Here is a 51,511-nt window from a genome sequence, read left to right as displayed (position 1 = left end):
CTTATCTAATATAACGAGCGCTCCTATCTTTGTCAACTGTTTTTTCAATTTATTTTGAATCTATTTTTTCATGCCTCTGAAAGCCTTATGGGGTAGGGATTTTAGGATATAGTATTCTTGGAAATTAAAAAGATAGTAATTAAATTGTGAGTAAATTTGGTGTTTTACCGCCTTGGGTAGTTCTAGATCCTTTACTGCGTGGCTGGTTGCTGGAAGATATTGGTCGGGGCGATCGCACTACAAATAGTCTATTATCGGAAGATGTCACGCCAGGAACAGCTAAATGGGTGGCTAAAGCACCAGGAATAATTGCTGGCTTACCCGTTGCAGCTAGGGTGTTTGAGCTTTTAAATGAGAAAGTACGTTTTGAGGCTGTTGTGGCTGACGGTGCAAAATGTGAGCCGGGACAGGTCATAGCAGAAATTCATGGTTCCCTTGATGCGTTGCTGATGGGAGAAAGGGTGGCGCTGAATTTGGCTATGGGTTTGAGTGGAATTGCTACGCTCACACATATATATGTAGAGCAAATAGCGGATTTACCTGCTCAGTTGGTGGATACGCGCAAGACTACGCCAGGGTTGAGACTTTTGCAAAAGTACGCGACGGCTGTAGGTGGGGCGATGAATCACCGGATGGGTTTGGATGATGCGGTGATGATTAAGGATAATCATATTGCGGCGGCTGGTGGTATTGCAGAAGCCATTACCCGGATTCGTTCTCGGATTCCTTTTCCTATGACTATTGAGGTGGAGACGGAAAGTTTGGATCAGGTGAAAGTAGCTTTAGAGCATAAAGCGGATATTATTATGTTGGATAATATGCCTGTGGATATGATGCGTCAGGCTGTGCAGTTGATTCGTCAGCAGGATAGTAGGGTGAAGATTGAGGCTTCGGGAAATGTGACTTTGGAGACGATTCGCGCTGTGGCTGAGACTGGGCTTGACTATATATCTAGTAGTGCGCCGATTACTCAGTCGAAATGGTTGGATTTGAGTATGAGGATTACAGTTTAAAGTTTAGGCTGATCATCTCACTGGAAAATTGGGATCATTGGCGAGCAAGATTTATTTCACGCAGAGGCGCAGAGGCGCAGAGAGAATGAGGATTTCGAGGGTGAAGTCTCAAAATTCCGTTTCTTGGTGCGACCAGTCTATGATTTTATGGTCTACTCACCAAATTGCCAGTTGTCACTTGTTATGTTAGTATAAAAAGTTGTTAAGCTTCTCTGTAATTAGGCTGATTACTTGAATATTAATATTGAATTAAAGTGTAAATTAGCCTTTAAATTTAACACATTGTTTTTACGCTGGAGGAAAAATATATGTCTATTAAAGATGGTTCTAAATCAGTTGGTTCAGGGATTGCTATCTCGTCATCAAAAATAGCTTTGAACGCATTCGAGAGTTATGTTGAGGATAAGCTGAATGAAAAGACGGAGAAAAAGGAGTCTAAAAATTTAAATAATAAGGTCGATGTCAATGCACCCAAATCCTTCTGAAATTCTCCGATTATTTTCTAATTTACAGGATCGTTTATATGATGGTGATACTGTAAAAAAAGCAATCACTCAAATTTGTAATCATACCAGAGATACAAGTATTATTAATACGTGTCAAGTCATAGCTGAACTTCTAGAAATAGAATTTGAAATAAAGTTTGAACAGGTTAATATTAATTGGCATTTTCAAGCAGTTAAAAGATTGCAAAATCATCAGAGTTGGGTATTGGAAATATATCAAGAAATTCAAAAAAAAGTAGGTGATTATAACCGGAGATGGTCTGAACCTTTATTAAAAATAATAGACCCTCAGTTAGCCAGACTGTCACAGCTAATTATACTTCTGGACAGAGAACCTGATATTTGTGATAATAACGGAAATGTCATCCGTCCTAATGATTTGGTTGTGTATCCTTGTAAAGATGAGAAAGATAGGTCTTATGAACACTACGGTGTTGTAAGAGCAACTCCAAATGGTTATAGGGTTGCACACTTTTTTACAGGTGAGACAGTGAAACCAGAAGGTAAAATTGTCAGTGTGGGAATTGGATATGTTCATTTTGCTCCCTACACACCTAATTGGCTTTTTAAAGAACGTCCCGAAAAAGAGCATCCTGAAAAAGTTTCCGATATCCAAATTGAAGAGCGTATTCAGCAGTCAAAAGAAAAAATCCTCACTGCTAAAGATCCTCTATGGAATATATTGCGCTATAACTGTGAACATTGGGCTAGAGAAATAGTCTATGGTGAACCATCATCTACACAAGCTATACGTTGAAGTTAGAAATCAAGAATATTGGACTCACATAGACGATTGTTTTATTTCATTATCTTCAGTATTAACTCTCAAATTAGGTCACTTTTGGGCTATGTTACACTAAACTCCTCTGGTGTATGTGATTTTTGTCTTACACTAAGGCGGGCAGTCCTTGCCCTCCCCCACAAGAGTTTTAGTATTAATAGCTGTATGTAACTAGATTTTAAAGCTAAAATAATTGAGCCTTTGAGAATATCTCACTATTAGGCAGGCTATAGCCTTGCACAAACAGATAACATTTATATATGAACGTTACACAAGAACAATTAAAACTTAAACTTGAGCAGGCTTTGGTGGCTGCTTTTGGCGATGAGTACGCCGGAGTAGATCCAATGTTGGTGACTGCGAGTAATCCTAAATTTGGTGATTATCAGGCGAACGTGGCTTTATCCCTCAGTAAAAAGTTGGGACAGCAACCAAGGGCGATCGCCTCTGCTATTGTTGAGAAACTAGATGTATCTGATTTTTGCGAAACACCAGAGATAGCTGGGCCTGGTTTTATTAATCTTAAACTCAAAATTGCATACTTAGAAGCACAACTCAACGCTATTCAGGCGGATTCTAGGTTAGGAGTTCCCAAGACGGAAGCGCCAAAACGAGAAATTGTGGATTTCTCTAGTCCGAATATTGCTAAGGAAATGCACGTGGGACATTTGCGTTCTACGATTATTGGTGATTCCATCGCCCGGATTTTGGAATTTCAGGGACATGATGTGCTGCGGTTAAATCACGTCGGTGATTGGGGTACGCAGTTTGGGATGTTAATTACCTACTTGCGCGAAGTTTACCCAGAAGCCTTAACTACTGCTAACGCTTTAGATATTGGAGATTTAGTCAGTTTCTACCGCAAAGCTAAACAGCGCTTTGATGAAGATGAGACTTTTCAAGAGACGGCGCGACGGGAAGTCGTGAGATTACAAGCAGGTGCTGAAGATACTCTTCATGCTTGGAAACTGTTATGCGAACAGTCAAGGAAGGAGTTTCAGGTAATTTATGATTTGCTGGATGTGCAAGTCATTGAACGCGGGGAATCTTTCTATAATCCTCTACTTCCCTCAGTGGTGGAAGATTTGGCAAAATCTGGGTTACTGGTGGAAAATCAAGGCGCACAGGTGGTTTTCCTGGAAGGTTTTACTAACCGGGAAGGCGAACCTATGCCTTTAATTGTGCAGAAATCAGATGGTGGTTATAATTACGCGACGACAGATTTAGCAGCTTTGCGTTACCGGATTCAGCAAGATAAAGCTAAACGGATAATTTATGTAACTGATTCTGGACAAAGTAACCATTTTGCTCAATTTTTCCAAGTCGCACGTAAAGCCAGATGGGTTCCTGATGATGTAGAACTGGTTCATGTTCCCTTTGGTTTGGTATTAGGGGAAGATGGGAAAAAATTTAAAACTCGTTCTGGTGATACTGTCAGGTTGCGGGATTTATTAGATGAAGCTGTGATTCGCGCCCGTGCAGATTTAGAAGCTAGATTAAAGGAAGAAGAACGAGCAGAGACTGAAGAATTTATTAGTGAAGTTGCTGAGGTAGTTGGTATCAGTGCGGTTAAATATGCTGATTTAAGCCAAAATCGTACTAGTGATTATATTTTCAGCTACGATAAAATGCTGGATCTGAAGGGGAATACTGCGCCCTATATGCTGTACGCTTATGCACGGATTCAGGGAATTAGCCGCAAGGGTGGGATTAATTTTGCTGAGTTGGGTGAGAATGTGAAGGTGCTTTTGCAGCATGAGACGGAGTTGGCTTTGGCTAAGTATTTACTGCAATTGGATGGGGTGATTAGTAGTGTTGAGCAGGAGTTGCTACCTAATCGTTTATGTGAATATTTGTATGAGTTGAGTAAGAAGTTTAATCAGTTTTATGACCGTAATCAGGGGGTACGGGTGCTTGAGGCTGAGGAACCTTTGCGGACTTCCCGTTTGGTTTTGTGTGATTTGACTGCTAGAACTTTGCGGTTGGGTTTGGATTTGCTGGGGATTCGGGTTTTGGAGAGGATGTAGGAGGGGAGGATTTTAACGCAAAGGGGCGCGGAGGTAACGCAGAGGTACGCGGAGAGTTTTTGGCTGGGTTTCGATGGGGGTGACGTTTGCTTTTATGATAGGTAGTAATACTAATCTCTATGTGCGATCGCTATGACTGATAAGGAAATTAAACAGTTAATGGAGAGTAATGCTAAAACTGTTCAGGCGATGTTGGATGAAATTGCTGATGCTCGTGAGGAACGACAAGAATTGCGGGAGGGTATGGTACAACTCCAGAATGCTGTGGCAAAGTTGAGTAATATACAGGAGTCTATTGCTAATTTGTTGGTTTCTTTGGATGGCGATCGCCCCACTATTTTGAAGAAACTCTCGGCTATTGAGTGTAAGCTGGATCAGTTATTGCCAGAAGAATTAAAGAATGAAGCTGAATGAATTAGCCTCACGGGGGTTAGTGAGGCTATATGCTTAAGTTTCAATCAAAACTGTCACAGATGCGACGGCTATCAACATTTCATCATTTTTGTCGTTGAGTGAGGCGATCGCTTTTCCTTGTACTACCATTCCCCCAGATTCTACGGTTAAGGTTTTTCGCCCAAAGGGTAGTACGGCTAGAACTTCTTCTTCTTTGACTTGTTCGGGATAAGGAACAGCTACCTGTACTTCTACAATCATTTCATTGGGATCGTTCAAACCGGCGACTTCCCAAACACCGGGTAAGGCGTTGTGTGCGATCGCATTACGCACCGCTCTTGCTGCTGCTACGGTGGGTTCCTGTCCGTGTTGATCTATTCCCATACCCATCTCAATAATTAAGCGTTTACGCGCCATAGTTACCTCCTGAACATATTCCACTTTTCACTCTATCTTCAACAGGGCTACAAGTCTTAATTTAGTTTGATTACATTTGTTCTTCTTCTTCGTAGAACCAAATTTCTGCCAACAAACTTAAACCAATGAGCCAAAGAAAACAGCAAACTGCAAACCAAAATATTGCCATCATTGTTATTACCTCCAATTAAGCTGATCACTTTCATCTACCATTAGTCAAATATTTACTAATAGGGGATGTTAGCCATGACACAACAGTTTTTATCAAAATTGATTATCTTATGAATAAATTATTACTCTCAATGTGCAGAATAAGTAAGATAATTTATAAAAATAAATTTACCGTCATAGAAATAATACTTAATTTTTAGGCAAATTATCCAGGTTTAAGGCTCTGCGCTAAAATAGGGGCATTGGGGTCAAAATCTCTGCGAATAGTTTCAAGAAATGAACAATTTTTACCCAATTCAGTCACAATGTCTCAAGAGCATAACGAATCAATCCAAATTCAGCAGATAGCTAGTCTGAAACCAAAACATTTTGCTGATTTAATTAGAGCAGCTCAGTTAATTTTTGACCCGGCTGCGGGAGTTACAATTAGACAGATAGAGGTTAACTGGCAAGATTTTGGTATTCCTAAAGATGTAGAACAAAATCTCAAAGACCTGGGTTTGCACTATCAATATGCTTCTCCCCATATTCCTGGTGATGTTATTTGGAGTCAATTAACTCCTGAAACTAGAGTTTGGTTTCTCAATAATAAAGATGATTTGTGGCGGTTTGAGGAGGCTTTTCCGGCACTGGATGAAGACTAACGCCGCTACGCGTAAGTCAAAAGTCAAAAGTCAAAAGTCAAGCAACAGTTTAACTACTGTGGTGGCGTGATCGAGTTCAAATAGTGCATTAATTTGGATGGAATTAAACGTCTATAAATGTTTTTTATTGATGCACTAGGTTAGTCTGATCACGCCAAGAATCAATTTAAGCTTCGCAGTTTAATTCGCCAGCTTTTTGGCTAAAGCGGTGATTTTCGCGGTAGTCTACAGGACAATCTATAACAGCAGGTACATCCTGGGCAAGGGCTTCTTTAAGTATGGGGATTAAGTCTGTCGCAGATTCTACTCTGTAACCTTTTAAACCCATGCTTTCGGCTAGTTTGACAAAATCAGGATTACCAAAATGCACAAAGGATGAGTTACCTTTACCAAATTGATTTTCTTGTTTCCATTCAATTAACCCATAGCCACCATCGTTAAAAATTAAGGTGACAAAGGGAGTACCAACTCGCAAGGCTGTTTCTAATTCCTGACAATTCATCATAAAACCACCGTCGCCAGTTGCTGCTACAACTTTACGGTGAGGAGAAACCAGTTTTGCTGCTAAAGCACCAGGAATCGCAATTCCCATTGCAGCGAAACCGTTGGAAATTAAGCAAGTGTTGGGACTGTGGCTGTGATAATGTCTAGCAATCCACATTTTATGTGCGCCAACATCAGAAATGACGATATCATCTGGCCCCATTACCTGCCGTAAATCATAAATTAATTTTTGCGGTTTAATGGGAAATCCATCATCGTTAGCATACTGTTCGTAATCAGCACGAATATTTTCCCGCAAGCTAATAGCATAGGGATTGGGTTTACTTTGTCTATCTGCCAATTTTAAAATTTCATTCAGGGAATCGGAAATATCCCCTATTACTTCGACGTTAGGAATATAGCTGCTGTCAATTTCCGCCGAAGTTGCTGCAATATGAATAATCGGAATATTGCCTTCAGGATTCCATTTTTTCGGGGAAAATTCAATTAAATCGTAGCCAATAGCAATTACCAAATCTGCATGATCAAAGCCACAGGTAATAAAATCTCGTTGCTGTAATCCTACTGACCATAAAGCCAAGGGATGAGTATAAGGAATTACGCCTTTACCCATAAATGTATTAGCCACAGGCATATTCATTTGGGTGGCAAATTGCGTCACTGCATCACTGGCTTGAGCGCGAATTGCGCCATTACCTACTAAAATAATGGGGTTAACGGCTTGAGAAATTGCTGCCGCAGCTGCGCGAATACAAGCAAAGGAAGCATAGCTTTTTTCGATGTTATCCTTTCGCAATGGCTTACCTTCTACAGGCATAGCAGCAATATTTTCTGGTAAATCGATGTGAACTGCACCGGGTTTTTCAGTTTGCGATCGCTTGAAGGCTTTGCGTACTACTTCTGGTGTAATACTGGGGCGAACAATCTGTTTATTCCACTTAGTAACTGGGGCAAACATTGCCACCAAATCCAAATATTGATGGGATTCGATGTGCATTCTATCTGTTCCCACTTGACCTGTAATTGCTACTAAGGGCGCACCATCTAGGTTAGCATCTGCGACTCCAGTCATTAAGTTTGTAGCCCCAGGGCCAAGAGTAGAAAGGCAGACTCCGGCTTTTCCAGTCAAACGTCCGTAAACATCCGCCATGAATGCTGCACCTTGTTCATGACGAGTAGTAATAAATTTAATGGAAGAATGTTTCAGGGCTTCTAAAACGTGCAGGTTTTCTTCACCTGGAAGACCAAAAACATATTGCACTCCTTCATTTTCCAGACACTGCACCAATAATTCAGCTGTATTCATCTTATTTCCTCACTGGTTATAAATCAGGGTGATGGTGGGTTACGGCGCAAGTAATTTTTTTCGTGTTTTATAAAAGCCATAAATCAGGGCAATGGTGGGTTACGGCGCAAGTAATTTTTTTCGTGTTTTATACAGTTTTTTAGCCGCCTAACCCACCCTACTGCACCCAGACGGTTTTGAGATTGACGAACTCATGTATGCCTTGAATACTCAATTCTCTGCCGTATCCAGAACGCTTAATGCCACCAAAGGGTAAGCGGGGATCAGATTTAACCATGCTGTTGATAAATACAGCACCTGCTTCGATTTCAGAGATCAAGCGATCGCGTTCTTGGTCGTTATTTGTCCAAGCACTTGCACCTAAGCCAAAAGGTGTAGCATTAGCTAATTGAATCGCTGCATTAATATCTGGTACACGGAATAATAATGCCACTGGACCAAAAAATTCTTCCTGTGCGATCGCACTATCTAAAGGAATATCTGTAATAATCGTCGGCGGGTAAAAGTTACCGGGACGATCTGCTAAAGGATGTCCACCAGTGAGGACTTTACCGCCACTTTTCACAGCAGTTTCTACTTGTTGGTGTAAATCTTTGAGAAGATCAGGGGTAGCGAGTGGCCCTAAATCAGTATCTGGTTGCATGGGATCGCCGACTTTCAGCGCCTGAAATTTATCTAAAAGTAGCTTTTCAAATTTAGGTGCGATCGCTTCTGCAATAATAAACCGTTTTGCGGCTATACATGATTGCCCATTATTCAACATCCGGGCGGAAGTAGCTGTAGCAACTGCTGTCTCTAAATCAGCACTTTCTAAAACAATAAACGGGTCGCTGCCTCCCAATTCTAAAACAGTTTTTTTAATTTGTTTACCAGCAACAGAGGCGAGAGATGCACCTGCGGGTTCGCTTCCGGTTAAGGTAGCAGCTTTTACCCGGTCATCAGCCATGATATCGGCAACTTTAGCCGCACCGATTAACAGTGTTTGAAAAGCGCCTTCAGGAAAACCAGCCCGATGGATAATATCTGCAATTGCTAAGGCGCACTGCGGCACATTGGAAGCGTGTTTAAGTAAGCCGACATTACCCGCCATCAGCGTTGGGGCGGCAAAACGAAATACTTGCCAGAAGGGGAAATTCCACGGCATTACAGCCAAAATTACGCCCATTGGGTCATAGCGCACAAAACTATGGCTAGCATCGGTTTTGATTGGCACATCAGCCAGGAAACTTGGTGCGTGTTCGGCGTAATAGTTACAAACCAGGGCGCATTTTTCGACTTCTGCGATCGCTGCTTTATAAGGCTTACCCATTTCCAGGGTCATTATTTTAGCCAAATCGGCTTTTTCTTGCTGTAAAATTATTGCAGCTTTTTCTAGCCATTGCGATCGCTGAGAAAAACTCGTCTTGCGGTACTGTTCAAAAGTCTGACCAGCCAAATCCAGTTTAGAGGGAATCTCTGCATCCTTGAGTGGCTCAAAGATTTTGATTGTCTCCCCAGTGGCGGGATTAATGGTGGCGATAGCCATTGCCTGACCTCCCGTTAATTTGAAAATTTATTCCCCAAAAGGGAAATAGCTTGAGGTAGCTTCCTAGTGTTACACAGATTAATTGCGGAAGCTATACCCAAATTTTAGTCTTTTGGTCAAGTTTATTTTTTTACACTTAAAAACCGCAATTATTTTTATATTTAAATATACTTGATTGATAAGTAAATTTTGTGAGATTAGACACAATATAAAACTTTGTCTTAGTCTCTCTAGCTTCTCTGGAAAAGGGATAAGACCTGAAACGCTGTCTTGGCAATAAATTATTCTCTTAGCACTAGTGAGAGGAGAAACTTTTTTGTCAGAAAATATTCATAATAACCACTTTAGGACTTACGCAAACAACCGTTCGGCTAACGCTAACGGCGAAGCCTCTCAAACTCCTATACCTCAGTGTACTCTGTGCCTCTGTGGTATGCGCTGCGCGCACACTACGCGTAAAGCCTACGGCACGCTACGCGAACGCTTTAGCGATACGTTTTTCCTAAATACTTCCGGGGCGCAGGTGATTACGCCCTTGAGGATTAAAATATTGAACCTCACCCCCAGCCCCTCTCCTTCTCCCAAAGGGAGACGCTACGCGAAGGTAAGGAGAAGGGAGATTTTGAGGCGTTAAATAATCTTAGCGGAACGTAAACCAAACAGCAGACCTACGGCTACGCCCATAAAGATTGCCAAAAAGCCAATATAAGCTATGACTCCAAACATTTTCCTTTCTCCACAATACTTAACTAATCTATTGAATCACGGGGGATGGGGAATGGGGAATGGGGCATTGAGAATGAGAGTAGAAAATGTTTCCTGATCTCCGGACTTTCTCCCCTCTCCCCACATTGCGATAGAATACAGCCCACGGGCGCTTATTTGGGTTTGGGAAATGACTTCTGTAATTAATGTAAATCTACCTCAGCAGGCTTATGACATTGCGATCGCACCTTCAAGCTTAGACCAGCTAGGCGAAAAAATGGCTAGTCTAAAACTAGGCAAAAAGGTTTTGGTTGTTTCTAATCCCAGTATTTTTAAGCATTACGGCGAAAAAGCTATAGCATCTCTGACATCGGCTGGTTTTGAAGTAGCTAGTTACAACCTCCCACCTGGGGAACGCTACAAAACTCTCAACTCTATCCAGAAACTCTACGATATTGCTTTAGAAAACCGCCTAGAACGTTCTTCGACAATGGTAGCCTTGGGGGGAGGTGTAATTGGCGATATGACTGGCTTTGCTGCCGCTACCTGGCTACGAGGGATTAATGTTGTACAAGTACCTACCACGCTGTTAGCAATGGTAGATTCAGCAATTGGTGGCAAAACTGGTGTAAATCATCCCCAGGGCAAAAATTTGATTGGGGCGTTTCATCAACCACGGTTGGTATTAATTAGCCCAGAAACTCTAAAAACTCTCCCTATGCGTGAATTTCGCGCCGGTATGGCTGAGGTGATTAAATACGGTGTAATTTGGGATGCCGAATTATTTGCCGAAATGGAAGGAAGTAAACATTTAAATCAACTCCGCTATATCAAACCGGAATTTATCGAATACATATTAACACGCTCTTGTCAAGCTAAAGCTGATGTGGTCAGTCAGGATGAAAAGGAAGGCGGACTACGCGCGATTCTCAACTATGGACACACCATTGGTCACGCAGTGGAAAGCTTAACGGGTTATCGTTTACTCAAACATGGTGAAGCTGTGGCTATTGGCATGGTAGCATCCGGACAGATTGCGGTAGAACTGGGAATGTGGCAACGGGAAAAGACAGAACGACAAAATGCCCTAATTCAAAAGGCGGGTTTACCCACTCAACTACCTGAAGGTATAGATATTGAAGCGATTATTGATGCGTTGCAACTAGATAAAAAAGTCAAAGCCGGGAAGGTGAGGTTTGTTTTACCAACTCAAATGGGTGCAGTGACAGTTACTGATGAAGTGCCATCTGAAACTATCCGGCGGGTGTTGCAGAATATGTGACGCTGGTGCTTTAGCGCAGCCATGCCCCCAGAGCTAGGGACTTGCAATTAAAAAAATATTCCATTGCTGAGGTAGGCAGGGGAGCAGGGAGCAGGGGGGGATAAAAAACAAAGATAGTCTAATAAACTACACAATTATCTGCGTTTATCTGCGTCCATCTGCGTTTAATTATTACTACTTATACCTCACTTAAATCACTTAAATGGGAATTGCTATATACCCACCCGACTGAAGTAGTCCATGATTATTTACTTGGAATTTTGTTTTTCTAATTCTAATAAACGCTTTTGGGCAATATCTTGATTGGCTTGCGCCAAGGTATTTTCCGGATCAAGTTCTAAGGTTTTTTCAAAACTAGCGATCGCCTCGGCAATTCTACCCACTTTTAACAAGGCTATTCCTTGACCAACTAATATATTGGCGTTATCTGGAGTCAAACTACTCGCACGATTGTAAGCGATAATTGCTTCAGAATACCGTTTTAAATCTAATAACACTACACCTCGGTTATACCATGCTTGGGATAATTCAGGATTGATGCCAATTGCCCGATCAACTGAAACTAATGCTTCTTGATTTCTCGACAAATTCCATAATACGACACTGCGGTTAGCCCAAATATTTGCTAACAGCAATTTATCCATGATTTGACTACTATTTTCTAAAGCTTTATCGTAAGCTGCTAGTGCTGCGGGATAGCGTTTTAATGTCCGCAGCATCCTGCCTTTATTAAACCAAGCTTGAGTATATTGAGGATTCAGTTCTGTGGCGCGATCGCTACTAGTAAGTGCTTCAGAATATCTGCCTAAATACCATTGAGTTACCGCCCGATTATTCCAAGCTTCAGCGTAGTTAGGATTCAGTGCGATCGCCCTTTCTAGAGAAGTCAATCCTTCTTCATAATTACCCAATCCCGCCACAGCAATTCCCCGTTGTTCCCAAGCTAAAGCTGGACTCATGTTACCCCATCTATTATCTCCTTGGATGGCAGCTTCACTAGCTTTTTGGGCTTCTTCGTGTTTGCCTAGTTTGTTGAGGTTTGCACTTTGATGTGCCAAAGCTAAAGAATAATTGGGATTTAGTTTGACAGCAAATTCATAAGACACACTTGCTTGTGCAATTTTTTCCACTAAAGATAAGGCTATACCATGTTCTAGCCAAATATCAGCATCTTGAGGATTAGTTGCTATGGCTTGATCAAATGAGGTAATTGCTGCTGGAAGTTGTCCATTCTGCTTTTGCGCTAATCCTTTATGAAACCATGCAATAGCAGGGGATGAATTACCCCAATTTTTATTCGTTGTAATAGCCAAGTCACAAGCGTTAATTGCTTCGGCAAATTTGCCCAATTTAGCTAAGGCTTGACAGTTACCCACTAAAGCTAAAGAATTTTCGGGATTAATCACTAAAGCACGATTAAATGAGGCGATCGCTTCGGTAAATTGCCCTAGTTTATTTTGTGCTAACCCCCTATTGTACCACGCCAATACGGCTGTATTAGTTCCCCAATTCTGATCTGATCTCAGGGCTAAATCACAAGCAGCGACGGCCTCTTCATATTTCCCCAAATTTAATAATGCTTGACAGCGTTGGGCTAAAGCTAGAGAATATGTAGATTGGAGGCGTAAAGCCCGATCAGCTGAGACTAAAGCTTCTGTATACTTTGCTTGTTGCACCAAAATCTCAGTTCGTTCTACCCAAATTTCTGGGTCTTCTGGCTTTAGAGAAATTGCTTGATTGCAAGCGGTGATCGCTTCGGCAAATTCCTTTTCTTCGCCCAGCAGCTTACATAAACTTTTCCAGTAATCAAAATCTTCTATTTCTAAATTTTCTTTAGCTAATAAACTTGTGGGAATAAAGGAATTTATCAGTAAAAAACTTAAAGTTAAGCCCCAAGTTATGCTGCTTTTTTTGATTTGATTTACGAAGATGCTTGTTTTTAAACAGATATCAGATGTCATGGTGTAATCGCCGCTTTGAGATATTTGTTGTCTTTTCTTAGTTTGAGCGAAGAAGTATTTCATCTTAATGATTAACTATAAATTTTTGTTAATTTATATAACAATTTAATTATTAAGTAGCAAATAATAATAAAATATACCAAAATCTACGGTTATGTTCGATACAATCAGGATTTGCATACCCTAAATAGTACAGTATATTTAGTCTGAGACAGTACAGTAGATTCCTGTGGCTTCAGTATTTTACCTTTGAGTTTTTTATTGTTATTAAAACATATTATGCAACCAGCAATTTCTCTGATCATTACTGTTTACAATCGAGAACGTTACCTCAAAGCTGCTATTGACAGTATATTAGCTCAAACGAGGGGTGATTTTGAGCTATTGATTTGGGATGATGGTTCTACAGATAGTTCGCTAGAAATTGCCCGCGAGTATGCCCAGCGCGATCGCCGAGTCAAGGTAGTAGCCGCAGCATATTTAGGGCGAGGATTGGCTTTAAAGAAAGCGATCGCTCAAACTAATGCCCCTTATCTGGGTTTGGTGGATAGTGATGATTTGCTACATCCCAAAGCATTGGCAGAAACCGCAGGCGTATTGGATGCAAAACCAGACATCGGTTGGGTTTATACTGATTATTTAGATATAGATCAACACAGCACAGTTCTTAGCTACGGTTATCGCTGTCTTGTTCCCTATAGTACAGAAGAACTGTTAAACAAGTTCATGACCTTTCACTTTCGGTTGATACGTCGGGAAGTTTTTGACTTAGCAGGTGGAATTGATGAATCGCTAGAATTAGCAGAAGACTACGATTTATGTCTGCGACTTTCTGAAGTTGCCCAAGTACAGCATATTTATCAACCACTTTATTACTACCGCACCCATGCAGAAAGCATATCTTGGCAACAACGACAAGAACAAATTAGGCGATCGCATCAAGCAGTTCTTAAAGCTAAACAACGTCGCCAGTCTCTGCAAATAATTGGAAATTTAACCAACAAGACAAATTCTCGTGTAACTCAACTAGCTAAACGTTTAATTCCCAAAATCAAAATTTTCGCTGTTAGTAATTTATCCTTATTCATTGGTCTATTTCCCAACCTAGCCCAAGCCCAATCAATTACGCCTGCACCAGATGGTACTGGGACTGTGATCCAGACTGAAGGCAATAATATTGATATTAGTGGCGGAACGTTAAGTAGTGATCAGACAAACTTATTTCATAGCTTCTCAAAGTTTGGATTGGATGTAAATCAAACTGCTAATTTTCTATCTCAGCCATCGATTCAAAACATTCTAGGGCGTGTCACAGGTGGTGACGCTTCCGTAATTAATGGATTAATCACAGTTACAGGCGGAATTTCCAACTTATATTTAATCAATCCGGCAGGGATTATTTTTGGTGCTAATAGTAGTTTGAACGTTCCGGCTTCCTTTACAGCAACAACCGCTAACCGCGTCGGCTTCGGTGAAAATTGGTTTAACGCTAGCGGCGAGAATAATTATAGTCAATTACTTGGCACACCGAACAGTTTTGCCTTTGATTCTAATGTTGCAGGTGCGATTATTAACGAAGGTAATCTTGCCGTCCAATCAGGTAATTTAAATTTATTAGGTGGGACTGTCGCTAGTACCGGGGAACTTTCAGCCCCAGGTGGTAATATCACAGTTGTGGCTGTACCTGGAACAAGCTTATTACGCTTAAGCATGACGGGAAACCCTCTCAGCTTAGAAGTTCAACCCCTAAATAGTAATAATCCATCAGAAAATTCTTTAGCTAAATTATTAACAGGTGGTGGTGGTGGTAATGCTTCCACATTACAAGTTAATAGCAACGGGGAGGTAGAACTGACTGGTTCGGGCTTACGAGTTGAGAACGGTGATGTTGTAGTTAAAAAAGCCACTGCTGAGACTGCTACCCTCAGCGCTAACAGGAATTTAACGTTACCAGAAAGCCAATTGTTAACTACTGCTAATCTAAATTTATTAGCCGAAAATACGGTAAAAGTTCGTGAAAGTGCTGCCAATGCTTTTACTGCCATTGCTGGCAATAATCTTTACATTCAAGGCAATCAAGGTATTGATGTTCTAACGATTGATCATTTAGATAAAACACCTTTTGTTAGTGGTGGTAATTTAACGTTAGTCAGTGATGGCAAAATTTCCCTTGATGCACACTTTGCAAGTGGTGGTAATTTTTCTATTCTCAACACTCAAGGTCAAGCTAATAAATTTATTAGTCTTTATGACCCAATAATTAGTGCTGATGGAGATGTTACATTTGATGGCTATGAAGGTCCATCACTCAAGGTAGAATCAACAGGAAGTATCACTGTTAATGATGGCATTACTATTAATGAACTAGATTCGGTCATTCGTTCTTTTTGTATTGAATTTAATTCTTGCTCAGATGATGCTAAATTTTTAGGTGATAAGCAAACTTTAATTTTAAGAGCAGGTGTCAGCGAATTAGAAGAAATTTATTTTGAAGAACAAATTAATTTTGGAGATTATTCTCCACCCGATTTCACCCAGAGTAATAACTCATCATCACCAGGAAATATTATTGTCAATGGTGATATTAGAATTAATGATTATGGTGGACCAGTGCTAATGAGTGCTACAGGTGATATCACACTTGCGAGTATCGACACAGTAGCTAGCTTGTTTTCTACAAGTGGTCGAGTTGAGTTAATATCTGGCGGGAATATCACAACACAGGTCATTTCTACTGCCTCTACTCAATCTGGTAATGCCAGAGGTGGAGAGGTAAGATTAGACGCTAGCGGCAATATTACAACAGGTATAATTAGTGCTTTTGCCAACAGTAGAGAAGGGGATGCTAGAGGTGGTTTAGTAGATATTAAAGCTGGTGGTACTATTGAAGCAACTGATATTGATTCCTTTGCACAAAGTGACTTTGGTAATTCTATAGGTGGAAATATCATATTAGATGCTGGAGAAAATGTTACCACTGGTTTAATTAGTTCTTTCAGTAAAAATTCAAATTTTGCTGACATAGCTACAGGGGGTTCAATAAATATCAAGGCTGGCGGAAACATTACAACAGCTAGTATTGATTCTTTTGTAGAGACTAATCTTAATGCTAATGTAGAAATTGGCTTTGGTGCTGCAACAGGTGGAGATATCATATTAGATGCTGGCGGCGATATTAAAACAGATATAATTAATACTTTTGCGATCAATGATTTGGAAGGTTTATCCACAGGTGGTTTAGTAAACATCGGCGCTGGCGGAAATATTGAAATAAATACTATTGATTCCTTTGCAGAGAGTACCTTGGGTGATGCAACAGGTGGAGATATCATATTAAATGCTGGGGAGAATATTGGGATAAATTCAATAATTGCTTCTGCAAAAAGTAGCAATGACGATTTTCTCAATGGAAATATTACATTTGGAGATATCAAATTAAACGCTGAAGCAAATATTAGCACTGGTTTAATTATATCTCGTTCAGTAGATATAAATGCTGGCGGAAATATTACAACAGGTAATATTAATACCTCTTTTATGAATTCCTCGACAGAAAATGAATTGATTTTTGACATTGACATAAGTGAAGATATTACATTAATATCTCAAGGTAATATCAATACAGGTAATATTAATTCTTCTGCAATTGCATCAGAAGGTGCTACAGGTGGAAATATCACATTAGAATCTCAAGGTAATATCAACACAGGTGATATTAATTCTTCAACAAGTGCATCAGAAACTGCTACAAGTGGTGATGTGAATTTACAAGTCAATAACATTGGTAAGATTGTAACAGGTACTATCAATACCTCCGCGATTTCTTTTAATAGTCTAGATTCAGCCTATGGTGGATCTGTGACTTTACAAACTTCACAAATCGGCGGTGATATAACATTTGAAAGTATTAATACTCAAGCTATTGATGAGCTTGGTGGTGTTGCGGAAGGTGGTGATGTTAACATTCTGGCCAATGGTGTAGTCAGAGGACTGGGAGTAATTGCAGATACAAGTGATACCATCCTCACCAGTGGAGAAACGCAACCAGGTTCCGTAACAATTCAGCATGATGGAGGGGCGGATAATGTGCCATTTATTGTTGGTAATCCTAGCCTGAATGGTACACAAGGAAATATTAACAATGGAATTGATGAAATAACACAAGATTCACCAGTAAATGCATTTCCGGTACTACCAGCAGGAGGAAATGCTGAGGGTACGCCAACCAATATTACAATTAATTCGATTAACACTCCGCCGAGTTTAACAGCAAATACAGAGTCATTAACAACGATAGAAAATGAACCTGTGACATTTAAGTTTGGTGATTTAAATGTATCTACAAACGATATCAATCAAGATAATTTGATTGTGAGTTTGGAAACTATATCTGGTACTTTGACACTAGAAGACGGTACGCCAGTCACATCAGAAACCCCTCTTTCTTCTGATACGGTTTTAGTGTATACGCCGCCAGAAAATACTAGTGGTGAAAGTATTCCTGCTGTGAGAATTATAGCGAGCGATCGCGTTTCTTCCTCATCCCAACAAATATCCATTAATGTTACTCCCACACCACCACCAGAACCAGAACCAGAACCAGAACCAGAACTTCCGTCTGATGCTATGGAGTTAGAGAAAAATTCCAGCACACTATTATCTGTAGAAGGTAACTCTGCTCTAAACGATGTACTTGAAACTGCTGTATTTACAACTGAGCAAGATTTCACGAATCAATTTCAGGAATACTTAGGAAATGTAGACCAATCTCAGATTAAAACGGCCAGTCAAACCCGCAAGATTCTACAAAACATTGAAAATGCTGTTGGTATTAAACCTGCAATCGTCTATGTTAATTTTGTTCCAGATACCCTTCCAGGCTCTAGTAATCCACAAAATATAGAATCTCCAGACGATCGCTTAGAATTACTAGTAGTTACCGCTAAGGGTAAAGTAATTCGTAAAGTAGTAGATGTCAAGCGATCGCAAGTTCTCCCAGTCGTCCAACAATTCAGAAGCCGAGTTACAGACCCGATATTGCGGAGAGACTATCTAGATACAGCCCAACAACTTCATCAATGGCTGATTCAACCCATTGAGGCAGAACTGAAAAACCGGGAAATTAACAACTTAGCCTTTATCATGGATAAGGGATTGCGATCGCTACCTGTTGCTGCGCTTCATGATGGTGAAAAATATTTAGTAGAAAGCTACAGCGTTGGCTTATTACCCAGTATCAGCCTCACTGACACCCAATATGTAGACATTAGAAATTCCGAAGTTTTGGGTATGGGTGCATCCCAATTCACCGACCAACAGCCTTTACCTGCGGTTCCTGTCGAATTAGCTACAATTACCCCACGCTTCTGGTCAGGTCAATCTTTCTTAAACGAAAGTTTTACTTTAAAAAATTTGCAAGCCCAACGTCAAGAAAAACCCTTCGGTATTATCCACTTAGCTACTCACGGTGAATTTCGACCAGGTTCCCCCAGTAACTCCTATATTCAACTCTGGGATACTCGCTTACAAATGGATCAATTGCGCCAATTAGGCTGGAATAACCCCCCTGTACAGCTAGTAGTGCTAAGTGCTTGTCGTACCGCCGTCGGAGATACAGAAGCAGAGTTAGGCTTTGCTAGCTTCGCAGTCCAAGCTGGTGTAAAGTCTGCGCTAGCAAGTTTATGGTATGTATCCGATGAAGGAACTCTAGGATTGATTAGCAAATTTTATGAACAACTCAAACAAGCGCCTATTAAATCCGAAGCACTCAGACAAGGACAAGTAGGAATGCTGAAAGGGCAGGTAAGATTGGAAAATGGTCAACTCAAAATTTCTGAAATTAATGTCGATTTGCCGTCAGATATTGTAGAACTGGGTGATAGAAACCTCAGTCACCCATATTTTTGGTCTGCCTTTACTATGATTGGAAATCCTTGGTAGCCTAGAGGCAGAGGTGCAGGGTGTAGGGGGGAAGAAGTTTCTTAATCCCATCCCCAATTCTGCACTATTCCATAATCATCTGAGCCACTTTATACATGACATGACTAAAAGGATGTTCTGGGTGACGTAGACAGAATAAATCGCTACTTGCCAGTTGAATCAATTCTTCTGCAAGTGGTAAAATACCTGCTACTGGTGCGTTATAAGCCTTTTCTACCTGTTCTTGCAAGGCATCAAAATCGAGTGCGGGTAGTGCTTTATTAATTAACAGCAACATTTTGGGTACTTCTAACTTGCGGGCTACTTCCACTGTCACCGCAGTACCTTGAAAGTCTTGACGATCAGGGCGTAAAATCAGAACTAAAATATCAGAAATGGCAATAGAAAGCAAAGTTTCTTCATTCAAACCTGGATGAGTATCAATAAATAAGTAATCCAGATTGAGAATATCAAGTATTTCTTGAAAGCCTTGATTGAGAAGATTAAAATCAAATCCTTCTCGCAAGACTTTGGTAATATCTCTAGCCTTAATACTAGAGGGTATAAGGTAAATACGGCCTTTAGCGTTTGCGGTTTTACTCAAAATTGAACCGACATCATAAGCAGCCTCTTCAATATTACATCGTCCCCAGAGATAATCGTTGAGCGAATATTTCATTTTTTGCTCATCAAAACCAAAGAGGACGTGAATACCTGGAGATTGGATATCAGTATCAATAATACCTACTCGATAACCACAGCCAGCAACAATTCCTGCTAGATTAGCAGTGGAATTTGATTTACCTGTACCACCTCGAAATGAGTGAATAGAAACGATTTTTGACATAGTAAATTGTATTTAAAGTATTGTAGTGGCGTGACAAGCTTAAAATAGTGCATTATGTTTCTCTTGTGGAACAGGCATATTGCCTGTTCTGGGAGGGCTAGAAGCCTACACCACAATATTTATGCCTATGCACAAAATTAGATGTGTCACGCCAGTAGTGGACTGACAAGCCTAAAACGGTGCATTAGATGTAGGTTGGGTTAAGCGCAGCGCAACCCAACGCTGCCAATAATGATGTTGGGTTTCCTTCCGTCAACCCAACCTACAATTTTTTGCAACATTTTAAGCTTGCCACGCCAGTACGTTACGTTACCGCTTTAGCGCAGCCCTGCTTCCTTGACTCTACGCACTCTTGTATGTGAATTGTCTTTAAAGTTTGTCCCATATATTTGCAGAAAGCCGACTTTTCTTGTGGGTAATAAAACGAGGTTGATAGTAAACTGAATCGCTATGATTGAATTCCTGAATAAATCCTTGATTAATCAGGCTTTGAAGTGAACTTTGGGCAATTGCCTCTGCCTGATTTGTATGAACTGCTACTTCTGATAAAGTAACTTTTTTCTGATCAATAATCCAGTTGACAAGTTGTCGCTCATCATCAGGCAAATTCATCACATCTGTGATACTTTTTTGTATTGCTGATTCTTCAGAATTTTGGTTATTCATAAAGTATTCCTCAAAAATAATTCCACAAAAATTTACATCTTACAGCAGTTTTCATGTATTTGAACCACATTTGTCGTAGGGGCGCAAGTCCTTGCGCCCCTACCGCTTATTTCCTATTAGAGGATGTCTAAAAGTGATTTTTTGACAGTTGGTCATTTGTCAATTTTTGTTTTCTCTGAACTTTTTACTCCGGCGTTGTAATTGTTCTAAATATTCTCTTTCTTCCTGATCTTCATCTGTTGCTTGTGCCTCCATTATTTCAAAATTATTGGGATCAGCATCATTTACTGGCTGATTGACTTTATTTCGCCTGTCGCGTACCTGCTGTAAATAATCGATTTCTGTTGCAGGTGTGCTAACCACAGATTCACGGGGTTTTGGTTGTATTACTTGATAATCGGAATTATCAACTGCTTCCCTAACAGTAAGAGGATTTGATTTTGAGTTATTGACTACTGGAGGTTGAGGTATTGTGGGTAAGCCTTCTGAATTATCTCTACCCCGTAGATCCTTCGCCTTATTCTGCAATTCCAAGAAATAATCGCTTTCGGTAATTGCAGCTACCTCTTCATCCTTTTTTTCTTCGTCAATGTCAATATTGATTTTTAAGAAGCCTTTGACAGTTTTGACAATTGTGGCGGCGTGTCTATCTATCAATACAACAGCAGTAGCCGTTACCATCAGTCCTAGTCCGCCTGGTACTAAAGGTATCCATCCAGCTTGCAGAAATATTATATACGCAGTTCCGCTTAAAATGGCGATCGCCACTCCAGTACCTAAAACCAACAGCAAGGGTTTACGAATCTGACTAGCTAAAAGCCCTCCCACCAGCGACCATGCAAATATCCATAAACCTTCTTGCCAGCGATTCCAGTACCATAACAATGACCTTTGGTCTAAAACAGCACTTATTATCTGACTAGCATTTTGGGCGTGAATTACCACTCCGGGCATTTTTTGGCTATCGTCAGACCCTGCACTAAAAGGTGTGTAAAATGTATCCTTAACAACTGCTGCTGTGTAACCAATCATCACTATTTTGTCTTTAATCCAATCTGGATCAACTTTATCTGCCAAGACATCGCTGAGTGATACCTGTCTGACTGCATTCCTAGCTGAACGATAGTTCAGCAGCATTTGGTAATTTCCCGTATCAATATTGTGATAACCACCAGATTTTGATGTTAAGCGTCCGAGAACCGTAGAACCGAATTGTAACTCACCAAATTCCGTTAGTTCTGGTTCAATTCCCATTTCACCTAAATATCGGACTGCCATTTGCAGACTCAAAGACGGGAGTTGATTTTCTTGGTCAGCGTAATTGCAGATATGTTCAATAGGGGCTGGCAGTTGCGAGGCTTGGGGAATAGCAAGTATCATGCCTTGGCGTACAGTTCCCCCAGCATCCACAGGTAAGTCAGCAACTCCCACCCGTTCTTCTGTAACACCTGGTGCGGCGGCAATTCCTGGCGAATCTGCCTGACTCATGGCACAAACAGCAATCATTCTTTCGTTGTCAGTTAATAACTCAACTAACTCAGCACGACCAACAGCTGTACCTTGCTGAATATCCCTTAAAATATCTATGCCAATAATTCGGGCTTCTTGTGCCTCTAGTTTTGTCAATACTTGCGCCAGGGTAGCATCTGTAATGGGGTATTCTTTGCGAGACTGGAGGTCTGTATCGTCAATACCCACAACTAAAAAGCGCTCATCAGGCCCTTCATCGGGGCGCGATCGCATGAGATAATCAAAAGCAGCTAACTCCATTCCCTGCAAGCCTTTTAGCTCTCGCAATCCCACTATTAACCCAGTAACAACCAGACTGCTTAAAACCACAGTACCCCCAACAGTCAATACTGATTTGGGTAAATTGCGGAGTCTCGAACCTAGATTTCTCATTGGCATATTAGCTCCTGTTCATCAACTAAAGAGTGAATTATTGGCAATACTTCGCTAACCCGATTAACCCATGCTTTGTGAATATTTCAGTGGCAAGGGATATAGCAATTTACATTCAGGTCTGGTTTTCAGGCAAGGGTGCAATTTTTGATTTTCCACTATTATGGAGATTTATTAATTTTTACAACTCCTCAATACAGACAATGGCAATTGCGAGGGATTGTAAAGCCAAAATTTAACTTAAATTAGTATTTGGGCTTAACGAAACGATATATTTAGGCTACTGTTAATTAGTAGCTTTTTCAGATGATTAGGTAATTCTACAACATTTATGCTATTTTTTTACATTTGGATTATACTATATCTCCCGTGATGCCAGTCTGGGTAGACCACTCTCAGGCAACGCCAGGAAATACAGCATATTTAATTTTTGAGAGGTACACTAAGGCGGGCAGGATAGCGACCCCACAAGAGTTTTAGGATTAATATCTGTACCTAATATACCTGCAACCTGCTGTAAAAGCTTTAATTTACTTAATTTTCTGCCCCACAATAATCAATGAGTAGGAACCATCGACATCTTCAACTGTGGGGTAAGCAATGAGGTAAGAAAGGTGACGAATGATTTCTGGTAAACCCAAGCCAGAATATTCTCCCAATCGTTGTGATATTGAGCGATTGCGTAAAAGCTGGGTTTCCCGCTTAAATAGAATATTTGACCAGGCTTGACCGACTCGATAATTCACTCTCAAACCATGCTGTTCCAGTAAGCGAGAAAGGGATTGATAGTTAAAAAACTGTTTATGATCAGAATTTGTGGGCAATCCGGCATGATCACGAGGTTCGTATAAAACATTAGGAACCGAACAAATCAGAAATCCACCTGGTGATAAAAGTTGAGCAAATTGTTCTAAAGCTCTGGTAGGATTAATCAGATGTTCCAAAGTTTCAAAACTGACAATAGCATCAATATTTGTAACAAGTTTATCTGCCAATAAACCAGGTTTTTCTAAATCATGTTGAATTATTTGTGTTTGAGAATTATGACACTGCTGTATTGCTTGTTTGAGTATTTCTGCATCTCCGTCTACACCAACTACTAAATCGGTAACTTTTTCTAGCTCACAGATTCCATAACCCATACCACAAGCAATATCAGCAATACAACCTAGCTTAAATTGGCGGAGGTAATCGGCAGCAAATAAGTAACGTCCCAAATGCTCAATTTTGACCCATAAATTCTCGTCGCTTTCATCAAATGGATCAATAGAATCTTCTCCAAAATTGAGGTTAGTGTTGATTTTGGCTGGCAAAATATTTTCCTTGATTGGGACACTGAATTATAGCTATTTGAGTGGATAAAGACGCGATTACTAGCATCTCTATCAGGAAAATTTAAAGCGGACTTTTTGAATTACAGGTATTTTCAGGTAAATAGACCACACGGTAGGGGCGCAAGGCCTTGCGCCCCTAAGATTCAAAATCAGCAACGCCAAAAATTCTGTAACTATGCTCAGTAATTGTTTTCAGAAGTCCAAATTGGAAGTTGTTTAATTTTTTGTAATGTCAGGTCAAGATAGGTAGTGTCATCATTCTGGGCAATTTCTTGACCAAAATACCCCTCATCTCCCTCATGTTCATGATTCCCATTACTGTGTACTATATAGCGTTCTTGGCGACGAGCGCGATTATAGGGTGAACCTATTCATTGCCAACGTACGGGAAAGACAATTCCCCTAGACATTGGTGTTGACCAATTAAAATTTCCTTGGCTACTGGGAGCTTATTAGCCACAATTGTAGCTGTTAACCGGGGCTTAAACATCAAACTTAGGTGGGTAATTGTAGTTTGTGTGCTGGGCTGGTTGCTGGTAGAACTTATCATTGGAGTAATTCAAGTTCTAGTGAAGTGGCTGATAATTTAATAATTTTCATCTGAGTAACCTGGGAACTTTAATGATGATCGAGAAGTCTCTAAGAGAGAAAGTAATTATGTTTTAAATATAAATTTATTGACTTTTATATGATAGCGGTGAAATACTTCTGAATGTAGGCGATTGTACGGAGCGCAGTGCCATAGGCGATCGCAAATATAGTTAGTTGTTGCAACAGGCTAAATATTACCAAAAATCATGTTCAATAAAACCATTTTTCTACTCTCTCTGGGCTTAATCTTATCTACAAACTTTCTGCACACTACCTTAGCCGTTACAGCCGCATCCCCAATGACAATTGCACAACGACGACGATTTACGCCACGCCGTCGGTCTCTGTTGAGATTCAAAGTACCTAATGTTAGGGGTTCACGAAATTTAGAAGCTGGAGCAGCACGCGGACAATGTAGCCCCCAAGGAATTAGCGCAGTTTTGCCAGCTAAACCTGCGACCATGAGAACTAGGCAAATTCCCGTTGAATTAACACTAAGCGATCGCCCAACGTTTTTTGTAAATGTGTCAGAAACAACTGCCAAACAAGCATTATTTTTGCTGCGAAATGAAGCAGGAGACGAAATACTGTTAGAAAAAAACCTAAATTTAACTGCCAATAAGGGCATTATGAGCTATACCCTACCTGATGATTTTTCAGGATTGGAAATAGGTCAGAAATATCGCTGGCGCTTAACCTTGCTTTGTGATCCCAAAGGAGGCGATCGCAGTGGTGATCCCGTTGCTAGTGGTTGGATAGAACGTGTTGAACCTACTCCTGATGTAGCGCAACAATTGGAGTCAGCAACCGAGACAGAGCGGACTGTGATTTACGCAGACAACGGTTATTGGCACGATACCCTCAAAATTATGGCTGATTTACGGTCAGCAAATCCCAGAGATATGACTTTAATTCGTGATTGGCTAGACCTATTTGAATCAGCCGGTTTAAATGAACTCGCTAACAAACCATTAATTCCATTCCATGCGAATAGTTTATAGACTTTCCCCCAGTCGGGAGGTAGGTTTTTAAATCTTGTACTCAGATAGCGACCCTAGCATATTCGTCTTGAAATTTGACTTCAGCCTCAAGGCTTTTGGCAGCTTTTATCTTTTGTCTGAAGTCCGAGATACGGTGCTTATGCACCTGTCTCCCCAAAGTTTTCAGCTAGCTATTTTATAAACTGAAATGGCAGATTCCTCAAATATTTTGGCAAAATTCTGGTTAATATCAAACACCGACTTGACAGATGGATCTCTGACAATGACAATTACTTGTCGCTGAGGGAATTCCTGTTTAATACTTTCTGCGGCCGCATTGACAATAGCTTCGGAGTTCGGCGTTAAAAGAGCGATCGCATTTTGTAAGCGCTTTTTCACCACTTCTTGATCTTGACCGAAAACCTGAGTAGATATCATCCTAGAATTCATCGACCAACCATCGAATTTTTTCCATGAAGGATCTTGTTTTCGTCTGAAATCAGTACTAATGTACAAAGACCGCCGACTTAGTACGGGGATTGTACGAAAAGAGTCAACAACAACCGCATCCACTGGTGTATTAGTAGCAATCCATGAATAGAGTTTATCCATACGCGTGTCATTATGCCGAATCTCAACACCGCTTGTGTGAACAGTATCGGCAAAGTTTATTTGCATAAACATCCCCGTAAACATCAAAACTGTGGGCAGAAAGAGCAGCACAATGATTGGCTTGGCGAACAGAGAGTTTTCTTGATTAAAACTAGCGAAAAATGGCGCGATTAATATACTAATTATGCCCACCAATAGCATGAGAAATTTATACTGAGTTTCTATGGGAATGGTGATAAAAGTATAAAGTAAGGATAAGCTTATAGCTGCGTAAATCAGTGTCAACACTTCAGATGAACGATTGTGCAGTAAAGTTTTTAACTTTTGTCTCTTCACCCACAGAATCAGCAGAGGTAAGCTGGAGACGAGGAATAAAGTGATGAGTCGATTTTGGATTTGAAAGTTGAGAGACATAGCCGCAGTGCTTGCTCTACCTGCATTAATGCTATGAAGATAAGGGCTAGCGATCGCACTCCCGAAAAATACTGCTAGCAAGACAATCAAGATGGATTGCCCATTTTTTCCTCTCTTCGCGATCGCTTGTCCTAAGCAAACAAGAACACAGGATATACCCATAGCTAACCAGTAAATAGGGTATAAAAAAGCTGTAGCGGCGATAGATACACCAATACCAACACCATTAATGTAAGATTTTTCTCGATTGGCAAATAAGCGGATCAAGAAAAAAAGACAGATAAAAAACAGACCAAATCCCAGTCCATTACCATTCCCATGAGCAAACTTATGAAGTGGCAGAACACGCTCATCAATTGGTAAAATGTCGTTACCAAACCGTTTCAGTTCTTGAATAAAAAAGATAGAAGTACAGAATATTGACAGAAAAACAGCGAATATGCCCGTTTGGCGCAGGGGATGAAGAAGTTGTGCCGTCTTAAATATAGCCCATGCAGAAACTGCCAAAGCGAGAATATTTAACAATGCAAATCCTATGGGAGGAGAAATATTTCCAATCTGACACAGCCAACTCACTAAGTAATGATGCGCCCAAGGATATTTAAGAGGATATCCGGCTAATAAAGTATCTTCGGGTGGCACTACCCCATTCATAATATTAAAAACAATGCTGGCGTGCATAAACTCATGCCAATTAATCAATGCAAACTGTGGATTAACAAATATTAGAGTTGCCACAGTCGAAATCAGCAGCACCAACAGAATATAAATAGATTTTTGCCACCGCATACATATAGTAAGGATGAGAGTAGCAATAACGGAAATTATGATTGTAGTAGCTAATTTTATCATTTCAAAGCTAATTTTTATTCGGCTTTATGTGGACGATGGAAAAGAAAAAATGAGAACTATTGCTGATAATTTTATAGTTCAATCTTGAATATTTCCCTTCTATTAAGACCATCTATTTTCAAATAAACATAATGCCGAAATCTTAAAAAGCTTTGTTGTAACCAAGGTGAAGTTTCACACCATTGATAGTACATCGGAACCGCTTTGTTCATTAAAAATGTGTGCCAGCTTTCCAGAATAGCTTCAGTTTGTACCTCCTGAGCGCGAATTTGCCCATTAGCTACCATTGCCATGCGAAATTCAGGATTATCCCTTAATTTAATAAGTCCTGAAAGTGCGACATTGACAGAATCAGCTTCTAAATAATCAAACTCACTTTTACGTTCAGCTTGATAAGCCGACTCACATCCTAAAATTGCCGGAACGTTAGCTCTCCAAGCATTGTATAACTTGGAGGCTGGTTTATTATTGTATCTACATTTACTGAAACTACGTATTGCTAAAACTGCATCCATCTCACTATAGTCATGCCAAGATGCCGTGTCACCAACCGTAATCCAACGTAATCCCAAGGCTTCAAGTTGTTCTTTCCAGCTTGGTTCGCGCAATTCAGGAGCTAAATTAGATATATCACCCAAGTAAGCTATATTTTCAAAGCGATCGCCTCTTGTCTCATCACGCGGAGTCAGTTTCGTTTGAGTCCAAAGTGGTATATAGTGACTTTTCCATAAAGATGAAAGCCCCTTCGATAATGCCTGATGTCTGTTCTGAACAACGTGTAATTGGCAATAGGGATGATTTTTTTTATCATCGCGAAGGCAGATGAGTAATACTTTTGAACTGGGTTTTAGATTAAAGGGTAGAGAAAAAGAATGAGCAAGGACAATTCCTTCATCAGGTAAAGTATCTATTAGTTCACAGGGAAAATTAGCTGCTTTCAAATGGAGATATGTCTGTAGAGTCCAAGATTCTGCACCTGGATACCTGACCTTACAAATTTTCATCCATGACCAGTAATCATTAATACTTTCAGGCCAGCCAATACTTGGGTGATCTTTTTTGGGAATGTAGAAATAAATTAAAGGCAAAGTCCTAGGCACTGTTTTTCATCCTCCGTATTCTCAGCACAAAATTGTCTTTATTCAAATTTAAAAGCATAATCATCTCCTTCGTCGTATAGGTTCGGAAAATGCTGAAGCCTTAACCCAGCAGAGTTTATCCGAGCTAAACGCCCCCTAACGCTTTCAGCGCCGCCAGGTTATATTTGTTATATATTACACTCAAAAAAACCTTGAAAAGCTGATTATAAAGATAATTTAAACGAAGACAGTCTAAAAAGATACGTCTTAATGAAAAACTTTATAAATTCTTTGAAAAATCTTCAAGAAAACAGCAAAAGTAAGTAAACACCGAATCAGGTTTACTCTACAGACGAAGCCAAGGGTAGTAGGAGGATCGGAATCGGAATCAACAAGGTCTATTTTCTGAGGCCGTGTAGAGACACGAACATAATTTCATTATTGCTGCGTAAACTTGCTAATTTCCTCCACCCAACGCCGGCGTTCAGGATGTTCCAGATTTAAAATATCTTCTAAACTCCAATGGAAATGAAAAGCGATACAGGCTACCTCCTCACTCAGCGCCTCTGAGGGGTAGCCTATGATTCCCCCGCTAGGGAAAGCTCCACTTGAAAGTTAGTATTACATTGAGGACACTGCACCGGAATATAAGCATCACCATGCTGATTAATCCGGTTATAAAATTCTCTTAAATAAGCCAAATCCTTTGTAAAAAGATTTTCCAATAAATCGGAATTTATTTCAGTTAAATCACCCAATTTTGTAATCACTCGTGATAACATCACAATCACGGCATAAGCCGTATTTTCCTGAGCATCCCGATTTTTTTGCAGATAAATTTCATCTTTAGCAGTCGCCAAACGCATCACACCTTGACGATGTACATTCCCCTCTGAATCTAATAAACCCCTAGGTAAAATAAATTCAAATTCCGTATAAATTCCTTTAGTCATTGGTCATTGGTCATTGGTAAGTTACCGTCTTATCCCCCTGCACCCTGCACCCCTGCCTCTTCCTACTCCCCACTCTCTTTTTCTTCTAATTCATTAATTTGACGATAAAATTGCTGTAAAAAACTTAAATCACAAGCAAAAAAATTTTCTACTATTGTTGGTGTCACCTCTTCCAACGCTCCTAAACGAGTAATTACGCGAGATAAAATAATTACCGTCGCGTAAGCTGGATTAGATTTAACTCGGAGGTCACGCAATGGCACAATTTCATCCATTGCTTTAGATAAACGCATGACACCTTTACGATGCAAATTACCGTCTGCATCGAGATATCCCTTGGGTAAAGTAAATTCAAACTCAGTTTGTAACATCCGGCGTTATTTTAGCCTGATTAACTCTTCAACTACTACTTCAATTTCTTCAACTTCAAATTCATTAGCTGAAGCATTTAAATCAGTTATTTTATAACTACTAGGCCAGGCACGACGGAACTGAAATCTAGCAACTTCTGTAGCACTTTGATCATAAATTACCAAAGATCCATCTCGACGTTGCTTACCCCAATTACCTTTTTCCACGGCTTGAAACCATTTCCACATAGTCATGGAAAGAGTCATCCCCCGACGCAGCACCAAATTATTAGTTTTGACATTGCCAGGAATTTTAGTCCTAACGACCAAACCAGATTTAGCTTTACCCCACTGCTGGGGTGTAACCTCGGATACTTCTATAACATCATGAGTATTTTTAAAACCTTGGCACTCCATAAAATAACCATCCACTGGTTCTTGGCTACCATCCAGTTTTAGTTCTAGGTAAAATCTAGAATTAGTGAGAATTTCGGGAAGTTTTTCCATGATATTTCCAAGTTCAGAAAAAGATGCTGAGTAGAGACTAAGAGCTAGAGACTAGGAACTGCTAGAGACTAGGAACTAAGATTTCTGACTCAGCACTCAGCACTCAGCACTCAGCACTCTATTACTTGACGCGATGTAATGACTCGTAGGCAAATTCTACTGTTTCTGTGGCCAGACCTTCCTCACCTGCGGCCATTTTAGACGATTTATAAGTCTTGGGCATAACACCTGTTAAATTCCACCGTGCTGCTTCCTCACCGCCTTGGTTATACAGCACAATTGAGCCAGTTTTACGTTCTCCCTTAGAAATGGTACCACCGCCCTTAATTGGTTCAGAGTGAGATTCCACAAACCAATCTACAAGTCTTCTATCTTCTACAGTAGCGACAAAATCTACAGTGATATTCCCATTAGTTACTCCAGTTACTGTAGCTTGAATAACACTTTTTCCTCCTTTAGAGACACCATGAGATTTAGAATCACCAGCAGTTTGCAGAGTGATGCTTATCCCACTTACTTTTTGAACAATCAGATCATCCAAGCCATCTAATTCAAAATAGTACTTGGAACAAGCCAGAATTTCATCAGCAGCCATTGCATAACTCCTCTATATCGATTGCGGTAACTTTGTAGTAGATTATTAAGGTTATTTGTTATGTGGCACGGATAATTTGTTCACAGACAATTTCATAAGTTTCCACACATAAGTCTTTACTGTCGGCAGCAAAATCTGATACTTTATAAGATTTAATCCAAGCGTTAGTCAAATTCCAACGCATTACTTCTGTATCTTCACTGTCATAAGCGACAATAGAACCGTTTTTGCGATTACCACTCCACTTTCCCTCCCCGCCTTCACTTTTGGGCATAGTAGCTTTCATCCAGTCATAAAAAGCCATGTCACCTTCAACAACGTAAACCTCAATAGTGACGTTGGGATTTTCTTCAAAACCGCTAGATGTTGTTTGCCAAAGTGTTTTGCCGCTTTTAGTTGATGCTAGAGGTTTTTCGTGTCCAGCAGTTTGCCCAGTGAAGGATACTTCTGTCACACTTTTAACTAATTTATCGGTCAACCCATCAAATTCTACGTAGTATCTACTATTGGGAATTGGTTTTAGTTCAGGCATTTTTCACATCCTTTAACAAGGGTAAATTTAAAATCAACAACAGCTAAAAAACGCAAATTATCCAGATTTGCCACTTATATTACTTTACTAAGTGCTGAGTATATTTTACTCAGCACTCAGCACTCAGCACTCTTTACTGATTAGGAGACCACTGACTAAAGCGGAAGATGACAAATTCTGCTGGGCGGACTGGACACACACCAACTTCGATGTATAGACGACCTAGCATCATGGTTTCGTGGGTGTTGATGCTGGAATCACATTTGACATAAAATGCTTCAGAAGCGGAAGCGCCAAATAATGCACCGCTACGCCACAGTCTTTCTAAGAAGTTGCTAACGGTACGAGTTACACGCGCCCACAAATCTTGATCGTTAGGCTCAAATACTACCCATTGAGTACCTAGTTCTACGGACTTCTCAATGTAACTCATCAAGCGGCGAACACTGATGTAACGCCATTGTACATTATCTGGTTCTACCAAAGTCCGTGCGCCCCAGATGCGAATACCTCGGTTGGGGAAGGTGCGGATACAGTTGATTCCCAAGGGGTTGAGTAGTTCTTGTTCCCGCAGGTTGGTTTCGTAAGCTAAACCAATAACACCTCTGGGGGTATCGTTAGCAGGTGCTTTATAAACGCCTCTTGTTTCATCGGTACGACACCAGACACCCAACATATGTCCTGCTGGGGGAATCATAATTGGTCTACCACCATTGCGAGGGTTGGGGACCTTAATCCAAGGATAGTAGAGGGCGGCAAATTGCGATCGCCTGTTAAATGCACTCAACCACTGGGCGATATGCTGCGGCTTGACTTGGGTTGGTGCGACTGGCGCACCACCACCTTTACAAGGAGGTGGGTCTAGAACTACCATCCGGTTAGGGGCAGTATTTTCACACATACTGACCATTGCTTCCATCACCCCATGAACTTGATCAAGATCCAAGATGTTTCTTTGATATGCCAGCATCAAGTCAGGGAAGGCAATCATGGTAACTTCATCTATTTCAAAGATACCTTGCATACCTGTGCGATCGTCTCTTACCCCTTGCACATCTCGGGGGAAGCGATCAGGAGTTGAAACCATTGGCGGTGGGCTAACTTCATAGTTCCCATTCGCTGGACGGCGGGAAAGTGGTTGTCCTGGTGTTTCTAAGTCAACCACATCCACAAACGCAGACTCTTGGACTGCTGCTACCGCATAAGTACCAGCCTCCGTTGCGATTTCTGGGTTCATTGACAGGTGGTCGTACTCTTCGAGAATTTCACCATCCCGGCTAATGATGACTTTAAAAAATTCTCCAGTGTTTAAGGGTGGTTCGGCTTCGGGATTTTCTGACGGGCGCGGTTCACTTTCTAAAATCGAAACATTAATTCGCCCTTCTTCCGCCGCTTCGTTATCGTCTCCATCTTCGGCCGCTTTCAGGGCAAACTGTAAAGATGGACGATTCCCTGTAGTACGAATTTTCAGGGCTGTTTCTTCTAAAGGAGGTGGGGGAGTTCCAGGAAGTTTAGTGCCGATACTTGCTACCCAACAGCGGCCACCACCATTAAGGAACCAACCGTTAACAGCAAAGGGAAGATAGGCATCAAAATCTGTGTATCCATCGGAACCTTGTCTAGCAAAGTATTCCAGGTACTCGTTCCACGATGTGACTAACATCGGTTTAAACAATTCAGCATCACCGCGCACATCTTCGGTGAAGCCAATAAAGCCAGCAATATTCGTACTCACACCCTCAATAGGGCGACTACCTCGATCTACTTCCTCAACGTAGACACCAGGTGCAAAGTAATCTAATCTAGCCATAGTGTTCGATTTTCCTGTATTTGCTAAATAACATTTCTGGAACTTTATTCATTAGTCCTAATCGCTTCGACAAAACTCTTGATTTTTAGTCATTAATTGACAATGTAGAGCAGTGCTTTGGTAATGGGTCAACCACTACATGAAATAACGGTAGCCCTTCTCTTCCAATTACTTTTCGCCTTTCCAGCAAAATTACAAGTTACTTTGAAAGAGTTGCTCCTTAGTCATCCAAACCCATGATTTAATTTTTTTTGAGCCACATTTCTCCATTGTTATGAATCAAAATATCGCTTCGTAGGTTAAATGGAATTGTCAAGGTTACATACAAAGCTGGGCGTAATGGCACACTTAAAGCACTCCACAAAGCCGCAGCATCGATGGGATGGATAGCAGAAACGGTGATCGACAATTCGCCATGACCGCGCAGTGTTGGAGGTAACATCTCCTCTCCTAGGGAGTGGTGATTTAACAGTAGTATCAACGCCTCTGACAGCAGACGTTGTTCGCCCAAACTTGTAAAGTCCCAAGCACTGACCAAAAATAGCAGATCAAACCACCTTGGTGGTGCTAAGGTCGATCCCCTGTGCTGGCTTGAATGCTGACAACCGGATGGTTGTTTACAAACATTTTCCCGGATGCTGTAACAATACAAGTTCAGTCTGGGGTTGACTTCTTGAGCAACACTAGGATGGCTGAAATCAATTTGCTCTGTACTGAGCAGGGAAATCCCGCCAGCTAAGATTTCTGCTAAAGTCTGAGTAGCAGCTGGGATCATAAGATACAACAGCAGGGTTCCTAAAATACTCCGTTATCTGCTTCTTGGCTAGATTTTTTACCAGTTAAATCAAGTATAGATGTTTGGGCATCCTACCAAATTTACTGATGTAAGCAGCAGAGAAAAACTACTGTGCTACTTAGCCGATGGGAATGCGGAGGGACTGATTAAAACAAGCAATAACCCTTTTAAATGTAGTTTCTCTAATGATTTGCCACATTTGGGTGATCTATTCATCAGCTTAGAGATCCAGCTAGCCCGTGGTTATTAGACTTTGGTCGAGATTCTAAAATAATTGTTGCAGTTGTGTAATATGTGAACTTGTTAATGTAAGCTAGGTTCGTCCTTATTTATACAGTAATAACCACAAGCTTTGCCGGATGGGTGAAAGATCGTCAGGTTTCTTAAGATACTGAAAGCTTAAACACTTTTTTTGGTTGGTCAACCCGATTTATTGAATTTTGCAGCATTCTCTGCAATATGTGTGTAAGTAGATAAGATTTTGATACTTTGTAACATCTGCCATGCTTATTACTGTTAAATCATGCAGGAGGTCATAGGTGAAAGTTGCTACTCAGACGTTGACTACTCAGATATCTCTACCTTCGTCCACGCAAAATTTACCAAGTCAGTTGTCGGCAGCTGATGTGAGTAGAATTTGCCAAATCATCATACAACAGTTAGAAAACTTACTACCAACGGTGGCTGTCTGGACTGTATATCAGAATCTAGATACAGATAAGAGACAATTAATTTCTCTCGCTGTACCAGATACCGCCAATTGTACAGAGTCTCCGAAATCAAGTGGTTTGACATTCAGAGAGTCTGTATTGGCTATTTCATATCTGCATCAAGAAGAATGGTTACAAGCAGATTTACCTATTCTGAAAATTACCGAGTTAAGCCTACCAGATGCTGATCATGCTTATGTTTGCTGTGTTGGTGAACAAAGCTTATTAGCGGCGGAATATATATTTATTTGCACTTGTGAGACACTATCACCACAACAGCAACAATTACTACTAGATAATGCTCAAATACTCAGCCAGTATTTAGCAATGTATAAAGAGCGATCGCGCCATCTGGCAGAAATTGCGGCTTTATCGGAAACCCTCGGCCGCGCCGAACATCAATTACGTAATCCCTTAGCATTAATTAATCTGTATGCTGAAAATCTCCGCTTGTCTTTACCAGATGGGTGCTTGCAACAACAGGCTAAAATAATTTGTCAAACAGCAGATGAACTTAGTGCTAAATTAACAGATTTGCTTTATCAAGGACAACAAGCCAGTTTACAGATTAAACAGCATAATTTACAAACAATTCTTGCAGAAAGTATTAAAGCTTTACAACCTTGGTTAGAGCAAAAAAATATTCACATTCACTATCCCGATAAACCTGTGAATGTCACAGTTGATAGTTGGCAGATGAAACAGGTTTTTGATAATTTATTGACGAATGCCGTGCATTTTAGCCCGGAAAATGGGACGGTGATTTGTAACTGGCATATATATAATCATGAAGTGTTAATAGAAATTTGCGATCGCGGTTCGGGAATCTCTGACTCAGACTTGAAGTTAATCTTTACGCCTTATTATTCTCGACGTTTAGGGGGTACTGGCTTAGGATTAGCGATCGCTCAAAAAATTATTTTGGCTCATCAAGGCAACTTGTGGGCAGAAAATATTCCTGAAGGTGGCGCTCAATTCTCCTTTACTCTACCCATAAACAGGTCAACGTGAAGTAAAATTTGGCCTCACTTTATATATAGTCATAGTCATATCGCTCAGGACAATGCTGATTGCTCAAAATCTTTACTCAAAGTAAGTTTATACTCAGCACTTAAAACTCAGCACTTTGCTATACCAGGGACAGCATCATGAACGCCAAAAAAGAACCTATTTCCATTTTGCTTGTAGATGATGAACCGCGCTTTCGTCAAGGAATACGCACTTTATTAAACTTTTATAACAATAGTAATGGTGTCGGCTTGGATATTGTAGGAGAAGCAGCTTCGGTTGAGCAAGCACTCAAATTAACAGCCGAACAGCACCCAGCTTTAATTTTGCTGGATTTAGAATTACCTCCAGAAGACGGAATTACAGCACTACTACGTCTAGGAGAATTATCTTATAACGGCAAAGTCCTCATTTTATCAGCACACCAACAAGATGATTGGATATTTAGAGCCATGCAAGCAGGCGCTTGGGGTTACGTATTTAAAAGCCAATTAGCCACCCAACTATGCGAAGCTATTACCACCGTAATTAATAATAAAGTTTATTTACCCCCAGAAGTAGCCACAGCTTTCTTTCGTTTATTCCACTATTACACAGGACATTCCCTAGCGGCTGCCGGCACGAGTATTCACTTAACCGAACGAGAGCGAGAAGTATTAAACTGGTTAGTTCAAGGAGCCTCTAACGAACAAATCGCCGGACATTTATTTATTACTATCGCCACTGTCAAAGCTCACTTAACAGCCATTTTTGAAAAATTAAGTGTCACTAGTCGCACTCAAGCGATCGTCAAGGCTTTAAAGTTGGGTTTAGTTTGCCCGTAGGGAGTGCTGAGTGCTGAGTGGGTAGGGGCGGGTTAAGCAGTCAGTCTGTGGTTTGCCGAAACCTTTAGTAAACCCGCCCGTACAGGAATGACTAATGACTAATGACTAATGAAACATGACAAATTATTTAGCTATTGCTACTGTGACTGCAACACTACAAAGAAACTTGCAGGCGAGTATACAACTAGATGTGGATGGCGCGAGGGTGACAACTGTCAGACCAGACCGTTTGAGTAGTGGTGCGCCGGAAGCTGGGGTTAATTTATATCTTTATGACATTTTGCTGAATCCGGCTTGGCGTAGTGCTGATTTGCGTCAACGTCATTCAGTTGATGAGAAATATACTAAGCGATCGCAAACGGGTTTGGATCTCTATTACTTACTAAGTTGCTATGGTAACGATGTGGAATTGGAACCCCAGCGTTTGATGGGTAGCGTTGTCCAAACTTTGAATAGTAAAACCACTGTTACGTCGGAGATGATTCGGGAGACATTAGCCGACTCAAGTTTCACATTTTTAACAGATTCTAATCTAGCCGAGCAAGCGGAAGCGATCGCCATTACGCCTATAGACTTGAATGTAGAGGAAATCTCGAAAATTTGGACTGTCTTTTTCCAAACTCCTTACTATTTATCCATCGCCTATAAAGTGAGTGTGGTCTTAATTGATGTCGGCGATATTGCCAAAAAACCTTTACCTGTACGCAATCTTCAGCCTCATGTTACACCATATCAACCAGCGATCGCTCAAATCAAGGTAACAGAAGAATCATCCCCACTCCGGAAAACTCGACTAGCAGGATCACCCTTAATTCTGGCTACCAGCACATTACTTATTCAAGGCGACAGGTTAAGTGCAAATATTACCCAAGTCAGCATCGGTAATCTTAAGGTAGTTGCCGAAACAGTCATAGACAGACAAATTACTTTAAATCTGGCTTCCATACCGAGAGAATCCCTACGGGCGGGTGTCCAAAGTTTACAGGTAATTCATCCCCAGGAAAGGGTAATGTCCAATGTGATGCCCATTGTATTACGCCCCACTATTGCAGAAATTACAGCATCTAACATCCAGGGTAGGGGTGATGAACCACGAGATGCGGATGTAACTGTGGTTGCAGATGTCACCATTGATAAAACCCAGCAGGTGACTTTAATCCTAACGGACATTTCAATGGCACAATTTTCGGGATACTCTTGCGATCGCACCAAAAATCGGCGCAATCATTCCCACTCAATTACCTTTGCTGTTACCGATTGTCCACCCGGTACTTATCTAGCCCGTCTGGTGGTGGATGGTGCTGAAAGTTTATTAACAGTTGATCAAGACTCAAACAGCCCGACATTTGAGCAGTATATTGGGCCTGTTGTCGTGATTTCTTGATTGTCAATTTTAAAACCCACTTAAAAAGTTTTATGAAAAATGAGTTAAGAAATCACAATCCTGAATGGCACAAAGCTAACCAGGATTATTTGATGAATGCATTAGCAAAAGTTCGGACTGCATTAGGGCAAACTGAGAGTAGCAACGAAAATTTCACTTCAGAATCGAGTAGTAATAACGCACTGAGTACCCTCTGCCATATCTTTGCTTTATCAGACTTTGAGCGAGATATATTATTGCTGTGTTTGGGGATGGAAATAGATGCTAATTGGGGGGTTTTATGCAGCAACGCCCCAGGTAATCATCCCAAACTACCTTATCCAACTTTTAGTTTAGCTATGGCAGTTTTACCAACTGTTTATTGGCAAGCTTTCACACCGTCTGCACCGTTGCGAAAGTGGGAAATGATTCATATTGGGGAAGGTCAGGCACTCAACCTGAGTCCATTACGAATTGATGAGAGAATATTACACTATCTCATGGGTTTCGACCATTTAGATGAAAAGTTACAGGGTTTTGTTGAACCTTTAACAGAGACAAATGAAACTCAAGTAGCTTCTCATCGGCAGTTAGCTGAACAATTAGCCACAACCTGGGCGCAAACAGTCGGGACAAGATTACCAATTATCCAGTTGTGTGGGGATGAAGTCGGTTCTAAGAGAGCGATCGCCTCTACAGCTTGCGGATTACTTAATGTCAATTTACACCTAATGTCAGCTAAGGCAATTACCAACTTCCGTAATCACGAAATCAATGAATTATTGCGTTTGTGGTCAAGGGAATCAATGTTAACTAATAGTGCTTTGCTGCTGGATTGTGATGAAATTGATATTACAGATCCCGCTAAAGATGCTGTAATTGGTAGATTAATCGAAAATATCTCCAATCCACTGATAATTACCACTGGAGAGAGAAGGCGATCGCTACAAAGTCCCCTCATCGCCATCGAAGTCCACAAGCCCAGCACTACCGAACAAAGAATAATTTGGCAAAATGCCCTCAAAGAAGCAGCACCCAGCCTCAACGGACACGTAGACACCTTAGTTTCCCATTTCAGCCTCAATGCTGCCACCATTCACACCGTCTGTACCGAAGCCAAAGGAAAATCACAAGAAACATTCCCTTGTACAGACGCGATGAATCGCGTCTCCATCCACTCCTCACTCAGCACTCTCCTCTGGGATACTTGTCGTTCTCAAGCGCGTCCGCGTTTAGATGAATTAGCGCAACCAATTGAAGCAGGTTCTACCTGGGATGATTTAGTATTACCAGAATTACAACGCCAAGTATTACGAGATATTGCCGCCCATGTCCGTCAACGGGCAAAAGTCTATGAACAATGGGGATTTGGCAACAAAGGAGGACGTGGTTTAGGTATCAGTGCCTTATTTGCGGGTGCTAGTGGTACAGGTAAAACCATGGCCGCAGAAGTGATTGCTGATGAACTCCGTTTAGACCTATACCGGATTGATTTAAGTCAAGTAGTGAGCAAATATATCGGAGAAACTGAGAAAAACCTGCGGCGGGTGTTTGACGCAGCCGAAACTGGGGGAGCAATTTTACTGTTTGATGAAGCTGATGCTTTATTTGGTAAGCGTAGCGAAGTGAAAGACAGCCATGACCGTCATGCCAATATTGAAGTAGGCTATTTATTGCAACGGATGGAATCCTATAGAGGTTTAGCGATTCTGACCACTAATTTAAAAGGTTCTCTAGATCAAGCCTTTCTGCGGCGGATTCGGTTTGTTGTCCAGTTCCCCTTCCCTGATGCTAGTCAAAGGGCGGAAATTTGGCAGCGGATTTTCCCCCGTCAAACACCTACCCAAGATTTAGATCCCAGCAAGTTAGCGAAATTGAATGTATCTGGCGGTAATATTCGCAACATTGCCCTCAATGCGGCTTTTCTGGCGGCTGATGCTGGTGAGCCTGTGGAGATGAAACATATTTTACAGTCAGCTAAGAGTGAATATGCCAAGTTAGAGCGACCGCTAACAGATACTGAAGTGAAAGGCTGGGTTTGATATTTCGGTTAGGAAAAGGACAGACAATCAATTGTTCAATCATAACTAAGATAAGCTAGGAATAAGTCTATTCACTCTTATTAATAATGGAAGTTCTAAAACTCACCACTAAAACTGATGAATCTGGTTGTTTGAATCTGAATATTCCGACACATTTAGAGGCAGCCGAGGTAAATGTTGTCATTGTGGTGAATCCCGTTTCATCAGTCCAGAAGCCCATATTCAAGTATGATTTCTCTGATTTGGTGGGTCAATTAAACTGGCAGGGAAATGCAGTCACGATGCAAAGGAATTTACGGAATGAGTGGTGATCGCTACCTGTTGGATACGAATGCAATTGTAGCTCTGCTCCAGGGAAATTCTCAACTCATTCTTTTATTGCAAAATGCAGATTGGATAGGAATTTCAGTCATTAGTCAAATTGAATTTCTGGCATTTTCTGGGCTAAGTCAAGCTGATAGCCAAATTTTTCAGCAGTTTGTTCAGCGAGTAGAGGTTATTAATTTAACGACAACTGATACTGTGTTGATTGAGAAAATTATTGAAATTCGCCAACAATTTCGGTTAAAATTGCCTGATGCTATAATTGCTGCGATGGCTAGCCAAAATTCAGCCAGTTTAGTGACGGCTGATCAAGAATTTGCAAAAGTTAATACTATCAAAGTAATTAATTGGTAGTGCGATCGCTTCCTAATTTTGGCGACTTGATCGGGGTGCATCCCAGTTTTTATGTTGCAACAACAGAATAATTGTCATTGCGATACGCAATGACGGCACTCGTAATGACAAATCAATAATGGTGGGTTACGGATTATCGTCCTAACCCACCCTACAAATGGGGGATTTTATTCCTGGGAAGTGCCTTATTGGGTAGAACTCAAACCCGTCTCTGGGTTTTCAGCGAGATTTTTAATCAATCTCTCAAAAAAGGCTAACTGCTCGTTAAATTGTTCAATCTCAAGTAAATATATTAGTTCTTTTTCACCTAACAACTTATCTGTTGGTAGTTCTTCTAGACGTTTGTCAATTTTTGCAAATAGTTTTTCTAAATCTTCTATAGATATGTTAATCTCAGAATTATCTAATGGTTCTCTATATTGTTTAACTTTATCTTTTAATTGCTCTATAAATAATCTTGTCCGTCCCGCCATTTTTGCATAACGTTGAATTAATTTCAGAATTATTACTGGGAATTTAACTTTTGTGAAGAAAGTCACTGCTTCATCAAATACTTCTGTTGCCAAATCACCCAATCTCGTAATAATTAATTTCTTGACTTTTTCGCTGATTTCTTGGGTTTGTTTACGCTGATAAGGTTCCAGCATCTGCAATGCTTGATGTAATTGACCGATTTCATCTGGTGTTAATTTTGCTAGTATATGAGATTGCTTTTCAGGTATTTTTTCCGGTTCTTGCTGTATTTCTGGTTGTGAAGATGGATTAACTGCTAAGTTTTGCTGATTTTCAGCAGGTACGACAGATAACAACTGTTCTTGTTCTTCTGATGCTTGGGGAATATCTGGAGTTAGTTCAATTTGGTTAATTGCTTCTTCTGCCGACACATCCCCATAAATCACAGACATTATCCCCGGTAGGTATGCGTCCATCATCGTCACGTTGGCGTAAACTAACTGTTTAATTAGAGTAAAACTTAGTCTATTACCGTCAACATCTATGCTGGTTTTGTAACGAATTTCTCCATCAATGAAGTCTAGTTCAAAGTTGCCGATAATTATGCCATAATTTGCTCTGGTGATAAATTCGGCTACAGCACTTCGCTTGTTTTCTGGGGATTGGATGGGGAGAATTGAGTAAAAAACCATTTGCTGTTGTTCTTTTCTAGCAATGGCGTAGCAATCACATTGACCGTTTTCACCCTGGAAGCCGAGGCTTAAGGTTTGGTTTTCCGGACTTTCTTGAAATTGCCAATCTTCTTGTTGGAAGAAGTTAACCATTGCCGCAAAAATATTTTCCTCTGAAGCAATTTCCTCGGTTACTTCAGAAATCTTTTCTGCAACTTCTTCAAAAGCAGTGGTCATTTTCTTTATGGTTTCAGAAACCACCTTTTCAGTCATTTCAGGAACATTGCCAGTCAACTCTTCAAAGGTCTGGGTAATTTTTTCAACTGCTTGAGAAATGGTATCCTTGGATATTCCAGAGTGATTTGTATTCGTCAACTCTTTAGTGAAATTGAGCATTGCCTCATTCAGCTTTTTGCCATCAATACCATCTTGGCTAATATCAGAAGGTTTAAAATATGCCCAAACAGTGGAATAGCCTGTTTCACCTTTTTCTTGCTGCTGTTTAACTTGCAGCCCATACCAACTATAGGGCGATAATAAGGGATGATTGGGCTGTTCTTTACTTAACTTTTGTAGATAGGCTACTGCTTGGTTAGAGGTTTTCGCGTGTTTTGTTAGTTGTGGTAATAAATCAGAGTCGAGACTTGCTTCAATTTGGATGTCGGGGGAGGGTTGAAAGCTTCCACCAGATAGAGGAGTGCGAATTTCGGGTTTAAGATTGAATAAAGCTTCGATGTCGATGCGTTGGTAAAGTGCTGGGCTAATTTGGAAGGTAAGACGACACTCACTGATTTTGTCATCCTGTGTAGTTATTGCTAGATTAACCCCATGAATTGTGATCGGCAATTCTGAGGATTCGCACATAGTGAGTTCGCTATTCAAGTGAGAATATTTACGTTGGGTACTCATATTGCCAAAAGCATAGAAAATGAAAACCGTTACTCAAAATCATCCTCATCACTCTGATGATAAGTGCAGGAAACAGCACATGGGTCACACCAAAATCCATAAAGGATACCATTGAAACCAAACTTTCCAAAGGGAGTCATCCCACTATCTATGCTGACTAAGAATTTCATTCCTTGTCCGCAAACTGGACAACGGGGAAAGCGTTCAAAGTTTATCCAGTTTGGATAACCCCCTACTTGATGATTGGAGAATCCTGAAGTTGCTGTACCGCCGCGCCCATATTTTAAAGGATACTCTTCTAACTTCAATGCTAATTCTCCAGGAATCAGGTCAGTTCCTACTTCTCCATCAGTCATAGGAGTTATTAATCCTTTTATCCCGTTTTCCGTAAACTGCACATAAATACAGCCTGGTGAATAACCGCTTTCATACCAAAAGAAAGAGGGATTATAGGAACTTTTAAGGTCTAAATCTAATTGAGAAATATCTAAAGTTAAAATGCGATTAGCTGGTGTATCTGTCACAGGACATTTTGGAACTGGATAAGGAAAGCTACCTCCCATATAATGAGGACTTTCGTCCCGCGAGACAACATAGCCACGATAATTTTTAAAATATACTGAAGCTAAACGCGAATCTGCAAATACTCCCGAACTTTCAATATAGGCATAAACATCTGCTAAGTATTCCTCTGGAATTGTTTTTGACAAAGTTATTAGTGCATCTAATGCCTTATCTGTACGGAAATAGGCTAAAGCTTTTAAATGTTCTGGATCTTCATCCTCACCATAGTTATTAACTAAGTCATTAACCCAACTATCAGATCCTCCTGGTAAGATTAATTCTTGAAGATATTCATCATCAATTTGTGATGCAAATGGCTGTAGCTTTTCGGGAAAGAACTGAGCAACTTCAAAAATAATATTATATAAATCTGACGATTCTGGGTCTTGAAAATACTCAGTGATTAATTTATTGATCACATCATCTGGTAAATCTTTAACTAAATTTGTGACAGCAATCAATAAATCTTTTTTATCATTGATTATCTGCTCAACAACTTGTTTTTTTTCTTGTTTAAGATTGGGCAACAACGCTAGGTAGTTGGCGGGATATGTAGCTTTAGCAGGGTCATTTATATTCAGAATTAATTCTATAGCTTCTGCTACTCCCCTATCAGATAAAACGTTCAGTTCTTTGGTTGTTTTTTCAACTTTCTCATCAACCGAGAGTAATGAATTATTCAGAATTTTTTCGATGTTATTAGCCATTGTTTGTAACCTCTGTAAAATGATAATTTAGAAAATTATGTTAGCAAATATTGGTTTTCTTAATCCTGATTATCGTTATGTTCTCGGTTTTTTACTTGAGCTTGAGGTACTAGATGGCGAAGGACGCTTGCTGCCAACCCCACTTGAACTTGAACCGCTAGAGGGAGAAGTAACTTTCTTCAAATAATCCATGAACATTTTATCAGCTTCATCACTATGAGCAAATACGCGTTTCATGACATTTTCTCTGTAGGCACGCATATAAGCTCCTACAATCTCAGGGTTTAATTCTCCACCTGGTCCTACATTTTGACCTTTAAAATTTTTGCCGGAGGATAAACCTTCAAAAATTGCTTTAGCATCTTCTCTAAATGCCTTACCAAGATCATTAGCATCCCCAGCAATTTGCGGGGGTTGATTACTGCCTCCATAAGTTCTGCTGAGTTCTTTATGAGTTTTATCTTTGAGGACGACAGTAACCCCCTCATCTCTAATTTTAGTCTTCTCCGCCGCAGTTAACTTGCGTCCAAGCTTTGTTTCTTTAGCTTTGACCAATGCTGCCCTAGATGGAACATGATCACCCGTCAGGTCATCTTTTACTTTACCTCTTGCGCCTTTACCACTAGTTGTAGCAGTCTTATAAGGGACAACTTCATATTCAGTAATATCTCCAGTCTTAGGCGTTCCTCCCTTTTTGACTGCTTTCAACTCATCATCAGTGATAAAAGTAGCTTTTGGTGTTGTCTTATCTATGGTTTGCGTGTTGCCGTGTGCATCTTTAAATTCTGTGTTGATCTTACCCTCAGCAATTAGCACCCAAGGATTAACTAAACCTTCCAATCGGAAGCGACGATTTTTAACTCTAATGCGGAACCCTTTGAACCGCATCTTATTTAAAAGTCCTTGACCCAACTCGCCAAGTCTCTTAAACTGTTTGCCAACTCCTGTACCAGCAATACCTTTGAAGAAAACCTTACCTTTCTTGATAACATATTTAACACCCTTAATGACTGCACGAGAAACTTTTCTAACAACCTTAGCTGTACCCTTCGCTACCGCTTTGACACCTTTGGTTGCTGCTTTTCCAGCCCCGAAAGTTAACAACATGGCAAGCTCAATGGCTCCAGCAGCCAGTGCTTTCGCCAAACTCTTACCACCACCTTGAATATCACCCTCCCAGGATTTAGAGAGATAATCGCGCAGATATCCTCCTATTTTTGCTATGGCATCTGCGGCAAACACTATACCTAAAACTTGCATAATCATGGGAAGCGCAGCTAAAACAGCACCACCAGAAGCCACAATCGCAGCAATAATCACGACTGTTGCTGCTATCAATCCTGCGAGTAACTTAGGCCAATTATCAGAGAACCACTGCTTAATTCCTTCTTTCATCAAATCCCATTTAATGCTGGCGCGCTGTTTTGGTGTTAGCCCATCATCGGGAATTTGCTGTTCTTGTTTTTCTCCTCCTGCCTGTTTCCCGGACGTGGCTTCAGACATAATTGCATCCATTGAGCGGCTTTCCTCATTAGATTCAGCCAGCAACACCTCTCCTTCACCGTTAGTTTTCTGCATCAGTTCGTCAGATATTTCGGGCGAAAGCTCCATGTTATTCTCTACTGAATCAACACCCACATTATCTTCATTCCAAGGTGCTTGAGGCATTTCACTAACTTCACCTGCTTGTGCAGTGCCTTCACCTTCTCTACCAGGGATACTCACCCCAGCTTGTTGTGCCTGGGCAATTTCTTCTGGTGCAAGGGGTTTATCCAGATCAACATCACCCCCCATTAGTTCTTCAAGCCCTGCCGTCTCAAACTGATCGGGCATTGCCTTTGCACCTTCAATCAAGTTACCAAATCGCTCAATTAATTCTCCAATTTGACCCGTGATGATCATGCCAATGACGGTAAAAATTCCCTTCACAAGGTCTTGGACAAGTCCGAGCAAAGTATCCAAAGTTTTCGCCAAGAAATCCAGAACGGTTGAAATCGTATTCTTCAAAAAGTCCGCCGCAGCGTTGACTGCTTCTACAGCCTTGTTAACTGTCTGATCGATCATGTCAGTAAACTTCTTGGAGATTTCTGGAAAAGCTGCCAAGGCGACCTGAACAATTGCTTTAATAATTTCTCCTAATGCTTTGATTAATCCTGTAATTACTTGGCGAGCCAAATCGATTACAGCATTAACTAATGTCTTGACTGCCTCAAAAATGGCTTTTACCACCTCGCGCAGAGCATTAAAGATAGCCTCGAAAGCTTTTTTGATTCCTTCCCAAATGCTTGAAAAGAAGTCTCCAACTTTTTCCCAAAAAGACTTGGGTTTGTTAGCTTCTTCTTCAGCTTTCTGCTTCTCTGCTTCAGCTTTTTGCTTCTCTGCTTCAGCTTCCTGTTCTGCTTCTATTAGATGCTGATCCGCTTCTGCCTCGGCTTTGGCTTTTTCTTCATTAATTTTCTGCTGCTGTTCTTTAGTAGCATTTCCAGCTTTTTCTTGGTAATCTTTATCAACATTATCTAGCTCAGTTTGCCAGTTAAGTCGGGCTTGACCAACTTCTTGTTTAGCCTGCCTTTGTTCTGCTAATTGTTTTTGCTTGGCTTCTTCATTTAAAGTGGCAATTTGCTGGTCTGCATCAGACCTAGTATTACCTGAATCTACATCAAACTTATTTTTGCCAATTTTATATTTCTCCTGTTCTGGAGCAATTTTTTCTTGATAGAAAGGAGTTAGACCTTGATTCAAACCGCCAACAACTTCTGGTGGAACTGAAGGAGCTTTACCAAGCTTTTCAGAAGAAAGTTTGGCTGAAGAAAATTGTTTATTTGCCTTGAGGATTTGCTGACTGGCTTGAGGGAAGATATTATTTTCGCCAAAGTTATGCTTGATACCCTGAGATGCCTGAGTTTTAACCTCTTGCACTTGATATTTGGATTCAGCTTGAGTCTGATCCATCTGAGAAGGATCAGTTTCACCACTTAATTCAACCGTGGGGCGTTTTCCAGCGCTGGTCTTAACTTGACTGATGTTTTGTTCGCTACCCTCTCCCTCCGGTGGTGTCTGTGGTGGTGGAGAAGCCGGAGCTTCTGCTGATAAAGATTGTGGCTCGGTTGTTGCTTCTTCGTGTAATTTTTCTGCTGCATTTTCGCCAGATAGGGGTTCTGCTGAAATTGGCTGCGGTGTTTCACTCTGCGGCGCAGTTGTGGGTTCAGCAGATTCTTGGGGTGATAGGCCTGTGGGTGCGGGAATTTCTGGTAGCGTTGATTGAACTTGTTGAGTTTGATTCTCTAAAGCCTGTGCTGAAGCGATTTGAGCTTGTTCGTAGGTGGCGACAGCTTCAGTGGGAGGTGTATTTTTTAGCTGTTCGATAATTTGATCAGCTTCATCAGCACTAATAGGAGCAGCCGCTTGTGCTGAGGGAGCGCTTTGTTGTTCTCCCACCATACCCACTGTAGAGCTTGCTTCTACCCCTGCGCCGGTAGGGGCTGTTGGTTGAACTAGGTCAGCTTCTGGTACGGCTGCGGGGACATTAGTTGAGGGTGTCTCTGCAACGGTTTTTTCTGGGACACCATTGAGATTTGACTCAGGTTGTGCATTTTTAATATCTTTAATTTTAATATCTGAGTTTATTTCAGAAGAGCGATCGCCTGTTTGCTCTGAAGTATTGACATTTTCAGTGGTTTCTGCGTCTGTAGTTTCAGTGCGATCGCCTGTTTGCTCTAGAGTATTGACATTTTCAGTGGTTTCTGAATCTGTAGCTTCAGTGCGATCGCCTGTTTGCTCTAGAGTATTGACATTATCGGTGGTTTCTGCATTGGTAGTTGTGGTGCGATCGCCTGTTTGCTCTAGAGTATTAACATTTTCGGTGGTTTCTGCATCTGTAGCAGTGCGATCGCCTGTTTGCTCTAGAGTATTGACATTATCGATAGTTTCTGCATTGGTAGTTGTGGTGCGATCGCCTGTTTGCTCTAGAGTATTAACATTTTCACTGGTTTCTGCATCAGTAGTTGCAGTGCGATCGCCCTGACCTGTCAGTTCGCCTGTTGCGGAAGCCTGTGGTTGCTCTTTCCCTGCTTCAACATCAGCTACCGGGGGTTTTTGTTGAGGCTGTGGTTGCTCTTGCTTAATTGGTTCTTGACGATTTTGCTTTGTTGATTCCTGAGAACCTTGTTTTTTGGACTGGATAACTGATTGCGCTTCAGGAGATGAGGTAAAAAGGGCTTTTGTCTGGATCTTATTTTGCTTGAATGCTTGGTGAGGATTTGATTTAGGCTGAACAGCCCCTGTTTGCTGCACTACATGAGTCAGTTCATGAGCCAATAACCGTTTACCGTCATCTACTCCTGGATTATATTTTCCCGCCCCAAAGTAAACATCTTGACCATGAGTAAACGCCTGCGCCCCCAATTCCTGATTCATCTGGACAGAAGAACTGTCTGTATGCACACGTACAGAGCTAAAATCATTGCCAAAACGAGGTTCCATGAAGGAGCGTGTCTGCTCATCTAAGGGACTTCCAGAACCTTTTTGACTTGCTAAACGGCTCTCTAAGTTGGTATTTTTTTGACTGGGAATATTGCCTCCAGCCCTGTGTATAAAGCGCTGAATGAATGGGTTAGTAGAGGGTATTGGGTTGGTCTGAGTGCGGTTTTGATTGGACTCTATCTGACGCTGAATCAGTGGGCTGATGGATGTGATTGGCTGTCTAGGGATGTTTAACTCAATCTGGCGCTGAATTAATGGATGAATGTGTCCGACTAATGGTTTTTGCTCAATTGAATCAAATCCTGCTTCCGAATCAGACTGAATTGTTGGGGAATTAGTAGCAGTTAGTGTATCTATTGACATCACTTTTTCTGCCATTGAGTCGGCTTCTTGCTCGTACTTATCCCCTGGTGCGCCTATAGTTAGTTTGGTTTGGAATGGTGATTTTTCCGCATCGTATTCTGAGAAAGCACGTTGAATGGTCCCCCCATTCCCTGAGTTGGCATCTTCATCACCATTAGCTCCCGATTCACTCAGACGCTGGACTTCAACCGCCTCATTCGCTACTTCCTCGGCCTTCTCCAATGGCTCCAAAGTTGTATTTTGGGCTTGGGATAAATCTGTCTTGGCTTGAGGCTGAACCACAAACCGAGGCGGTGCAAACTGACTCGGTGCTGCTTCGCTAGAAGAATCTGAAGAATTTTTGGAAGTTCTGTGTTGTCCGCTATACATTTCTCAATCCTTTAAGTAGCAGCTAATTCAGGCTGATCTAGACTCCTTTTGGGAAGCGGGATGCCACGAGGAACCATTTTTTTGCACTCTTTACTTAGATCAGATATTGACCCGCTTTTTACCTAAAGGTAGGAAATACTTCTATTGTTTCGTAAAACAGTATATACCCTATAGGATATTCGTAGTATTTTCTTCTGAGGAAAATAAACAAAATTCCCAAATCAAAACTCATCTAGACTTTACCAAGGATTACCAATCATTGTAAAAGCTGCCCAATTATAAGGATGAGAGAGATTACCAACGATATTATCTTGTAAATATTCTGATTGTTCTGTTGTTATTTTGATGCTACTTTGAGAACCAATTAATTGATTATCTTCGATTCGCACTTCGCCTCGAATCATCGCCAATTGTGCGGCTCGCAAAGCTTCAGTTTTTGACTTAGCTGTTTTTAAAGAGCGATAAAACTCCGTCATTAACCCCAAGGTTCCTGGATCTGAGGCATACCATAAACTCGCCAAAACTGTATTGACTCCAGTCTTGATAGCTAATCCCGCAAATCCCATTTCAGCTTCTTCATCCCCCGCAGCTGTTTTACAGGCACTTAGTACCAATAACTCCACTGGTAACTTATTCCTATTCCATCCCAACTCAGCTATTTGGTCATAGCGTAATTTGCTGTCATACAACTGGATGTATGATTCTTTAATGCCTCCTCTTTGTTTATTAGGAAAATCGGCATGAGTTGCGAGGTGAATAATTTGATAAGCTGTAGCAGTAGTTTGGGCTTTGAGATTGGTGAAATTAAAGTCCTCGTTAAGTAAATATTTACCTCCTTTAATTTGCCGCACAATAGAAGTTACTTCTATGGGTACAGCACCTAATTCAGTTTGACTTTGATCTACAGTAAATTTTTCGGCTCCCATTGCTAAAACAGGACTATTTCTGATACTTTGAGATCCAGTTTTCGTCAAACTAAAGCTGGGGAGTATTCCTAAACTGTATTTTTCTACCAAAAATTGTTTTCCATCATGAAGAGCAGCTACAGGAAGCGATCGCATTCCTTCATCCATGACAAACATTAAATTATTGATGCCTTGCTTTTGTAACTCGGCTTCTTGAGACGCAATTAGCCATTGGTAAATTTTCTGGGAGCTAGCTAAATAGCTGGTACTCTGAGCTTTTCCCGGATCAGTAATTTCTTGACTCAGTTTTTTAAACTCATCAAGAACTTGTTTTCTCGTCACACCTGATATTGGTTTTTTAACAGGTACACCATTAGCAGTAACAACGCCTATATTTAGTACATCGCTATCTTGGACTGTTTTTAGTAAACCTCTAGAACGTGGGACACCTTTTTGGGGTACAAAGTTGACATAAATAATAGCTGTTTTGATTCCCGTTGATGCTGCAATCTCTTGTAAAATAACCTGAGACTCGGCAGTAGTTTTAATTTTACTTGGGGATACTCCGAGGAACGAGGCATATTGCTGGGTATTTTGAGTTTCTGATTGATTAATAGCTGCTGCTTCTAGTCGTTGACTATTAGTAGTAGTTGTCGATGTTTGATCAATGACTTCAGACTTTACACTTTGCTCTTCTTCTTCTTCGGAGAATGAGGCATCTTGATCAGTATTTTGCTCTTCTGCTTCGGAGGATGAGGCATCTTGATCAGTATTTGGCCCTTTTGATGGGTCACTAGTACAGCACGGCGGAAATAAATAGACCACTATTGTGGGATACTAAATAATAAGCTATAAAAGCAGTTTTAGCTAAGTATGAAGGAATCTGGGTGTGGTAAGATTATCTCCGAAAACATTAAATTTAAGCGATTATGAACGTTTGGAACTCCAGCAGTTGATAAACCGCCATAATACGCCGCAACAGTTGGCACTGCGAGCCAAAATAATTTTATTAGCATCTGAGGGAAAAAATCATCGTGAAATCGCCCGAACATTAAATATAAATAGGCATACAGCTTGTTTGTGGCGAGAGCGATGGTTGTCAACATGTATAAATGATTTAACAATAATTCAACGGTTGCAAGACTCAGAGCGTATAGGCACCCCAGTCAAATTTAAGATGGAACAAGTTGTAGAATTATTTGCGCTGGCCTGCTCACCTCCTGAAGATTATGGACGACCAATCAGCCATTGGACTTCCCGAGAGTTGGCAGACGAAATTATGAAACAAGGAATTATTGAAAGCATATCCGTCCGACACGTGGGAAGATTATACTGAAGTTGCAGAGCTGAAGCCACACCAGAGTCGTTACTGGTTAACCCCCCCCTGTGGACGAAGAATTTGACGCGAAACTTGGTGATATTACTGGTTTATATAGGGAGCAACGCGATTTTGTGAAGTCGGAGAAAAAACAAGCGATCGCAAAAACTG

40 protein-coding genes are annotated in these 51,511 nt (G+C 40.8%); 17 read left to right on the top strand and 23 right to left on the bottom strand.

Translation table 11 applies throughout. From position 1 onward, the window contains the following. Nucleotides 1-146 precede the first annotated feature (146 nt). The 5 genes from nadC to ACM0OW_RS22265 all read left to right on the top strand — a co-directional run bounded on the left by nadC (nt 147) and on the right by ACM0OW_RS22265 (nt 4,741). The gene (nadC, locus tag ACM0OW_RS22285; protein ID WP_414552458.1) at nt 147-1,013 is read left to right on the top strand and encodes a carboxylating nicotinate-nucleotide diphosphorylase; all 867 of its coding nucleotides are present in this window, start codon (nt 147-149) and stop codon (nt 1,011-1,013) included. Between the two features lie 308 nt (nt 1,014-1,321). Further along, a complete protein-coding gene (locus ACM0OW_RS22280; RefSeq protein WP_414552456.1) occupies nt 1,322-1,498 on the top strand; it encodes a hypothetical protein in 177 nt (58 codons plus the stop codon). Continuing rightward, the gene (locus ACM0OW_RS22275; RefSeq protein WP_414552455.1) at nt 1,479-2,276 is read left to right on the top strand and encodes a hypothetical protein; all 798 of its coding nucleotides are present in this window, start codon (nt 1,479-1,481) and stop codon (nt 2,274-2,276) included. Before ACM0OW_RS22280 ends, ACM0OW_RS22275 begins: the two co-directional genes overlap by 20 nt. A 284-nt stretch (nt 2,277-2,560) precedes the next feature. Continuing rightward, nucleotides 2,561-4,327, top strand: a complete 1,767-nt coding sequence (gene argS / locus ACM0OW_RS22270; RefSeq protein ID WP_414552453.1) for an arginine--tRNA ligase — start codon at nt 2,561-2,563, stop codon at nt 4,325-4,327. Between the two features lie 132 nt (nt 4,328-4,459). Then, on the top strand, nt 4,460-4,741 hold the full coding sequence (locus tag ACM0OW_RS22265) for a hypothetical protein (protein WP_414552451.1): 282 nt from the start codon (nt 4,460-4,462) through the stop codon (nt 4,739-4,741). A 33-nt stretch (nt 4,742-4,774) separates the two neighbouring features. Here ACM0OW_RS22265 and ACM0OW_RS22260 read toward each other — a convergent pair whose 3' ends face one another. Then, a complete protein-coding gene (locus tag ACM0OW_RS22260) occupies nt 4,775-5,137 on the bottom strand; it encodes a Lin0512 family protein (protein ID WP_107806574.1) in 363 nt (120 codons plus the stop codon). Between the two features lie 476 nt (nt 5,138-5,613). On the opposite strand from ACM0OW_RS22260, the gene ACM0OW_RS22255 reads away from it, so the two are divergent. Next, complete coding sequence (locus ACM0OW_RS22255; protein ID WP_063873320.1) at nt 5,614-5,952, top strand: hypothetical protein; 339 nt, start codon at nt 5,614-5,616, stop codon at nt 5,950-5,952. Nucleotides 5,953-6,118: 166 nt separating this feature from the next. Here ACM0OW_RS22255 and ACM0OW_RS22250 read toward each other — a convergent pair whose 3' ends face one another. The 3 genes from ACM0OW_RS22250 to petL form a co-directional block, all read right to left on the bottom strand. After that, nucleotides 6,119-7,762 carry an acetolactate synthase large subunit gene (locus ACM0OW_RS22250; protein ID WP_414552448.1) on the bottom strand — a complete coding sequence of 548 codons (1,644 nt, stop codon included), beginning with the start codon at nt 7,760-7,762 and terminating at the stop codon, nt 6,119-6,121. A gap of 157 nt (nt 7,763-7,919) precedes the next feature. Continuing rightward, nucleotides 7,920-9,287: an NAD-dependent succinate-semialdehyde dehydrogenase gene (locus ACM0OW_RS22245; protein WP_414552446.1), complete on the bottom strand. Its 1,368-nt coding sequence runs from the start codon at nt 9,285-9,287 to the stop codon at nt 7,920-7,922. A gap of 630 nt (nt 9,288-9,917) precedes the next feature. Then, nucleotides 9,918-10,013, bottom strand: coding sequence for a cytochrome b6-f complex subunit PetL (gene petL / locus ACM0OW_RS22240; RefSeq protein WP_414552444.1), 96 nt, complete (start codon nt 10,011-10,013; stop codon nt 9,918-9,920). 169 nt (nt 10,014-10,182) lie between these two features. On the opposite strand from petL, the gene aroB reads away from it, so the two are divergent. Next, nucleotides 10,183-11,274: a 3-dehydroquinate synthase gene (gene aroB, locus ACM0OW_RS22235; protein WP_414552442.1), complete on the top strand. Its 1,092-nt coding sequence runs from the start codon at nt 10,183-10,185 to the stop codon at nt 11,272-11,274. A 248-nt stretch (nt 11,275-11,522) separates the two neighbouring features. On the opposite strand, the gene ACM0OW_RS22230 is transcribed toward aroB, so the two are convergent. Then, entirely contained in the window at nt 11,523-13,298 is a 1,776-nt protein-coding gene (locus ACM0OW_RS22230; protein ID WP_414552440.1) for a tetratricopeptide repeat protein, read from the bottom strand. Nucleotides 13,299-13,514: 216 nt separating this feature from the next. Here ACM0OW_RS22230 and ACM0OW_RS22225 point away from each other — a divergent pair, with 216 nt between their 5' ends. After that, nucleotides 13,515-19,175, top strand: coding sequence for a CHAT domain-containing protein (locus ACM0OW_RS22225; RefSeq protein ID WP_414552439.1), 5,661 nt, complete (start codon nt 13,515-13,517; stop codon nt 19,173-19,175). A gap of 64 nt (nt 19,176-19,239) precedes the next feature. Here ACM0OW_RS22225 and ACM0OW_RS22220 read toward each other — a convergent pair whose 3' ends face one another. The 4 genes from ACM0OW_RS22220 to ACM0OW_RS22205 form a co-directional block, all read right to left on the bottom strand. After that, a complete protein-coding gene (locus ACM0OW_RS22220; protein WP_414552438.1) occupies nt 19,240-20,001 on the bottom strand; it encodes a MinD/ParA family ATP-binding protein in 762 nt (253 codons plus the stop codon). 369 nt (nt 20,002-20,370) lie between these two features. Then, entirely contained in the window at nt 20,371-20,667 is a 297-nt protein-coding gene (locus ACM0OW_RS22215) for an ArsR family transcriptional regulator (RefSeq protein WP_414552437.1), read from the bottom strand. Nucleotides 20,668-20,826: 159 nt separating this feature from the next. Continuing rightward, nucleotides 20,827-22,575, bottom strand: coding sequence for a CHASE2 domain-containing protein (locus ACM0OW_RS22210; RefSeq protein WP_414552435.1), 1,749 nt, complete (start codon nt 22,573-22,575; stop codon nt 20,827-20,829). Nucleotides 22,576-23,099: 524 nt separating this feature from the next. Beyond that, nucleotides 23,100-23,882 (bottom strand): methyltransferase domain-containing protein, encoded by a 783-nt coding sequence (locus ACM0OW_RS22205; RefSeq protein WP_414552434.1) that lies wholly within the window; start codon nt 23,880-23,882, stop codon nt 23,100-23,102. Between the two features lie 455 nt (nt 23,883-24,337). On the opposite strand from ACM0OW_RS22205, the gene ACM0OW_RS22200 reads away from it, so the two are divergent. Further along, nucleotides 24,338-24,493: a hypothetical protein gene (locus ACM0OW_RS22200; RefSeq protein WP_414552433.1), complete on the top strand. Its 156-nt coding sequence runs from the start codon at nt 24,338-24,340 to the stop codon at nt 24,491-24,493. Between the two features lie 207 nt (nt 24,494-24,700). Continuing rightward, on the top strand, nt 24,701-25,495 hold the full coding sequence (locus tag ACM0OW_RS22195; RefSeq protein ID WP_414552431.1) for a DUF928 domain-containing protein: 795 nt from the start codon (nt 24,701-24,703) through the stop codon (nt 25,493-25,495). A gap of 162 nt (nt 25,496-25,657) precedes the next feature. On the opposite strand, the gene ACM0OW_RS22190 is transcribed toward ACM0OW_RS22195, so the two are convergent. From ACM0OW_RS22190 to ACM0OW_RS22145, 10 genes are all read right to left on the bottom strand, one after another. Further along, nucleotides 25,658-27,289: a DUF2298 domain-containing protein gene (locus ACM0OW_RS22190; RefSeq protein ID WP_414552429.1), complete on the bottom strand. Its 1,632-nt coding sequence runs from the start codon at nt 27,287-27,289 to the stop codon at nt 25,658-25,660. Nucleotides 27,290-27,423: 134 nt separating this feature from the next. Then, nucleotides 27,424-28,452: a hypothetical protein gene (locus ACM0OW_RS22185; protein ID WP_414552427.1), complete on the bottom strand. Its 1,029-nt coding sequence runs from the start codon at nt 28,450-28,452 to the stop codon at nt 27,424-27,426. 417 nt (nt 28,453-28,869) lie between these two features. Further along, nucleotides 28,870-28,992 carry a DUF6760 family protein gene (locus tag ACM0OW_RS22180; RefSeq protein WP_414552460.1) on the bottom strand — a complete coding sequence of 41 codons (123 nt, stop codon included), beginning with the start codon at nt 28,990-28,992 and terminating at the stop codon, nt 28,870-28,872. Nucleotides 28,993-29,009: 17 nt separating this feature from the next. Next, the gene (locus ACM0OW_RS22175; protein ID WP_414552425.1) at nt 29,010-29,384 is read right to left on the bottom strand and encodes a phage tail assembly protein; all 375 of its coding nucleotides are present in this window, start codon (nt 29,382-29,384) and stop codon (nt 29,010-29,012) included. Between the two features lie 62 nt (nt 29,385-29,446). After that, complete coding sequence (locus tag ACM0OW_RS22170) at nt 29,447-29,755, bottom strand: hypothetical protein (RefSeq protein WP_414552423.1); 309 nt, start codon at nt 29,753-29,755, stop codon at nt 29,447-29,449. Nucleotides 29,756-29,761: 6 nt separating this feature from the next. After that, complete coding sequence (locus ACM0OW_RS22165; protein WP_414552421.1) at nt 29,762-30,241, bottom strand: phage tail protein; 480 nt, start codon at nt 30,239-30,241, stop codon at nt 29,762-29,764. A gap of 121 nt (nt 30,242-30,362) precedes the next feature. Next, nucleotides 30,363-30,836, bottom strand: coding sequence for a phage tail protein (locus ACM0OW_RS22160; RefSeq protein WP_414552420.1), 474 nt, complete (start codon nt 30,834-30,836; stop codon nt 30,363-30,365). A gap of 58 nt (nt 30,837-30,894) precedes the next feature. After that, nucleotides 30,895-31,368 (bottom strand): phage tail protein, encoded by a 474-nt coding sequence (locus tag ACM0OW_RS22155; RefSeq protein WP_414552418.1) that lies wholly within the window; start codon nt 31,366-31,368, stop codon nt 30,895-30,897. A gap of 133 nt (nt 31,369-31,501) precedes the next feature. Then, complete coding sequence (locus tag ACM0OW_RS22150) at nt 31,502-33,178, bottom strand: phage tail sheath family protein (protein ID WP_414552416.1); 1,677 nt, start codon at nt 33,176-33,178, stop codon at nt 31,502-31,504. Between the two features lie 241 nt (nt 33,179-33,419). Next, nucleotides 33,420-33,953 (bottom strand): Pvc16 family protein, encoded by a 534-nt coding sequence (locus ACM0OW_RS22145; protein WP_414552415.1) that lies wholly within the window; start codon nt 33,951-33,953, stop codon nt 33,420-33,422. Between the two features lie 560 nt (nt 33,954-34,513). Between ACM0OW_RS22145 and ACM0OW_RS22140 the strand changes: the two genes are divergently transcribed. The 6 genes from ACM0OW_RS22140 (at nt 34,514) to ACM0OW_RS22115 (ending at nt 40,599) form a co-directional block, all read left to right on the top strand. Then, nucleotides 34,514-35,695, top strand: coding sequence for a sensor histidine kinase (locus tag ACM0OW_RS22140; protein ID WP_414552413.1), 1,182 nt, complete (start codon nt 34,514-34,516; stop codon nt 35,693-35,695). Nucleotides 35,696-35,832: 137 nt separating this feature from the next. Beyond that, complete coding sequence (locus ACM0OW_RS22135) at nt 35,833-36,516, top strand: response regulator (protein ID WP_414552411.1); 684 nt, start codon at nt 35,833-35,835, stop codon at nt 36,514-36,516. Between the two features lie 115 nt (nt 36,517-36,631). Next, on the top strand, nt 36,632-37,900 hold the full coding sequence (locus ACM0OW_RS22130; protein WP_414552409.1) for a DUF4255 domain-containing protein: 1,269 nt from the start codon (nt 36,632-36,634) through the stop codon (nt 37,898-37,900). Nucleotides 37,901-37,932: 32 nt separating this feature from the next. Beyond that, the gene (locus ACM0OW_RS22125) at nt 37,933-39,921 is read left to right on the top strand and encodes an ATP-binding protein (protein WP_414552407.1); all 1,989 of its coding nucleotides are present in this window, start codon (nt 37,933-37,935) and stop codon (nt 39,919-39,921) included. Nucleotides 39,922-40,007: 86 nt separating this feature from the next. After that, complete coding sequence (locus tag ACM0OW_RS22120; RefSeq protein ID WP_414552405.1) at nt 40,008-40,232, top strand: hypothetical protein; 225 nt, start codon at nt 40,008-40,010, stop codon at nt 40,230-40,232. Beyond that, nucleotides 40,222-40,599 carry a type II toxin-antitoxin system VapC family toxin gene (locus ACM0OW_RS22115; protein WP_414552403.1) on the top strand — a complete coding sequence of 126 codons (378 nt, stop codon included), beginning with the start codon at nt 40,222-40,224 and terminating at the stop codon, nt 40,597-40,599. The genes ACM0OW_RS22120 and ACM0OW_RS22115 overlap by 11 nt, the downstream gene beginning before the upstream one ends. Nucleotides 40,600-40,784: 185 nt before the next feature. Here the strand turns inward: ACM0OW_RS22115 and ACM0OW_RS22110 are convergent, their stop codons facing one another. The 4 genes from ACM0OW_RS22110 to ACM0OW_RS22095 all read right to left on the bottom strand — a co-directional run bounded on the left by ACM0OW_RS22110 (nt 40,785) and on the right by ACM0OW_RS22095 (nt 50,847). After that, nucleotides 40,785-42,632 (bottom strand): YbjN domain-containing protein, encoded by a 1,848-nt coding sequence (locus ACM0OW_RS22110; protein ID WP_414552402.1) that lies wholly within the window; start codon nt 42,630-42,632, stop codon nt 40,785-40,787. A gap of 29 nt (nt 42,633-42,661) precedes the next feature. After that, nucleotides 42,662-43,903, bottom strand: coding sequence for a hypothetical protein (locus tag ACM0OW_RS22105; RefSeq protein ID WP_414552400.1), 1,242 nt, complete (start codon nt 43,901-43,903; stop codon nt 42,662-42,664). A gap of 75 nt (nt 43,904-43,978) precedes the next feature. Next, nucleotides 43,979-49,117, bottom strand: coding sequence for an eCIS core domain-containing protein (locus tag ACM0OW_RS22100; RefSeq protein ID WP_414552398.1), 5,139 nt, complete (start codon nt 49,115-49,117; stop codon nt 43,979-43,981). Nucleotides 49,118-49,356: 239 nt separating this feature from the next. After that, nucleotides 49,357-50,847, bottom strand: a complete 1,491-nt coding sequence (locus tag ACM0OW_RS22095; protein ID WP_414552396.1) for a CHAT domain-containing protein — start codon at nt 50,845-50,847, stop codon at nt 49,357-49,359. A 64-nt stretch (nt 50,848-50,911) separates the two neighbouring features. On the opposite strand from ACM0OW_RS22095, the gene ACM0OW_RS22090 reads away from it, so the two are divergent. Next, complete coding sequence (locus tag ACM0OW_RS22090) at nt 50,912-51,358, top strand: helix-turn-helix domain-containing protein (RefSeq protein ID WP_414552395.1); 447 nt, start codon at nt 50,912-50,914, stop codon at nt 51,356-51,358. Nucleotides 51,359-51,511: the final 153 nt, after the last annotated feature.

Origin of the sequence: Anabaena sp. CCY 0017, assembly GCF_963920885.1 — a bacterium.
GTDB lineage: Bacteria > Cyanobacteriota > Cyanobacteriia > Cyanobacteriales > Nostocaceae > Nodularia.
This window is presented reverse-complemented; position numbering and strand designations above follow the sequence as displayed.

Excerpts from the sequence above, each read along its gene's own strand:
- ACM0OW_RS22150 (WP_414552416.1), bottom strand. The coding sequence starts at position 33,178 with ATGGCTAGATTAGATTACTTTGCACCTGGTGTCTACGTTGAGGAAGTA.
- ACM0OW_RS22260 (WP_107806574.1), bottom strand. The coding sequence starts at position 5,137 with ATGGCGCGTAAACGCTTAATTATTGAGATGGGTATGGGAATAGATCAA.
- ACM0OW_RS22220 (WP_414552438.1), bottom strand. The coding sequence starts at position 20,001 with ATGTCAAAAATCGTTTCTATTCACTCATTTCGAGGTGGTACAGGTAAA.
- ACM0OW_RS22225 (WP_414552439.1), top strand. The coding sequence starts at position 13,515 with ATGCAACCAGCAATTTCTCTGATCATTACTGTTTACAATCGAGAACGT.
- ACM0OW_RS22155 (WP_414552418.1), bottom strand. The coding sequence starts at position 31,368 with ATGCCTGAACTAAAACCAATTCCCAATAGTAGATACTACGTAGAATTT.
- ACM0OW_RS22135 (WP_414552411.1), top strand. The coding sequence starts at position 35,833 with ATGAACGCCAAAAAAGAACCTATTTCCATTTTGCTTGTAGATGATGAA.
- ACM0OW_RS22245 (WP_414552446.1), bottom strand. The coding sequence starts at position 9,287 with ATGGCTATCGCCACCATTAATCCCGCCACTGGGGAGACAATCAAAATC.
- ACM0OW_RS22165 (WP_414552421.1), bottom strand. The coding sequence starts at position 30,241 with ATGGAAAAACTTCCCGAAATTCTCACTAATTCTAGATTTTACCTAGAA.
- ACM0OW_RS22110 (WP_414552402.1), bottom strand. The coding sequence starts at position 42,632 with ATGAGTACCCAACGTAAATATTCTCACTTGAATAGCGAACTCACTATG.
- ACM0OW_RS22145 (WP_414552415.1), bottom strand. The coding sequence starts at position 33,953 with ATGATCCCAGCTGCTACTCAGACTTTAGCAGAAATCTTAGCTGGCGGG.
- argS (WP_414552453.1), top strand. The coding sequence starts at position 2,561 with ATGAACGTTACACAAGAACAATTAAAACTTAAACTTGAGCAGGCTTTG.
- ACM0OW_RS22160 (WP_414552420.1), bottom strand. The coding sequence starts at position 30,836 with ATGGCTGCTGATGAAATTCTGGCTTGTTCCAAGTACTATTTTGAATTA.
- ACM0OW_RS22175 (WP_414552425.1), bottom strand. The coding sequence starts at position 29,384 with ATGACTAAAGGAATTTATACGGAATTTGAATTTATTTTACCTAGGGGT.
- ACM0OW_RS22255 (WP_063873320.1), top strand. The coding sequence starts at position 5,614 with ATGTCTCAAGAGCATAACGAATCAATCCAAATTCAGCAGATAGCTAGT.
- ACM0OW_RS22100 (WP_414552398.1), bottom strand. The coding sequence starts at position 49,117 with ATGTATAGCGGACAACACAGAACTTCCAAAAATTCTTCAGATTCTTCT.
- ACM0OW_RS22280 (WP_414552456.1), top strand. The coding sequence starts at position 1,322 with ATGTCTATTAAAGATGGTTCTAAATCAGTTGGTTCAGGGATTGCTATC.
- ACM0OW_RS22190 (WP_414552429.1), bottom strand. The coding sequence starts at position 27,289 with ATGCGGTGGCAAAAATCTATTTATATTCTGTTGGTGCTGCTGATTTCG.
- ACM0OW_RS22125 (WP_414552407.1), top strand. The coding sequence starts at position 37,933 with ATGAAAAATGAGTTAAGAAATCACAATCCTGAATGGCACAAAGCTAAC.
- ACM0OW_RS22265 (WP_414552451.1), top strand. The coding sequence starts at position 4,460 with ATGACTGATAAGGAAATTAAACAGTTAATGGAGAGTAATGCTAAAACT.
- ACM0OW_RS22275 (WP_414552455.1), top strand. The coding sequence starts at position 1,479 with ATGCACCCAAATCCTTCTGAAATTCTCCGATTATTTTCTAATTTACAG.
- ACM0OW_RS22170 (WP_414552423.1), bottom strand. The coding sequence starts at position 29,755 with ATGTTACAAACTGAGTTTGAATTTACTTTACCCAAGGGATATCTCGAT.
- ACM0OW_RS22105 (WP_414552400.1), bottom strand. The coding sequence starts at position 43,903 with ATGGCTAATAACATCGAAAAAATTCTGAATAATTCATTACTCTCGGTT.
- ACM0OW_RS22130 (WP_414552409.1), top strand. The coding sequence starts at position 36,632 with ATGACAAATTATTTAGCTATTGCTACTGTGACTGCAACACTACAAAGA.
- aroB (WP_414552442.1), top strand. The coding sequence starts at position 10,183 with ATGACTTCTGTAATTAATGTAAATCTACCTCAGCAGGCTTATGACATT.
- ACM0OW_RS22120 (WP_414552405.1), top strand. The coding sequence starts at position 40,008 with ATGGAAGTTCTAAAACTCACCACTAAAACTGATGAATCTGGTTGTTTG.
- ACM0OW_RS22195 (WP_414552431.1), top strand. The coding sequence starts at position 24,701 with ATGTTCAATAAAACCATTTTTCTACTCTCTCTGGGCTTAATCTTATCT.
- ACM0OW_RS22115 (WP_414552403.1), top strand. The coding sequence starts at position 40,222 with ATGAGTGGTGATCGCTACCTGTTGGATACGAATGCAATTGTAGCTCTG.
- ACM0OW_RS22250 (WP_414552448.1), bottom strand. The coding sequence starts at position 7,762 with ATGAATACAGCTGAATTATTGGTGCAGTGTCTGGAAAATGAAGGAGTG.
- petL (WP_414552444.1), bottom strand. The coding sequence starts at position 10,013 with ATGTTTGGAGTCATAGCTTATATTGGCTTTTTGGCAATCTTTATGGGC.
- ACM0OW_RS22210 (WP_414552435.1), bottom strand. The coding sequence starts at position 22,575 with ATGCCAATGAGAAATCTAGGTTCGAGACTCCGCAATTTACCCAAATCA.
- ACM0OW_RS22230 (WP_414552440.1), bottom strand. The coding sequence starts at position 13,298 with ATGAAATACTTCTTCGCTCAAACTAAGAAAAGACAACAAATATCTCAA.
- ACM0OW_RS22215 (WP_414552437.1), bottom strand. The coding sequence starts at position 20,667 with ATGAATAACCAAAATTCTGAAGAATCAGCAATACAAAAAAGTATCACA.